52 protein-coding genes (2 of these 52 only partly in view) are annotated in these 55,365 nt (G+C 73.4%); 19 read left to right on the forward strand and 33 right to left on the reverse strand.

The features are described from left to right. The 7 genes from ACFYUZ_RS02510 to ACFYUZ_RS02540 form a co-directional block, all read right to left on the reverse strand. A protein-coding gene (locus ACFYUZ_RS02510) for a tyrosine-protein phosphatase (RefSeq protein WP_389305589.1) crosses the window boundary here: on the reverse strand, positions 1 to 193 show its 5' portion. Its footprint begins 608 nt before the window's first position; 193 of the gene's 801 nt are visible here — the first part of the coding sequence; the start codon lies at positions 191 to 193; its stop codon lies beyond the left edge, outside the window. Between the two features lie 538 nt (positions 194 to 731). After that, complete coding sequence (locus ACFYUZ_RS02515; protein ID WP_389305590.1) at positions 732 to 1,730, reverse strand: NAD-dependent epimerase/dehydratase family protein; 999 nt, start codon at positions 1,728 to 1,730, stop codon at positions 732 to 734. A gap of 139 nt (positions 1,731 to 1,869) precedes the next feature. Beyond that, entirely contained in the window at positions 1,870 to 2,427 is a 558-nt protein-coding gene (locus tag ACFYUZ_RS02520) for a winged helix-turn-helix domain-containing protein (RefSeq protein WP_389305592.1), read from the reverse strand. A gap of 318 nt (positions 2,428 to 2,745) precedes the next feature. Further along, the gene (locus tag ACFYUZ_RS02525) at positions 2,746 to 3,666 is read right to left on the reverse strand and encodes a DUF6891 domain-containing protein (RefSeq protein WP_389305594.1); all 921 of its coding nucleotides are present in this window, start codon (positions 3,664 to 3,666) and stop codon (positions 2,746 to 2,748) included. A gap of 91 nt (positions 3,667 to 3,757) precedes the next feature. Further along, positions 3,758 to 4,789 carry a glutamine synthetase gene (gene glnII / locus ACFYUZ_RS02530; RefSeq protein WP_389305595.1) on the reverse strand — a complete coding sequence of 344 codons (1,032 nt, stop codon included), beginning with the start codon at positions 4,787 to 4,789 and terminating at the stop codon, positions 3,758 to 3,760. 154 nt (positions 4,790 to 4,943) lie between these two features. Beyond that, positions 4,944 to 6,110 carry a hypothetical protein gene (locus ACFYUZ_RS02535; RefSeq protein ID WP_389305597.1) on the reverse strand — a complete coding sequence of 389 codons (1,167 nt, stop codon included), beginning with the start codon at positions 6,108 to 6,110 and terminating at the stop codon, positions 4,944 to 4,946. After that, a complete protein-coding gene (locus tag ACFYUZ_RS02540; RefSeq protein ID WP_389305599.1) occupies positions 6,107 to 7,489 on the reverse strand; it encodes a hypothetical protein in 1,383 nt (460 codons plus the stop codon). The genes ACFYUZ_RS02535 and ACFYUZ_RS02540 overlap by 4 nt, the downstream gene beginning before the upstream one ends. A 311-nt stretch (positions 7,490 to 7,800) precedes the next feature. On the opposite strand from ACFYUZ_RS02540, the gene ACFYUZ_RS02545 reads away from it, so the two are divergent. Beyond that, the gene (locus ACFYUZ_RS02545; RefSeq protein WP_389305601.1) at positions 7,801 to 8,706 is read left to right on the forward strand and encodes a Gfo/Idh/MocA family protein; all 906 of its coding nucleotides are present in this window, start codon (positions 7,801 to 7,803) and stop codon (positions 8,704 to 8,706) included. Continuing rightward, a complete protein-coding gene (locus tag ACFYUZ_RS02550) occupies positions 8,690 to 9,181 on the forward strand; it encodes a GNAT family N-acetyltransferase (RefSeq protein WP_389305603.1) in 492 nt (163 codons plus the stop codon). The genes ACFYUZ_RS02545 and ACFYUZ_RS02550 overlap by 17 nt, the downstream gene beginning before the upstream one ends. A 32-nt stretch (positions 9,182 to 9,213) precedes the next feature. Here ACFYUZ_RS02550 and ACFYUZ_RS02555 read toward each other — a convergent pair whose 3' ends face one another. Then, positions 9,214 to 9,573, reverse strand: coding sequence for an arsenate reductase family protein (locus ACFYUZ_RS02555; RefSeq protein ID WP_389305605.1), 360 nt, complete (start codon positions 9,571 to 9,573; stop codon positions 9,214 to 9,216). 148 nt (positions 9,574 to 9,721) lie between these two features. Here ACFYUZ_RS02555 and ACFYUZ_RS02560 point away from each other — a divergent pair, with 148 nt between their 5' ends. After that, the gene (locus ACFYUZ_RS02560; RefSeq protein WP_389305606.1) at positions 9,722 to 9,997 is read left to right on the forward strand and encodes a hypothetical protein; all 276 of its coding nucleotides are present in this window, start codon (positions 9,722 to 9,724) and stop codon (positions 9,995 to 9,997) included. 57 nt (positions 9,998 to 10,054) lie between these two features. Here the strand turns inward: ACFYUZ_RS02560 and ACFYUZ_RS02565 are convergent, their stop codons facing one another. From ACFYUZ_RS02565 to glnA, 3 genes are all read right to left on the reverse strand, one after another. Beyond that, positions 10,055 to 11,251 carry a cytochrome P450 gene (locus ACFYUZ_RS02565; protein ID WP_389305608.1) on the reverse strand — a complete coding sequence of 399 codons (1,197 nt, stop codon included), beginning with the start codon at positions 11,249 to 11,251 and terminating at the stop codon, positions 10,055 to 10,057. Next, positions 11,248 to 11,961, reverse strand: a complete 714-nt coding sequence (locus ACFYUZ_RS02570) for a tRNA-dependent cyclodipeptide synthase (protein ID WP_389305610.1) — start codon at positions 11,959 to 11,961, stop codon at positions 11,248 to 11,250. The genes ACFYUZ_RS02565 and ACFYUZ_RS02570 overlap by 4 nt, the downstream gene beginning before the upstream one ends. A gap of 228 nt (positions 11,962 to 12,189) precedes the next feature. Continuing rightward, positions 12,190 to 13,614, reverse strand: a complete 1,425-nt coding sequence (gene glnA / locus ACFYUZ_RS02575; protein WP_389305611.1) for a type I glutamate--ammonia ligase — start codon at positions 13,612 to 13,614, stop codon at positions 12,190 to 12,192. A gap of 266 nt (positions 13,615 to 13,880) precedes the next feature. On the opposite strand from glnA, the gene ACFYUZ_RS02580 reads away from it, so the two are divergent. Further along, entirely contained in the window at positions 13,881 to 14,348 is a 468-nt protein-coding gene (locus tag ACFYUZ_RS02580; protein WP_389305613.1) for an RDD family protein, read from the forward strand. A gap of 62 nt (positions 14,349 to 14,410) precedes the next feature. Here ACFYUZ_RS02580 and ACFYUZ_RS02585 read toward each other — a convergent pair whose 3' ends face one another. The 4 genes from ACFYUZ_RS02585 to lipB form a co-directional block, all read right to left on the reverse strand. Continuing rightward, entirely contained in the window at positions 14,411 to 15,115 is a 705-nt protein-coding gene (locus ACFYUZ_RS02585; RefSeq protein WP_389305615.1) for a DUF4191 domain-containing protein, read from the reverse strand. Positions 15,116 to 15,125: 10 nt separating this feature from the next. Continuing rightward, positions 15,126 to 15,341 (reverse strand): hypothetical protein, encoded by a 216-nt coding sequence (locus ACFYUZ_RS02590; protein WP_030691846.1) that lies wholly within the window; start codon positions 15,339 to 15,341, stop codon positions 15,126 to 15,128. A 272-nt stretch (positions 15,342 to 15,613) separates the two neighbouring features. Then, positions 15,614 to 16,582: a lipoyl synthase gene (gene lipA, locus ACFYUZ_RS02595; RefSeq protein ID WP_389305617.1), complete on the reverse strand. Its 969-nt coding sequence runs from the start codon at positions 16,580 to 16,582 to the stop codon at positions 15,614 to 15,616. A gap of 104 nt (positions 16,583 to 16,686) precedes the next feature. Beyond that, positions 16,687 to 17,484, reverse strand: coding sequence for a lipoyl(octanoyl) transferase LipB (lipB, locus tag ACFYUZ_RS02600; protein ID WP_389305619.1), 798 nt, complete (start codon positions 17,482 to 17,484; stop codon positions 16,687 to 16,689). Positions 17,485 to 17,772: 288 nt separating this feature from the next. Here lipB and ACFYUZ_RS02605 point away from each other — a divergent pair, with 288 nt between their 5' ends. Beyond that, positions 17,773 to 19,257, forward strand: coding sequence for a regulator (locus ACFYUZ_RS02605; protein ID WP_389305621.1), 1,485 nt, complete (start codon positions 17,773 to 17,775; stop codon positions 19,255 to 19,257). A 33-nt stretch (positions 19,258 to 19,290) separates the two neighbouring features. Here ACFYUZ_RS02605 and ACFYUZ_RS02610 read toward each other — a convergent pair whose 3' ends face one another. Together ACFYUZ_RS02610 and ACFYUZ_RS02615 are read right to left on the reverse strand one after the other, a co-directional pair. Beyond that, the gene (locus tag ACFYUZ_RS02610; protein WP_389305623.1) at positions 19,291 to 20,652 is read right to left on the reverse strand and encodes an FAD-dependent oxidoreductase; all 1,362 of its coding nucleotides are present in this window, start codon (positions 20,650 to 20,652) and stop codon (positions 19,291 to 19,293) included. 191 nt (positions 20,653 to 20,843) lie between these two features. After that, on the reverse strand, positions 20,844 to 21,764 hold the full coding sequence (locus tag ACFYUZ_RS02615) for a TIGR01777 family oxidoreductase (protein ID WP_389305625.1): 921 nt from the start codon (positions 21,762 to 21,764) through the stop codon (positions 20,844 to 20,846). A gap of 38 nt (positions 21,765 to 21,802) precedes the next feature. Here ACFYUZ_RS02615 and ACFYUZ_RS02620 point away from each other — a divergent pair, with 38 nt between their 5' ends. After that, entirely contained in the window at positions 21,803 to 22,300 is a 498-nt protein-coding gene (locus tag ACFYUZ_RS02620) for a GNAT family N-acetyltransferase (RefSeq protein WP_389305626.1), read from the forward strand. Between the two features lie 48 nt (positions 22,301 to 22,348). On the opposite strand, the gene ACFYUZ_RS02625 is transcribed toward ACFYUZ_RS02620, so the two are convergent. Then, positions 22,349 to 23,002 (reverse strand): TetR family transcriptional regulator, encoded by a 654-nt coding sequence (locus ACFYUZ_RS02625; RefSeq protein WP_389305628.1) that lies wholly within the window; start codon positions 23,000 to 23,002, stop codon positions 22,349 to 22,351. Between the two features lie 119 nt (positions 23,003 to 23,121). Between ACFYUZ_RS02625 and ACFYUZ_RS02630 the strand changes: the two genes are divergently transcribed. Together ACFYUZ_RS02630 and ACFYUZ_RS02635 are read left to right on the forward strand one after the other, a co-directional pair. Further along, positions 23,122 to 23,916, forward strand: coding sequence for an SDR family NAD(P)-dependent oxidoreductase (locus ACFYUZ_RS02630; protein ID WP_389305630.1), 795 nt, complete (start codon positions 23,122 to 23,124; stop codon positions 23,914 to 23,916). Then, a complete protein-coding gene (locus ACFYUZ_RS02635; RefSeq protein WP_389305632.1) occupies positions 23,916 to 24,749 on the forward strand; it encodes an SDR family NAD(P)-dependent oxidoreductase in 834 nt (277 codons plus the stop codon). Before ACFYUZ_RS02630 ends, ACFYUZ_RS02635 begins: the two co-directional genes overlap by 1 nt. Positions 24,750 to 24,789: 40 nt before the next feature. Here the strand turns inward: ACFYUZ_RS02635 and ACFYUZ_RS02640 are convergent, their stop codons facing one another. After that, positions 24,790 to 25,311 carry a DUF4240 domain-containing protein gene (locus tag ACFYUZ_RS02640; protein WP_389305634.1) on the reverse strand — a complete coding sequence of 174 codons (522 nt, stop codon included), beginning with the start codon at positions 25,309 to 25,311 and terminating at the stop codon, positions 24,790 to 24,792. Between the two features lie 99 nt (positions 25,312 to 25,410). Between ACFYUZ_RS02640 and ACFYUZ_RS02645 the strand changes: the two genes are divergently transcribed. Then, positions 25,411 to 26,337 (forward strand): SDR family oxidoreductase, encoded by a 927-nt coding sequence (locus tag ACFYUZ_RS02645; RefSeq protein WP_389305636.1) that lies wholly within the window; start codon positions 25,411 to 25,413, stop codon positions 26,335 to 26,337. Here the strand turns inward: ACFYUZ_RS02645 and ACFYUZ_RS02650 are convergent. The 6 genes from ACFYUZ_RS02650 to ACFYUZ_RS02675 all read right to left on the reverse strand — a co-directional run bounded on the left by ACFYUZ_RS02650 (position 26,328) and on the right by ACFYUZ_RS02675 (position 36,160). Next, entirely contained in the window at positions 26,328 to 27,290 is a 963-nt protein-coding gene (locus ACFYUZ_RS02650; protein ID WP_389305638.1) for a helix-turn-helix transcriptional regulator, read from the reverse strand. The genes ACFYUZ_RS02645 and ACFYUZ_RS02650 overlap by 10 nt on opposite strands. Before the next feature lie 86 nt (positions 27,291 to 27,376). Next, the gene (gene aceE / locus ACFYUZ_RS02655; protein ID WP_389305640.1) at positions 27,377 to 30,082 is read right to left on the reverse strand and encodes a pyruvate dehydrogenase (acetyl-transferring), homodimeric type; all 2,706 of its coding nucleotides are present in this window, start codon (positions 30,080 to 30,082) and stop codon (positions 27,377 to 27,379) included. A gap of 302 nt (positions 30,083 to 30,384) precedes the next feature. Further along, the gene (locus tag ACFYUZ_RS02660) at positions 30,385 to 31,008 is read right to left on the reverse strand and encodes a GntR family transcriptional regulator (protein ID WP_030691858.1); all 624 of its coding nucleotides are present in this window, start codon (positions 31,006 to 31,008) and stop codon (positions 30,385 to 30,387) included. A 118-nt stretch (positions 31,009 to 31,126) separates the two neighbouring features. Then, positions 31,127 to 32,890, reverse strand: a complete 1,764-nt coding sequence (gene sucB / locus ACFYUZ_RS02665; protein ID WP_389305642.1) for a 2-oxoglutarate dehydrogenase, E2 component, dihydrolipoamide succinyltransferase — start codon at positions 32,888 to 32,890, stop codon at positions 31,127 to 31,129. A gap of 62 nt (positions 32,891 to 32,952) precedes the next feature. Continuing rightward, entirely contained in the window at positions 32,953 to 34,341 is a 1,389-nt protein-coding gene (gene lpdA, locus ACFYUZ_RS02670) for a dihydrolipoyl dehydrogenase (RefSeq protein ID WP_093876468.1), read from the reverse strand. 295 nt (positions 34,342 to 34,636) lie between these two features. Then, positions 34,637 to 36,160, reverse strand: a complete 1,524-nt coding sequence (locus tag ACFYUZ_RS02675) for a leucyl aminopeptidase (protein WP_389305644.1) — start codon at positions 36,158 to 36,160, stop codon at positions 34,637 to 34,639. Between the two features lie 303 nt (positions 36,161 to 36,463). On the opposite strand from ACFYUZ_RS02675, the gene ACFYUZ_RS02680 reads away from it, so the two are divergent. The 5 genes from ACFYUZ_RS02680 to ACFYUZ_RS02700 are packed head-to-tail and all read left to right on the forward strand — an operon-like array spanning position 36,464 to position 43,223. Continuing rightward, positions 36,464 to 38,545, forward strand: a complete 2,082-nt coding sequence (locus ACFYUZ_RS02680) for a hypothetical protein (protein ID WP_389305646.1) — start codon at positions 36,464 to 36,466, stop codon at positions 38,543 to 38,545. Between the two features lie 26 nt (positions 38,546 to 38,571). Next, positions 38,572 to 40,101, forward strand: coding sequence for a GT4 family glycosyltransferase PelF (gene pelF / locus ACFYUZ_RS02685; protein WP_389305648.1), 1,530 nt, complete (start codon positions 38,572 to 38,574; stop codon positions 40,099 to 40,101). Next, positions 40,098 to 41,762 (forward strand): hypothetical protein, encoded by a 1,665-nt coding sequence (locus ACFYUZ_RS02690; RefSeq protein WP_389305650.1) that lies wholly within the window; start codon positions 40,098 to 40,100, stop codon positions 41,760 to 41,762. The genes pelF and ACFYUZ_RS02690 overlap by 4 nt, the downstream gene beginning before the upstream one ends. A 7-nt stretch (positions 41,763 to 41,769) precedes the next feature. Next, a complete protein-coding gene (locus ACFYUZ_RS02695; protein ID WP_389305652.1) occupies positions 41,770 to 42,390 on the forward strand; it encodes a spherulation-specific family 4 protein in 621 nt (206 codons plus the stop codon). After that, entirely contained in the window at positions 42,387 to 43,223 is an 837-nt protein-coding gene (locus ACFYUZ_RS02700; protein ID WP_389305654.1) for an endo alpha-1,4 polygalactosaminidase, read from the forward strand. Before ACFYUZ_RS02695 ends, ACFYUZ_RS02700 begins: the two co-directional genes overlap by 4 nt. Positions 43,224 to 43,238: 15 nt before the next feature. Here the strand turns inward: ACFYUZ_RS02700 and cobS are convergent, their stop codons facing one another. Next, complete coding sequence (cobS, locus tag ACFYUZ_RS02705) at positions 43,239 to 44,003, reverse strand: adenosylcobinamide-GDP ribazoletransferase (protein WP_389305656.1); 765 nt, start codon at positions 44,001 to 44,003, stop codon at positions 43,239 to 43,241. A 67-nt stretch (positions 44,004 to 44,070) separates the two neighbouring features. Here cobS and ACFYUZ_RS02710 point away from each other — a divergent pair, with 67 nt between their 5' ends. After that, positions 44,071 to 44,835 carry a hypothetical protein gene (locus ACFYUZ_RS02710; RefSeq protein ID WP_389305658.1) on the forward strand — a complete coding sequence of 255 codons (765 nt, stop codon included), beginning with the start codon at positions 44,071 to 44,073 and terminating at the stop codon, positions 44,833 to 44,835. Here ACFYUZ_RS02710 and ACFYUZ_RS02715 read toward each other — a convergent pair. The 4 genes from ACFYUZ_RS02715 to ACFYUZ_RS02730 form a co-directional block, all read right to left on the reverse strand. After that, complete coding sequence (locus tag ACFYUZ_RS02715; protein WP_389305660.1) at positions 44,775 to 45,518, reverse strand: hypothetical protein; 744 nt, start codon at positions 45,516 to 45,518, stop codon at positions 44,775 to 44,777. The genes ACFYUZ_RS02710 and ACFYUZ_RS02715 overlap by 61 nt on opposite strands. Next, positions 45,482 to 47,245 carry a phosphatidylglycerol lysyltransferase domain-containing protein gene (locus ACFYUZ_RS02720; RefSeq protein ID WP_389305662.1) on the reverse strand — a complete coding sequence of 588 codons (1,764 nt, stop codon included), beginning with the start codon at positions 47,243 to 47,245 and terminating at the stop codon, positions 45,482 to 45,484. The genes ACFYUZ_RS02715 and ACFYUZ_RS02720 overlap by 37 nt, the downstream gene beginning before the upstream one ends. 109 nt (positions 47,246 to 47,354) lie before the next feature. Further along, positions 47,355 to 48,431 carry a nicotinate-nucleotide--dimethylbenzimidazole phosphoribosyltransferase gene (gene cobT / locus ACFYUZ_RS02725; RefSeq protein WP_389305663.1) on the reverse strand — a complete coding sequence of 359 codons (1,077 nt, stop codon included), beginning with the start codon at positions 48,429 to 48,431 and terminating at the stop codon, positions 47,355 to 47,357. A 48-nt stretch (positions 48,432 to 48,479) separates the two neighbouring features. Beyond that, positions 48,480 to 49,682 (reverse strand): bifunctional adenosylcobinamide kinase/adenosylcobinamide-phosphate guanylyltransferase, encoded by a 1,203-nt coding sequence (locus tag ACFYUZ_RS02730; protein WP_389305664.1) that lies wholly within the window; start codon positions 49,680 to 49,682, stop codon positions 48,480 to 48,482. 91 nt (positions 49,683 to 49,773) lie between these two features. On the opposite strand from ACFYUZ_RS02730, the gene ACFYUZ_RS02735 reads away from it, so the two are divergent. Then, positions 49,774 to 49,980 (forward strand): hypothetical protein, encoded by a 207-nt coding sequence (locus tag ACFYUZ_RS02735; protein ID WP_093876479.1) that lies wholly within the window; start codon positions 49,774 to 49,776, stop codon positions 49,978 to 49,980. A 181-nt stretch (positions 49,981 to 50,161) separates the two neighbouring features. On the opposite strand, the gene ACFYUZ_RS02740 is transcribed toward ACFYUZ_RS02735, so the two are convergent. From ACFYUZ_RS02740 to ACFYUZ_RS02750, 3 genes are all read right to left on the reverse strand, one after another. Further along, on the reverse strand, positions 50,162 to 51,250 hold the full coding sequence (locus tag ACFYUZ_RS02740; protein ID WP_389305666.1) for a S1C family serine protease: 1,089 nt from the start codon (positions 51,248 to 51,250) through the stop codon (positions 50,162 to 50,164). Between the two features lie 73 nt (positions 51,251 to 51,323). Next, positions 51,324 to 52,100 (reverse strand): class I SAM-dependent methyltransferase, encoded by a 777-nt coding sequence (locus ACFYUZ_RS02745; protein ID WP_389305668.1) that lies wholly within the window; start codon positions 52,098 to 52,100, stop codon positions 51,324 to 51,326. A 65-nt stretch (positions 52,101 to 52,165) separates the two neighbouring features. After that, entirely contained in the window at positions 52,166 to 52,771 is a 606-nt protein-coding gene (locus ACFYUZ_RS02750; RefSeq protein WP_389305669.1) for a DUF3043 domain-containing protein, read from the reverse strand. Positions 52,772 to 53,044: 273 nt separating this feature from the next. On the opposite strand from ACFYUZ_RS02750, the gene ACFYUZ_RS02755 reads away from it, so the two are divergent. The 3 genes from ACFYUZ_RS02755 to ACFYUZ_RS02765 form a co-directional block, all read left to right on the forward strand. After that, entirely contained in the window at positions 53,045 to 53,839 is a 795-nt protein-coding gene (locus ACFYUZ_RS02755; RefSeq protein WP_030691877.1) for a PspA/IM30 family protein, read from the forward strand. A gap of 19 nt (positions 53,840 to 53,858) precedes the next feature. After that, a complete protein-coding gene (locus ACFYUZ_RS02760) occupies positions 53,859 to 54,137 on the forward strand; it encodes a hypothetical protein (protein ID WP_389305671.1) in 279 nt (92 codons plus the stop codon). 218 nt (positions 54,138 to 54,355) lie between these two features. Further along, positions 54,356 to 55,365 carry the 5' portion of a sensor histidine kinase gene (locus ACFYUZ_RS02765; RefSeq protein ID WP_389305673.1) on the forward strand. The gene runs 271 nt beyond the window's last position, so the window shows 1,010 of its 1,281 coding nt (coding positions 1–1,010); its start codon is at positions 54,356 to 54,358; the stop codon falls past the right edge of the window.

Here is a 55,365-nt window from a genome sequence, read left to right on the forward strand (position 1 = left end):
CGCGCTCGGTCGCCGTCCGGAAGTCGACGACGGTGCGGATGCCGAGTCCGGCGACGGCGGCTTCGGCCGGGTCGAGCCGGTCGAGCTGCGCGGAGCGGAGGGCGAGGCCGGACCGGACCGTCCGCCCGTCACCCAGCGGCAGGCCGCCGAGATCGCGGAGGTTGGCGACGGAGGTGGCGGGGATGGCGGGCATGGCGTCGACTCCTCCGATTCGTGCGCTTTCCTGTCGAACGGTAGTGGATCGCCCACATCCGAGCAGTCCAGCGGGCCCCGACACCCCCGTTGTGGGCAGTCGTTCCGCCGGGGCGGCGCCCACCCCTCGCGCCTCCCCGTTGTGGGCAGTCGTTCCGCCGGGGCGGTGCCCACCCCTCGCGCCCCTGTTGTGGGCAGGCGTTCCGCAAGGGGCGGAACGGGTGGGCACAACGGAACGGCGCCCCTTGCCGGCGCCAGAGGCTCCCGTGCCTGGACCCGCACCGGCAGGTACGGCGCACTCGTGGTGCGGGTCAGGGCACGGAACGGGGAGGCGCCGCGAAGGGCGCCGTCCCGTGTGCCCACCCTCCCCCAAGCTCTCGGCTTCGCTCGAGCAGGGGGGACCCCCTCGCCCAGCGGGACGATTGCCCACACGGGCGGGTGGCGGAAGAGCACCGCCCAGGCGGGCGCAGCCCACACGGCGGGTGGCGGAAGGGGCACCGCCCCGGCGGGCGCGGGCCCACAACGGGGGGCGCCGCCCCTCACCCCTTCGCCAGCGCCGCCAAGACCTCCGCCTCCCGCTCCGGCGAGAGCCCCGCGCCCCCGCGGTCCGGACGTCGCGGTGCGACGCCGCCGAGGGACTCCAGCCACGCCCAGGTGTCCGCGACGGTCTCCTCCACCGGGCGGCAGCGCAGCCCGGTCGCGAGCGCCCGGGAGACGTCGGCGGTGTGCATCGCGTCGTACGTCTCGCCCGGCGGCAGCCACACCGGCAGCTCGGTCCAGGGCGCCGCCCCGGCCGCGAGGAGCGCCTCCGGCTCCGTCCAGCGCAACTCGGCGTCGGAGCCGGTGGTCCGCACGCAGGCGTCGAGGAGCCCGCCCATGGTGGTGTGCCCGTGCGGCGAGACGAGGTTGTACGGCCCCGACAGCCCGGCGGCCACCGCGTCGAGCGTCCATGCGGCGAGGTCGCGGACGTCGATGTACTGGACCGGCATCGTCCGCGGGCCGGGCGCGAGGACGGAGCCGCCGCGCGCGATCCGGCCCAGCCACCAGGGGAGCCGGCCCACGTTCTCGTAGGGGCCGAGGATCAGGCCCGCCCGGACGAGCAGCGTCCGGTCGGGCCCGAAGGCGGCGGTGGCGGCGAGCTCGCCGCCCCGCTTGGACTCCGCGTAGGGCACGTCCCCGTCGTCCGGGGAGCCCGCCACCAGCGGGCCGTCCTCCCCGAGCCCGGCGGCGGGCGGCCAGGCGTACACGGAACGGCTCGACACGTACGCGTACCGCCCCACCCGGTCCGCGAGCAGCCGGGCCGCGTCCCGGACCGCCGAGGGCGCGGCCGACCAGGTGTCCACGACGGCGTCCCAGGAACCGGTGGTGAGCGCGGCGAGGCCGTCGGGGGCCGTGCGGTCCCCGATCAGCGACGCGGCCCCCGGTGGAGCCGCGTGGCGGCCCCGGTGGAAGACCGTCACCTCCCAGCCCCGTTCGAGCGCGTCCTCGACGATCGCGCGGCCGACGAACTCCGTACCTCCGAGCATCAGCAGTCTCATGGGCCGAGCCTGCCCGGCGGGCACGCTCGGGGCCAGGGAGTTCCGCTTCCGGAGGATTCCGCCAGGGGAGGAAGGCGAGTTCCCGACGGCCGGGTCCCCGACGGCCGGGTTCCCGACGGCCGGGTCCCCGACGGTCCGGTCAGGGGGTGTACTTGTAGCCGACCCGCCGCACCGTCTGGATCGTGTGGCGGTGCTCGGCGCCCAGCTTGCGGCGCAGCCGGGCCACGTGCACGTCGACCGTCCGGCCGTCGCCCACGTGTCCGTAGCCCCACACCGTCGTGACCAACTGGTCGCGCGTGTGCACCCGGTGAGGGTGTGCCACCAGGTGGGCGAGCAGTTCGAACTCGAGGTACGTCAGGTCGAGCGCCTCCCCGTCGACGAGGGCGATCCGCTGGACGCCGTCGATCGTCACCGGCCCCTGCTCCTCCGCCGCGACGGGAGACGGGACGGAGGCGGGAGCGGGGGCCGCGGGCAGGTGCGGCTGCTGGTCGGCCGGGACGAGGACGAGGTACCCGACCATCGGCGGACGCCCCGGCAGGGTCGGCAGCGCGTGCTGGGGGGCGGGCAGCAGGGTGGCGCCGGGCGGCAGGAAGTCCGCCACCTGGGAGAGGTCCACGACCTCGTTGGGGTCGACGGCGCGCAGTCGGTGCCGGCCGGGACGGACGGCGGTGAGGGAGGCGGTCTGGGTGTGGGCCATGGCAGGTCAGCTCTTTCGCGCGGGGGAACGGACGGAGAGGTCTCGTACGTCGTGCGCGTGGGCCGAAGGCCGGGATCGGACCGTACCGATCGGGGCGTTAGAGGGCCGACGCGTTCCTCACGCGTCGACAGCACCGGTCGAAGTCGTGGTGCGCCCGAGAAGGCCAGAACGGCTCGAGGTCGTGGCGACCCGTCGCGGTGTCGTTCTGCATGATGGCCATATCCCTATTAAACCAGGAGGGAAACGAGCTGAGCACCCCCTGTCACGTCACACTCCCCGACCGGCCGGAAAACGACCGCGCGTCCACCGCCCGCGCCCTCAACCCGTCAGCCGTCTCCGCCAGTCGAGGTCCGTGACCAGGATCGCCTGCCCCGGGTCCCCGTCCCACCGCACGCTCAGTCCCTGCCGGCGCAGCGCCCCGGCCACCTCCTCGCCGACCGCCGCCGCCGTCGTCGTCTCCGCCGCGTCCTCGAACCGGCCGTACAGCAGGTGCAGCGGCCCGCCGTCCGCCGCGCCCTCGGTGCACTGGGTGTGGAAGAACACGAACCCGCGCGCCCGGTCCGCACCGTCCTCCGCGCCGATCTCCGTCGTCCCGCAGGTCCGGCAGCACGTGAAGTGCTCGCGGGCGACGATCCCGGCCGCGTCCAGCTCGGCGAAGGCGGCGGTGACGCGCTCCGGGTCGGTCCTCCCCTCCCAGCCGGCCATCTCCTCGACCCGTTCCAGCCACAGGCGGTCCACCAGCGCCTCGGCCTGCTCCCGGGTCACCGGATGCACCGCCGGGTCGAACACGTCCTCCTGGACGGCCCGGGTCAGCCCCGCCCGGTCCTCGTAGCCGCAGACGAGCAGCGAGCGCACCCGCAGTTCGAGTTCCCTCCGTATCTCCCCGGGCAGGTCGGGGACGGGCGCCGCGGCCGGGAAGCCCATGTTCCGCCAGGCCGCCCCGGCGTCCCAGCCGGTCTCGCCGCGTGCCCAGGCCGTCAGGACCTCCGCGACCCGCTCCGGATCGTCGAGCCGTGTCTCGAAGTGCCGCTCGGGCGCGCCGGCCCGGTGCTCCAGCTGGAAGTGCCCGCCGGCGGCGTGCCACACCTGCGCGAAGACGGACGGCAGGTCCGGTATCCGCTGCAGGACCAGGAAGCGGTCCCCCTCGGCGCCGATGCGCCGCACGAGCCCGGTCAGGTCCTCCTCGGACGGCCGGACGTGCTTCTCCCCGTTCTCGGTCTCCACCGTGATGTCGAGCATGGCCCCACTGTGGCAAACGCCACTGACAACGCGGCAGGGGCGCCCGCCGTGTGAAACGGCGGGCGCCCCTGTCCGGGCGTGCGGGTGCGGATCAGACCTGGCCGGCCTTCTCCAGGGCCTCGCAGCAGGTGTCCACGATGAGGCGGGTCACCACGTACGGGTCCACGTTCGCGTTCGGGCGGCGGTCCTCGATGTAGCCCTTCTGGTCCTGCTCGACCTGCCACGGGATGCGGACCGAGGCGCCGCGGTCCGAGACGCCGTAGGAGTACTCGTCCCACGGGGCGGTCTCGTGCAGGCCCGTCAGGCGCTCGTCGATGCCGGCGCCGTAGTTCTTGACGTGGTCGAGCGGCTTCGAGCCCTCGCCGAGCGCCTCGCACGCGGTGATGATCGCGTCGTAGCCCTCGCGCATCGCCTTCGTGGAGAAGTTGGTGTGCGCGCCCGCGCCGTTCCAGTCGCCCTTCACCGGCTTCGGGTCGAGCGTCGCGGAGACGTTGAAGTCCTCGGCCGTGCGGTAGAGCAGCCAGCGGGCGACCCACAGCTGGTCCGAGACCTCGAGCGGGGACAGCGGGCCGACCTGGAACTCCCACTGGCCGGGCATGACCTCGGCGTTGATGCCGGAGATGCCGAGACCGGCCTTGAGGCAGTTCTCCAGGTGCGCCTCGACGATCGGGCGGCCGTGGATCTCGTCCACGCCGACGCCGCAGTAGTAGCCGCCCTGCGGGGCCGGGAAGCCGTTCACCGGGAAGCCGAGCGGACGGGTGCCGTCGAAGAAGGTGTACTCCTGCTCGATGCCGAAGATCGACTCCTGAGCGGCGTAGCGGCCGGCGACCTCGGCCAGCGCGGCGCGGGTGTTGGACTCGTGCGGCGTCATGTCCGTGTTGAGGACCTCGCACAGCACCAGGACGTCGTTGCCGCCGCGGATCGGGTCCGGGCAGGAGAAGACCGGCTTGAGGACGCGGTCCGAGGCGTGGCCCTTGGCCTGGTTCGTGCTGGAACCGTCGAAGCCCCAGATCGGCAGCTCCTCCAGGGCGAGGCCCTCACCCGCGATGATCTTCGTCTTGGAACGAAGCTTCGCGGTCGGCTCGGTGCCGTCGATCCAGATGTACTCAGCCTTGAAGGTCACGGGTCTCATCCTTTGGCGTGCTGCTGCGGGGGTCCGCTGCGGCTCGCGGCACTGCGAGAAGCTGCGGTCACCGCGCCGGCTGCGCGGTGTGTTCGACCGCAGCTTGGCAACACGGGATTTCCCGTCGGTTGCCCGAATGTGAACCCCGTGTTACTCAGCTCTCCCGGTCGTCGCGCAGCCGCCGCGCGACGACGTGGGCGTCGAGGAGCCCGCCGAGGCCCGCGCCCCGCACCCGTCCGACCAGCTCGGTGTACGAGGTCCCGAGCGCCTCCGCGGTCCGGCCGAGGTGCCAGTCGCAGTCCGCGAGCCGGTTCAGGAGGTACCCCTTCCGGATCTGGTTCTCGGAGAGCCGGAAGGTCTTCAGGTAGGCCGCCCGCCCCTTCCGGTCGGTGATCACCTCGCCGATGTGCTGCTCCCGCCCGCCCCGTTCGAACGGCGGGAGGAACCGGTACAGGTCGAACCCGTCCATCCGGTGGACCCGCTCGAAGGAGTACGGCGTCTCCAGCAGGTCGCGCGCCATCAGCCCGTCGTGCGCCGCCGCCCAGGACCGCTCCTGCTCCCGCGCCGCCGCCCGCAGGTCGGCGAGGCCGCGGATGCCGCCGGCCGCGTCCCGGATCCGCGCCGTGAACTCGGGCACCGGGGCGCCGTAGTGGGCGTACTGGTGGACCAGCTCCCCGTACAGGTCCTCGACCAGCGTCGGGTGCAGCAGCCGGTAGTCGTCCGGGTGCGGCACCACGAACGCCGCCGCCGGCGCGTCCGCCACGTACAGGAGCAGCCCGCACTGGCCCGGATGCAGCTCGAAGACCCGCAGCGCCTCCGCGAGCCCCGGCACCGCCCACCCCGCGTACGCCGCCTCCGCGCGCGGGGAGAGACCGCGCCGCAGCGCCTCCCGGGACCAGTCGTCCCAGACCACGGACGGCCCCCCGAAGTGCAGCGCGAGGTACCCCTCCAGGGCCAGGTGCAGCGGCAGGAACCGCAGCCGCCGTTCGGCGCGCCCGTCGTTGCCGCGCCGCCGCTTGGCCATCCGGTGGATCCGCCGCAGGGGCACGCACCCCGGCACCGCCTCGCCGCCGAGCCGCGATCCGTACACGGCGGACTCCGCCCCCGCCCCCGTCCAGTCGGCGACGAAACCGTGCGGGACGTACGAGGTGTACGAGGTGCGGTCGCCGAGCTCGACGGAGGCCCCGCCCCACCCCTCGTACACCTCCCGGCGCAGCCGCAGCCCCGGCACCGGCTCGTCCCGCACGAGCGGCACGAGCCGCACCCCGCCCCACACCTGCGCGGGCCGCACGTCGAGTCCGGTCAGATCGATCCGCGTCACCCCTCCGCCCCCTTCAGGAACGTCTCCACCCTCCGGTCCAGATACGCCCGCAGCTCCGCGAAGCCCGTCCGCCCCTCCGCGAACTGCGCGATCTCCACCAGGGCCGCCAGATCCTCCGCGTCCCGGATCCCGGCGGTCGGCACGCTCGGGGCGAGCCGGCGCACGTCGAAGCCCTCGGCGTCGTATACGGGGTTGAGGTGCACCACGCTCGTCCGCCGCTCCGGATCGAGGCGCGTGCGCCACACCCGCAGCACCTCGCCCGCGAGCCCCGGCGGGGCGTTGTCCCAGCCGTCCGAGACGATCACCAGCCGCTCGGGACCGGTCTCCAGGGCGTCCAGGACCCGCAGACCGAGCGGGGTCGGCCCGTAGGGGTGCACGAGCAGGGGATCGTCCCGGCCCGACGTCCACAGCGGGGCGTACGCCCCCGGGGACGCCAGGGCCTCCAGGAGGAAGTGGCAGCCGAGGGCCACGGCCAGCGGCCGGCGCCGCTTCACCGCCGAACCGGAGGAGGAGAAGCTGTCGTCGAGGACGGCCGCCACCCGCCCCCAGCTCCCGGCGTACGGCCCCGCCGCGCGCCGGGCGGCCGCGCGCAGCGCGCCCGTCAGCTCGGCCCGGCGCGCCACCCGCTCGCCGAACGGCAGCGCGAGGACGTACAGGGCGAGCCGGGTGAGCGGCATGACCGACAGATCGGCCGCCCGGTCCGCGCGCAGCCGTTCCAGGCGGGTCATCCGGGGCGCGATCCGCTCCAGGAACACCGCGCGGGGCACCCCGTGCTTCGCGGCGAAGCCCTCGGCGACGGTGAACGGCAGCTCGTACAGCGCGTTCTGCTCGTAGTGCGCCCGGCGGTGCGCGTCGAGCGTGGCGTTCTCGTACCGGGTGCGGCGGCCCGGGGCGAAGAGGAAGTCGCCCGTCTCGGCGTCGGCCGGCCGGCCGTGGACGTGCCGGAGGGCGGCCTTCAGACCGGTCCGGTACTTCACCGCGTCCAGCGCCGGATCGGGTCGGGCCGCGAGCCACGCGCGCACGATCGCGCGCGTGCGGCGGTTGTTGACCCCGGCGGCGCGGAGCGCGCCGAACAGGCGGTAGACCCGCTGCGGCGGCAGCAGGGCGAGGCGCGCGGCGACCAGCCGGCCCTCGCCCTCCTCCGCCTCCTTCGGCGTGCGGAGCAGGTGCTCGATGACGAGCGCGGCGTTGTGGTCGTTGATGTCGAGCGCGAGGACGGCGGCGTACACGGGCCGGTAGTTCACGCGTACGTACTCGTGGAGGAACGCGAGCGAGAAGCGCTGCTCGGCGGCGGAGGACCGGAACTCGCGCTGTCCGGTGGCGGTCACGGCGGCGTTGACGAAGAGGAGCACGTCCTCGGCGGCGACGAGCTCGGACACGGCGCTCTCCTTCCCTCACGCGGATGCCGGCCGGGGAATGAGGGCGCGAACAGCGAAGACGTTGCTTCAGAGGCAGGTTCCGGAAGTCGCACCAGAGTCCCGCGGCCGGCGCGGGAACGCTAGCACCGGGTGGGGGGAGGCCCGCCAGCGGATTACGGGCGGGCGGGGGCGGACACGCGGCCGGACGACGGTCGCCCGGCCCACGAGCCCGCCCGCGAACCGGCGCCCGCGAACCGGCCCCCGCGAGCCGGACCGCGGGCCACCGCCCGCCCGCCGGGCCCGCTGTCGGTGCCGCCCGGCAGACTGGGGGCATGGCGAAGCACCTGGGCGCGAAGCCCCGTATCGGACTGCTCGGCACCGGCCCGTGGGCCGCGCGCACGCACGCGCCCGCGCTCGCCGGGCATCCCGGCGTCGAGTTCAGCGGGGTGTGGGGCAGACGCCCCGAGGCGGCCGCCGAGCTCGCCGCCGCGTCCGGCACCCGGGCGTACGAGGACGTGGACGCCCTCCTCGCCGCGAGCGACGCCGTCGCCCTGGCCCTCCCGCCCGACGTCCAGGCGCCCCTGGCGGTGCGGGCGGCGGAGGCCGGCTGTCACGTCCTGCTCGACAAGCCGGTCGCGACGACGGTGGCGCTCGCCCGCGAGGTGACCGAGGCCGTGGAGGCGGCCGGGGTCGCCTCGGTGGTGTTCTGCACCCTGCGGTTCGCGGAGCCGACGGCCCGCTGGGTCGACGAACAGGCGGCGGCGGGCGGCTGGTTCCTGGGCGAGGCCCACTGGCTGGGCTCGCTCTACGGCCCCGGCTCCGCCAGTGCCTACGCGGCCTCGCCGTGGCGGCGGGAGAAGGGCGGCCTCTGGGACGTCGGCCCGCACGTCCTCTCCGTCTACCTGCCGGTCCTCGGCGACGTCACCGACATCACCGCCGTCCCGGGCCCCGACGGCACCCACCACCTGGTGCTGCGGCACGGCTCGGGGGCGAGCAGCACGGCCACGCTGACCCTGAGCGCGCCCCCCGAGGCGGCGGAGGCGGCCCTCACCCTGCACGGCGGCCGGGGCCGGGCCGACATGCCCCGCTGGGACGGAGCGGTGGGGGCCCTCGCCGCGGCCGTGGACGCCCTCGTCACCGCCGCCCGCACCGGCGAGCCCCACCCCTGCGACGCCCGCTTCGGCCTGCGGATCACGGAGATCCTGGCGGAGGCGGAGCACCGTGCCGCCCGCGGCTGACGGCGGGCGGCCGGCCCTCCGGACCGTCACGTCCGCCGACTGGCCCCTCTGGCGCGAGGCCCGCATCGCCTCGCTCACCGTCTCGCCCGAGGCGTTCAAGGCCCGGCTCGCCGACTGGGACCGGGGCGGCGAGGAGCGGTGGCGGGCCCGGTTCGACGACCCGGCGACGTACGGCGTCCTGGCGGTGCGCGGCGCCCGGCCCGTCGGCCTCGCGGCCGGGCTCACGGCGGCCGACGGCCTGCCGGAGCTGCGCTCGGTCTGGGTCGCGCCCGAAGCCCGCGGCCAGGACCTGGCCGCGGGCCTGATCGGGTCCGTCGAGACCTGGGCGCGCGGTACGGGAGCGGGAACCCTCCGGCTCTCCGTGCTCGCGGCGAACGCCCGGGCCGTCGCGCTGTACGAGCGCCTCGGCTACGCGCCGGACGGCCGCGCGGGCCAGGAGCTGATCATGACGAAACGCCTGCGGTCCGGGGGCTGAGCGCCCCGGCGAGGGCCCCGCACGGCCCCCTCTCAGCGGGAGAGCGCGTCCCGCACGGCCTCCTCGGTGCGGCCGACCACGGCCGTGCCGTCCTCCGCCGTGATGATGGGCCGCTGGATCAGCTTGGGGTGGGCGGAGAGCGCCTCGATCCACCGCTCCCGGGCGGCCTCGTCCCGGGGCCACTCCTTCACGCCGAGCTCCTTGGCGGCGTCCTCGCCGGTCCGCGTGATGTCCCAGGGCTCCAGCCCGAGCCGGTCGAGCACGTCCCGGATCTCCTCCGGCGAGGGGACGTCCTCCAGGTAGCGGCGCACGGTGTAGTCGGCGCCCTCCGCGTCGAGGAGGGTGAGGGCGCCGCGGCACTTGGAACAGGCGGGATTGATCCAGATCTCCATGGCCCGTACGGTACCCCCCACGCCTCCTTGGAACACCCCCCAAACCCCATCTGGCCAGCAGCGATTGTCAGTGGGGGTCTCTAAAATAGGGGGTGAAGGTGAGGGTCCCGAGGAGGGCCCCCGCCCACCGTTCGCCAGGAGGTAGCCCATGGCTCTGGCCGTGATCCGGACGCCGTCCATCGAACCCTGGAAGCCGCTCGAGAGGAAGCCGCTCCCCGCGGGCCGCCCCCGCGAGTGGTACGTGTCCCACAACCGCCGTCTCAAGGCCATGCGCCTCGCGATCGCGCTGCTCGACGCCGGCGTCTACGTCCCGTCGAAGGCGACGAACGCGGCGATAAGCGCGACGGCCGCCGACATCGGCATCCACCCGCCCTCCGACACCACGTGCCGGATGGTCCGTGCCCTGATCCGCTACGGCCGCTGACACCGGAGCGGTGCCGCCCGGCCCGGTTCCGGGCGGCACCGCCTTCGGTCCCGCCCGCTACCAGGCCACCGGCAGCCGTTCGGGGAGCCGCTTCATGAAGTTGGTGCGCCACACCAGCTGCTCGACCGGCACCGCGAGCCGCAGCCCCGGCAGCCGGTCGAGCAGCGTCTCCAGGGCGATCTCGGCGTGCCGCTTGCCGAGCGCCGTCGCCGGGCAGTAGTGCCGCCCGCCGCCGAAGGAGAGGTGCTCGGCGGCGTTCTCCCGGTCCGGCCGGAAGGCCAGCGGGTCCGGGAAGCGCTCGGGATCGTGGTTCGCGGCCTCCACGAGCACCAGGACGAGCTCACCGGCCCGCACCTCGACCTCGCCGAGCCGCACGTCCTCCAGGGCGAGGCGCGGCAGCCCGTCGCCGATCGACAGGTTCACCCGCAGCAGCTCGTCCATGGCCCCGGCGACACCTCGCGTGCCGCCGGCGGTCAGCGCCTCCCGCACGTCCGGCCGGGTCAGCACCGACACCAGCGCCATCGTCAGGAACCCGGCGGTGGAGATCACCCCGGCCCCGAACAGCGTCACGCCCACCGTCGCCAGCATCTCGTCCGTCAGGTGCGCGTAGTCGGGGTCCTCGCGCAGCGCCGCGAGCTCCGCCATCAGTCCGCCCGTCGCCGGATCGTCCAGGCGCTCGGTCATGTAGGCGATGTCCCGGTCCCAGTTGAGCCGGGCCGCCTCGATCTCGCGCGGTGCGTTCATGAAGGCCACGTCCAGGCTGCGCAGCAGCCGCGGCCCGTCCTCCTCCGGGATGCCCAGCATCCGGCAGTGCAGGCCCGCCGAGTACGGATCGGCGTAGGCGCCCCGCAGCTCTCCGGGCGCCCCTTCGGCGACCAGCGCGTCCACCAGGGCCCCGGCCCGGGCCCGCAGCCACTCCTCCAGGCCGGGCGCCTTCGGGTTGATCGCCTTCATGACGGCCTTGCGCAGCCCGGCCCCGGTGATGTTGCCCATGTTGTTCACCACGTGCGGCGGGATCGTCAGCGCGTACTGCCGGGGTGCCCCCGGCGCCGAGGTGTCCTTCAGGCTGAACCTCGGGTCCTCCAGGACCTGTCTGCACAGCTCGTACGAGGAGACCAGCCAGGCCTCGGCCCCGGCGATCGTGCGGACCTTCCGGACCGGCTCGGCGCGCAGCGCGGCGATCTCGGCGGGCAGCCGGGTCCCGTCCCAGTCGAAGGGGAAGGCGGGCGGTTCGTTCGTCATGACCGCGGTCATCGCGCGTCTCCTTCGACAGGCGTGAGGATGCCGTGCCCCTGGTTGCGGGAGGCACGCAGCCCGGTGCCCCGGGCGTAGAGCAGATCGGCGAGGGGCAGGGCCTGGTGGTAGCAGTTGAGCGAGGACGGAACCCCGAGGATCGCGGGGGTGTCCAGGAACAGCGGCACCTCGGCGCTGATGTACGCCCGGCACACCTCCTTCTGGAGCGCGCTCGCCTCCTGCCCCGGTGTCAGCTTCCCCGCCAGGAAGATCCCGGTGAGCGCGTCGCAGGTCTCCCGTACCACCGGATCCGCGTCGACGGCCGCCACGACCTGGCGGTGCAGCTCCTGGTACGCGGGCAGGGCCTGGAACTCCGACATCCCGCGGGCCCGTACCCGCGCCCCCGTGGGATCGGCCTCCGCCACGGCCGCCCCGACCTTCGCCCGTACCCCCCGCAGGTTCTTGACGGCCTTCCGCCGTGCCTCGTCGGCCCCGTACCCCAGCGCCTCGTACATGTCGGCGACATGCAGATCGGTGTAGACGAGATCGACCTGGTCGAAGTGGTCCATGCCCCAGCGCGTCAGCTCGCGCAGCCGCTGGGCGGTGAAATAACTGTTTCCCGGGGAGACGCCGATGACCACGTGCGCGCCCTCGTCGGCGATGACGCGGCAGTGATCGGTGTACGGCTGGAGTCGGAGCGTCTCTGCAGGGGCGAAAGCCGCCTGAGTCACGTAGGCAGTCCTCATCGCGCCAGCTAGTCCCGGCGGAGCCCTGTGCTCCGGGTGTGGCGGCAGCGACGACGACACGCTATCGACCGGTCGCGGAGAGTGAATCCCCTACTCGCAGGTACGGGCGATAGTTCGTCAGCTGTTCGCATTGCCGTGATCTTGGCCGGAAGACAGCGGGGCCCGCCGCCCCCTCGAAGGGGGCGGCGGGCCTCGTCAGGAAGCAGCCTCGGCTTAGAGGTCGAAGTAGAGCTCGAACTCGTGCGGGTGCGGGCGCAGCTGGATCGGGGCGATCTCGTGGGTGCGCTTGTAGTCGATCCAGGTCTCGATCAGGTCCGAGGTGAAGACGCCGCCGGCCTGGAGGTACTCGTTGTCGTCCTCCAGGGCGCGGAGGACGGCCTCGAGGTTGGTCGGGACCTGCTGGACGTTGGCGTGCTCCTCGGGAGCCAGCTCGTACAGGTCCTTGTCGATCGGCTCCGCCGGCTCGATCTTGTTCTTGATGCCGTCGAGGCCCGCGAGGAGCAGCGCCGAGAAGGCGAGGTACGGGTTCGAGGACGGGTCCGGCGCGCGGAACTCGACGCGCTTGGCCTTCGGGTTCGAGCCCGTGATCGGGATGCGCATGGCGGCGGAGCGGTTGCGCTGCGAGTACACCATGTTGACCGGGGCCTCGAAGCCCGGCACCAGGCGGTGGTACGAGTTCACCGTCGGGTTGGTGAAGGCGAGCAGCGACGGGGCGTGCTTGAGGATGCCGCCGATGTAGTAGCGGGCGGTGTCCGAGAGGCCCGCGTAGCCCGTCTCGTCGTAGAACAGCGGCTCGCCGTTCGCCCACAGCGACTGGTGGACGTGCATGCCCGAGCCGTTGTCGCCGAAGATCGGCTTCGGCATGAAGGTCGCGGTCTTGCCGTTCCGCCAGGCGACGTTCTTGATGATGTACTTGAACAGCATCAGGTCGTCGGCCGAGGCGAGCAGCGTGTTGAACTTGTAGTTGATCTCGGCCTGGCCGGCGGTGCCGACCTCGTGGTGCTGGCGCTCGACCTGGAGGCCGACGTTCTCCAGCTCCAGGGACATCTCCGAGCGCAGGTCGGCGAAGTGGTCGACCGGCGGGGCCGGGAAGTAGCCGCCCTTGTAGCGGACCTTGTAGCCGCGGTTGTTCTCCTCCGCACCGGTGTTCCAGGCGCCGGCCTCGGAGTCGATGTGGTAGAAGCCCTGGTTCGCCGAGGTCTCGAAGCGCACCGAGTCGAAGACGTAGAACTCGGCCTCGGGGCCGAAGTAGGCGGTGTCGGCGATGCCGGTGGAGGCGAGGTACGCCTCGGCCTTCTTCGCGATGTTCCGCGGGTCGCGGCTGTAGGCCTCGCCCGTGATCGGGTCGTGGATGAAGAAGTTGATGTTCAGCGTCTTGTCGCGGCGGAAGGGGTCCACGCGGGCCGTCGACAGGTCGGCGCGGAGCGCCATGTCGGACTCGTGGATGGCCTGGAAGCCGCGGATCGACGAGCCGTCGAAGGCGAGCTCATCCGCCGGGTCGAAGGCCGTCGCGGGGATCGTGAAGTGCTGCATCACACCCGGAAGGTCACAGAACCGGACGTCGACCATCTTGACGTCGTTGTCCTTGATGAACTTCTGGACCTCGTCGGCGTTCTGGAACCCGTTGTTCTGGGACATCCAACTCCTCCTACTCCCGGCCCGGGGAGGGGCGGGGTTGCAGCTCGGTCGTGCGGCCAGTGCGGTGGCACACGCTGGACCCGACCATAGGCAGACGGGATTTCTCAAGCATGACCCATTTGTTTCGTCGAAGTTAACCGGGGCGGGTGCCGTTCCGCCTCCCCGGCCCCGTAGGGCCTGTCTTTCGGATCAGGCCGGATCAGGGAGACAGGCCCTAGGCCCACCCGCGCCGAAGTGATCGAAAACGGGCACAGTACCGTGGTCGGGTGGACAACAGGCAAGCACTCGGATCTTGGCTCTCCGGCCCCCGCGCGGCGGCCGAGGACGCAGGCGTCGACTTCGGTTACCGCGGTGAGCAGCTCGGGCTGCCCGAGGAGGGTCCCGGCTCGATCGCCCGCCCCGGGCGGCGCCTGGGCGCCCTCGCCCTCGACTGGGCCCTCTGCATGCTGATCGCATACGGCCTGATCACCGACGGCTACAACCAGGCGACGGGCAACTGGGCCCTGCTCATCCTGTTCGTCCTGGGCGTCCTGACGGTCGGCACCGTCGGCTCGACGCCCGGCAAGCGCCTCTTCGGCCTGCGCGTCGTCTCCGTGAACGGCGGCCGCCTCGGCCTGTTCCGGGTCGCGATCCGCTCCCTGCTCGTCTGCCTCGCGATCCCGGCCCTCATCTGGGACCGCGACGGCCGCGGCCTCCATGATTGCCTCTCCGGCGCCGTCCAGGTCCGCATCTGAGGCGCGCGTACGAGAAGGGCCCCGGACCGCACGGTCCGGGGCCCTTCTCGTCAGGTCGGGTCTCAGCGCATCTTTCCGCCGCGCGGCATCCGCATGCCCTTCGGCATCGGCCCCTTCGGCAGCGGCATGTTGCTCATCAGGTCGCCCATCGCCCGCAGCCGGTCGTTGGCGGCGGTCACCTGCGGGCCGGTGAGCACGCGGGGCATCTTGAGCATGGTCGTGCGGATCTTCTTCAGGGGCACCTGGCCCTCGCCGTCGCCGACGACGATGTCGTGCACCGGCACGTCCATCACGACGCGGCTCATCCGCTTCTTCTCGGCCGCGAGCAGGGTCTTGACCCGGTTCGGGTTGCCCTCGGCCACCAGCACGATGCCGGCCCGGCCGACCGCGCGGTGCACGACGTCCTGGCTGCGGTTCATCGCGACCGCGGGGGTCGTCGTCCAGCCGCGCCCGACGTTCTGCAGCACCGCCGCCGCCGCGCCCGGCTGGCCCTCCATCTGCCCGAAGGCCGCGCGCTCGGCGCGCCGCCCGAAGACGATGGCCGCGGCCAGGAGACCCAGGACGAAGCCCAGGATGCCCAGGTAGACCGGGTGACCGATGAGGAAGCCGATCGCGAGGAGGACACCGAGTACGCCGATGCCCACGCCCGCGACGACCAGACCGACCTTCGGGTCGGCCTTCCGGGTCATCTGGTACGTGAGGGCGATCTGCTTCAGTCGCCCGGGGTTCGCAGCGTCAGCGCTGCCCGTGTTTGCCTTCCTCGCCATGCCCAGAAGTTTACGTGGCCCGGGAAGCCCGACCCGACGCGGCCTCCATCACGTGCTGGGCCTCCACCCGGTCCTTGGCCCGGCGGCGGTCCTCCAGGACGGAGTTCCAGGCGTTCCGCCGCGCGGTGCGCTGGCCGGCGCCCAGGAGCAGTGCCTCCACGGCCTTCAGGGCGTCGGTGACGGACGGGATCGCGGTGACGCGGACGTGCGTCGATGCGGCCGGCATGTCGGGGTCCTCCCTCGATTGCGGGTGAGACGAGGTGGGGGTGTGAGCGGGTGGTGGCGGTGAGTGAAACCAGGCTCACAGATCGGTGTTACCAGGGCGTGACCCGGTGGTCAAACACTGATGAAACGTTGATGCGGCCATGTGGAGGACCGGACGGACGCCGACGCGGCCCGTACGCTCCCCTGAGCTGCGGGGGTGTACGGACCGCGTCCGATCCGGCCGGTACCGGCCGGTAACTACTTGTGCGGCGATTCACACGAGCCCGGGCGGGCTCAGACCGCCTGGGTGGCGTTGTCGACCGCGCCGCGCTTCTCGATCGCCTGCTGGTACAGCCGGCCCGCGCGGTACGAGGAGCGGACCAGCGGGCCCGACATCACGCCGGAGAAGCCGATCGCGTCGGCCTCCTCCTTCAGCTCCACGAACTCCTGCGGCTTGACCCAGCGCTCCACGGGGTGGTGCCGGACCGAGGGGCGCAGGTACTGCGTGATCGTGATGAGCTCGCAGCCCGCGTCGTGCAGCTGCCGGAGCGCCTCGCTGATCTCCTCGCGGGTCTCGCCCATGCCGAGGATCAGGTTCGACTTCGTGACCAGACCGTAGTCGCGGGCCTGGGTGATGACGTCCAGGGAGCGCTCGTAGCGGAAGCCCGGACGGATCCGCTTGAAGATCCGCGGGACGGTCTCGACGTTGTGCGCGAAGACCTCCGGGCGGGAGTCGAAGACCTCCTTCAGGAGCTCCGGCACCGCGTTGAAGTCGGGGGCCAGCAGCTCGACCTTGGTGCGGCCCTCGGCGCGGTCCGCCGTCTGCCGGTGGATCTGGCGCACGGTCTCCGCGTACAGCCAGGCGCCGCCGTCCTCCAGGTCGTCGCGCGCGACGCCCGTGATGGTGGCGTAGTTCAGGTCCATCGTGACGACCGACTCGCCCACGCGGCGCGGCTCGTCACGGTCCAGCGCCTCGGGCTTGCCCGTGTCGATCTGGCAGAAGTCGCAGCGCCGGGTGCACTGGTCACCGCCGATGAGGAAGGTCGCCTCGCGGTCCTCCCAGCACTCGAAGATGTTGGGACAGCCCGCCTCCTGGCAGACCGTGTGCAGGCCCTCGCTCTTCACGAGGCCCTGCATCTTCGTGTACTCGGGACCCATCTTCGCGCGGGTCTTGATCCACTCGGGCTTGCGCTCGATGGGGGTCTGGGCGTTCCGGACCTCCAGGCGCAGCATCTTGCGTCCGTCGGGGGCGACTGCGGACACATCGGCTCCTGTAGCTTCGATTCTTCGGCGCACACCAGGGTACGCCCGTTGCTTCCATGCCTTGCTCTACGCCTGGCCAACCCGTGGCCAGAGCCCGGCATTCCTCAGGCCGAGGCCCGCTCGATCTCCCGCGGCTTCAGCTCCGCGTTCTCCAGTACGTCCCGCAGGTGCTTCTCCACGACCGGGAGCACCTCCTCGATCGTGACGTCCCGGCCCAGCTCGTTCGCGAGCGAGGCCACGCCCGCGTCCCGGATGCCGCACGGGATGATCCGGTCGAACCAGGTGTTGTCCGGGTTCACGTTGAACGAGAAGCCGTGCATGGTGACGCCCTTGGCGACCCGGATGCCGATCGCGGCGAGCTTCCGGTCCTCGCGGCGCTGGCCGGCGTTGGACGGGGCGTACTCGGGACCGTTGAGGCGCGGGTCGAACTCCTCGTCGTTCAGCCGGGGGTCGAAGTCGAGGGAGAGGCCGCCGATCGACGGCCGCCGCTCGACCGGGTCGCCGAGGACCCAGACCCCGCTGCGCCCCTCGATCCGCGTGGTCTCCACGCCGAACTCGGCGGCCGTGCGGATCAGGGCCTCCTCCAGGCGGCGCACGTGCGCGACGACGTCCACCGGGCGGGGCAGCTTCATGATCGGGTAGCCGACCAGCTGGCCCGGGCCGTGCCAGGTGATCTTGCCGCCCCGGTCCACGTCCACCACCGGCGTCCCGTCCAGCGGCCGCTCGTTCTCCTGCGTGCGCCGGCCGGCCGTGTAGACCGGCGGGTGCTCCAGCAGCAGACAGGTGTCGTCGATCTCGTCGGCGAACCGCGCGGCGTGCACCTCGCGCTGCTTGTCCCAGGCCACCTGGTAGTCGACGGACTCCTCGCCGAACCCCAGGCGGACGAATCGCAGCTCACTCACGGCCATGCCTCCTCCTGGGTGCCGGAGGCCGGGGACCGGGGATCATCCCGGGCCGGCTCGGCACCATGCGTCATTCGCGCCCATGCCACTGTACGGCGGCGCCGGGGACGGTCCTCCGGCAGGTGGACGGGGGCGCCTACGTCAGCGGTGCCGTCAATCCTCACACGATCGGATGAATGTGGGGCGAAGCTGGCGGTACGGGCCGTGGAGACCGCTAAATTCGCGCCGTTCCATGAGGGTCCGACGGGGCTGCCGCCCGGACCCGGAAGGCAGGAGACCGCACAGCTGATGACGGAACGACCACCGCAGCGCATCCCGAACCGCCAGCTCGCCGCGCTCATCGCCGAAGCCGGGTTCTCCAACGCGGGGCTCGCCAGACGGGTCGACCAGCTCGGTCTGGAACACGGGCTGGACCTGCGGTACGACAAGACCTCCGTGACCCGCTGGCTCCGCGGTCAGCAGCCGCGCGGCACCACCCCCGCCCTCATCGCCGAGGTCTTCACCCGCCGCCTCGGCCGCCGCCTCTCCGCCCAGGACCTCGGCCTCGACGCCTGTGCGCCGGTCTACGCGGGCCTGGAGTTCGCCGCCACCCCCGAGGAAGCCGTCGACATCGTCAGCGGTCTGTGGCGCAAGGACTCCGGCAGCCACGCCGAACTCCGCAAGATCGCCTTCACCCCGGCCGGCCTCGTCGTCCCCAGCCGCGACTGGCTGATCGGCCGCGCCGACGACCGGGTCGCCCGCGGCGAGCCCGCCCCCGGCCCGGCCGCCCGCCCGCCGGGCGCCCCCGCCGGAGCCGCGCAGGACCCCCGGGTGCCGCCCCAGGGCCGCTTCTCCGTGCCCCGCCAGCGCGGCACGGACAGGGGCCCCGGCCAGCGGGTCTCCAGCGGCGACATCGCCGCCCTCCGCTCCGTCGGCGAGCTCTTCCGCACCCTCGACCACGCCTACGGCGGCGGCCACGCCCGCCAGGCCCTCGTCCGCTACCTGGAGCACGAGGCCGAGCCCATGCTGCGCGGCACGTACGGGGAGTCCACCGGCCGCCGGCTCTTCGCCGCCGCCGCCGACCTCACCCGGCTCGCCGGCTGGACCTCGTACGACATCGCCGCCCACGGCCTCGCGCAGCGGTACTTCGTCCAGGCGCTGCGCCTCGCCCAGGCGGCCGGGGACCGGGCCTACGGCTCGTACGTGCTCCTCACCATGAGCTGCCAGGCCGTCTACCTCGGCCACGGCCGCGAGGCCGTCCAGCTCGCCCGGGTCGCCCAGCAGGGCGTCGGCCCCGCCGCCCCGCCCGTCGTCCAGGCGATGCTGCACGCCGTCGAGGCGCGCGGGCACGCCGTCCTCGGCGAGGCGCGGGTCTGCAGCGCCTCCCTGGTCCGTGCCGAGCGGGCCCTCGAAGCGGCCCGCCCCGGCGACGAGGTGCCCTACTGGGCCCGTCACTTCGACGAGGCGCAGCTCGCCGACGAGCTCGGGCACTGCCACCGGGACCTCCAGCAGTACCGGACCGCCGCGCAGCACGCCGAGCGCGCGCTCCAGCTCCGCGCGCCCGGCTTCGCCCGCAGCCGCCTGTTCTGCCGGGTCGTCCTCGCCACCTCGCGCCTGGCCCTCGGCGAACTGGAGCAGGCGTGCGCGCTGGGCGCGGAGGCGGCGCAGCAGGCGTCGGAGATGCGGTCGGCGCGGGCCGTCGAGTACGTCCGGGACTTCGAGCGACGCCTGGAGCCGTACCGCGACGCGGCGGCGGCCCGCACGTACCGGGACCGCGTGGCGGCCCTCGGCTGACGCCGCGCCTCGGCGGGGCGGTGCCGCGCGGTGTCAGGCCGCCGAGCTGCCCGCCGTCAGGCGGGGGCGGACGCCCAGGTCCGTCAGGAGGGACTTCGTGGCGCGGGCCGCGGACCTGAGCGCACCCGCCACCGTCCCCGCGTCCCGGTGGTCCCCGCACACGTAGAGACCCGCGAGCAGCCGGACCGGCCGGTCCGCGTCGTGCGGCGGCGGCACCGCCGGGACCGCGTCCCGGGTGTGGTGGAGGGCCAGGAGCTCCCAGTCGTCCGTGGACGTGCCGTACAGGGTGGCCAGGTGCTTGCGGACCCGCCGCTCCGTGTCGTCCGGGGGCGTCCCGAGGACCGTGGAGGTGACGAGGGCCCTCCCGGCCGGGGCCCGGGACGGGTCGACCGCGCTCATCACGGCCGTGTGGGCCACCGGCCCGCCGGGGTCGGACTCCAGGAGCAGGGTGGGGTCCGCGGTGGGCGCCACGGGCGCCGTGTGGTGCAGGACGGTCACCGGGTGGAAGCCGGGGACGCGCAGGCCCGGCAGCAGCTCCGCCGCCGTGCGCGCGCCCGTGGCCAGGAGGACGGAGCGGCAGCCGAGGACGCCGTGTTCGGCGGTCCTGACCCGGGAGACCGACACGTCCGTCACCCGGACGCCGGTGCGGACCGTGCCGGGCGGCAGCACGGCGGCGAGCCGTTCGGGGAGCGCCGCCGAGCCGCCTTCGGGGACTGCGGGCCGCCCGCGGGCGAAGGCCCGCAGCGCCACGTCCGCCTGACGGCTCGACATGCCGAGGTCCGGGTCGGCGAGGAGGGCGGCGAGCAGCGGCCGCAGCACGCCCTGCACGGTCCGGGCGGGGAGCCGGGCGGTGAGGGCCTCGCGGGCGGTCCGTTCGGGGCGGGCGAGCAGGCGCGCGGTCGGGGTCGCGGCGAGCCGGACGAGAGAGGCGCCGAGCCGCGCCTGGTCGAGCGAGGCGGCCGGATTGCGGGGGGCGCTCGCGAGGGCGCGCGCCACGCTGAACGCTCCCCCCACGCCCCGGTGGACCCCACCGCCCCGGTGGCCGGCCGTCCGGCGCGGGTGCGGGACCGCCCACCGCGCGTACCGCCCGTCGCTGTGCACGAGCACGCCGGGGGCGAACGGACGCAGCGCGAGCCCGGCGAGCCCCGGGGTGGCGCGGAGGTCCTCGGGCGAGAGCGTGAGCAGCGGGCCCGTCCGGTCGAGCAGGAAGCCGCCGACGGGGTCGGTGGCCAGCCGGCCGCCGACCCGCGGCTCCGCCTCCAGGACGGCGACGGCGAGCCCGGCGCAGGTCAGCCGGTGCGCGGCCGCCAGCCCCGCGATCCCGGCCCCTACGATGACGACGTCGACGGTCTCCACGACGTCCCTGTGCTGTGCGCTGGTTGCGGTACTGAGCACGTGCCCCTCCCCAGGTCGGCGCCGCCGGTGGGAGGCGTTATGCCCCCAACAGGCCTCCGGAACGCCCAAGTTCGCGTTCGTATCGAACCGTGGGCATCGAGCCTAGGCAGCGCTCCCGCGGAAGTCGGCCCGCGCGTGCCGGGGTGCACGCAGCACGGGGGAGCGCGGGAGCCCTCGCGGGGGAGGGGGCGTCAGCGCAGGGCGGCCCGGATCGAGTCGTCGATCGACGGGAAGGCGAAGTCGAAACCGGTCTCCAACAGGCGCCCCGGCAGCACCCGCTGACTGCCCAGCACGTCCTGGGCGAAGTCGCCGAGGACGATCTTCAGGGCGGGGGCCGGCACGGTGAAGAGCGTGGGGCGGCGCAGTACGCGGCCCATCGCCGCGGTCACCTCGCGGTTGGTGACGGGCTCGGGGGCCGTCAGGTTCACCGGACCCGAGAGGGACGGGGTGTCGACGAGGTGGCGCAGCGCGGCCACCTCGTCGTGGAGGGAGATGTGCGACCAGTACTGCCGGCCGTCCCCCATCCGTCCGCCGAGCCCCGCGCGGAAGACGGGGAAGAGCCGTCCCCAGGCACCGCCCTCGCGGGCGACCACCAGGCCCGTACGGGCGTAGGCGACCCGGATGCCGGCCTCCTCGGCGGGGGCGGCCGCGGCCTCCCACTCCACGCACACCGAGGGCAGGAAGCCCGTGCCGGCGGGGGCGCTCTCGTCCACCGCGCGGGTGCCGGTGTCCCCGTACCAGCCGAGCGCCGTGCCGCAGACCAGCGTCCCCGGCGGGTCGGCGAGCGAGGCGAGCGCCTGGGAGATCGCCGTCGTGCCGAGGACCCGGCTGTCCCGGATCTCCTTCTTGTACGCCTCGCTCCAGCGGCGCTCGCCGACGCCGGCGCCCGCCAGGTGGACGACGGCGTCGACGCCGACGAGCCCGGCGGCGTCCACGTACAGCCGCTTCGGGTCCCATTCGACCTCGTCGGCGGTGCGGGCGGGGCGGCGGACGAGGCGGAGGACGTCGTGCCCGTCGGCGCGCAGGGAGCGGACCAGGGCCGAGCCGATGAGGCCGGAGGCGCCGGTGACGGCGACGCGCTTGCGAGTGGCGGAACGCTGCATGCGCACCATCCTGCCCTCCCCGGCCGGTGCGTGGCACAGTGGCCGTCATGATCGTGTCGGAGACGCAGATACGCACCGCCGTGCAGGACGACGACGCCGCGCTCGCGGAGCTGGACCGGAGCACCTGGTCGACGCTCCACGCCGTGCTGCCGGCCCCGGAGCCGGGCAAGCCCTTCTTCGACGCGCGCCACCTGCCCGGGGACTACCTCGTGGCGGTGCGGGACGGGACGGTCGTCGGTTTCGTCCGGGTGGTGCCGCCGACCCCGCTGGCCGCCACCGCCCATGTCCGTCAGATCCAGGGCCTCGCCGTCGCCGGGTCCGCCCGGGGGAAGGGCGTCGCACGGGCGCTGCTGCGGGCCGCCATGGACCGGGCCCGGGAGCAGGGCGCCGTACGGATCACCCTGCGGGTCCTGGGCCACAACGCCCCGGCCCGCGCGCTCTACGCCTCCGAGGGCTTCGTGGTCGAGGGCGTGCTGCCGGGGGAGATCCTCCTCGACGGGGCGTACGTGGACGACGTCCTCATGGGCCGGTCGCTGGTCCGCTGAGAGCCCGCGACAGCCGTCCCCCGGTCGCTCCCGGCCCGGCGCGCCCCGTCACGCGTCCCGCAACAGCCGCATGCCGCCCATCAGTTCGCGCAGGCAGCGGACCGCGAGCGCGGCCGGCGCGCCCTCCCCGCGCTCCGGGGCGTCCGTCTCCGCCCAGCTCTCCAGGGCGATCCGGATGGCGTCGGTGGCCGCCGCCGCCGCGAGCCGCACCTCCAGGAGGTCGGCCTCCGGCCCGGCGAGCCCGGCGACGACCTCGCGCAGCCGCTCCTCGGACTCCTGGTTGACCCGGTACCAGACGGCCCGGAGGGCGGGGTCCTCGGCGGCGGCCCGCAGCAGTCCGCGCGTCCAGCGCAGGCCCTCCGCCTCCGCCTCCGTCTCCGGGGTCAGCGACGCGGCGATCGAGCGCTCCAGGGCCTCGGGCACGCCGGCGCCCGGCTCCGTCGCGGCGAGCAGTTCCCGCCAGCGGTCGGCGCCGCCCGCGAGGAGGGGGGCGACGGCGTCCTGCTTGGAGCGGAAGTAGCGGTAGAAGGTGCGCAGGGCGACGCCGGCCCGCCGGGCGATCTCCTCGGCCGTGGTGCCGTCGGGGCCGCGCTCGGTGAAGAGCTCGGCGGCGGCGCGGGCGATGTCGAGCTGGGTGGCGGCCTTGCGGCGTTCCGTCAGCGAGGGGGTGGGGGGCGCGGCGCCCTCGGGCTTGGTGCTCACCCAGGAAGCGTACGCCTGCGACGGCCACGTATGCATGACGTGCAGCTATGGCAAAACGTGCCACATCGGCGTACGGTGGCGGCATTCCCCGGAAAGCTTGACATCGAGAGGTTGCCGCCATGAACCAGCTGACCCGTTACGAAGGACGCCGCGCCCTCATCACCGGCGGCGGCTCCGGCATCGGCCAGGCCACCGTCCTGCGCATGCTCGCCGAGGGCGGCCGGGTCGTCGCCGCCGACATCAGCGAGGACGGCCTCAAGGACACCGTCGCCAAGGCCGGCGACGCCGCCGACCGCCTCACCACCGTCGTCGTGGACATCGCCGACGAGGCCTCCGTGCGGGCCGGCGTCGCCGCCGCCGTCGAGGCGCTCGGCGGCCTGGACGTCCTGGTCAACGCGGCCGGCATCCTGCGCTCCTCGCACACCCACGAGACGACCCTGGACTCCTTCGAGCAGGTGATCCGGATCAACCTCACGGGCACCTTCCTCATGATCCGCGAGGCCGTGCCGGCGCTCCTGGAGGGCAACGGCTCCGCCGTCGTGAACTTCTCCTCCACCTCCGCGATGTTCGCCCACCCCTACATGGCGGCCTACGCGGCCAGCAAGGGCGGCATCCAGTCCATGACCCACGCGCTCGCCGCCGAGTACGCCAAGCAGGGCATCCGCTTCACCGCCGTCCAGCCCGGCTCCATCTCCTCCGGCATGACCGACGGCTCCGGCGCCTCCAGGCAGTCCATGGGCCCCGGCCTGCCCGAGGACACCGACTGGTCCCTCTTCGGCAAGCTCGCCCCCGCCCTCGGCCAGGGCTTCGCCGGCCCCGAGACCGTCGCCGGCGTCGTCGCGATGCTCGCCTCCGAGGACGGGAAGTTCATCACCGGCACCGAGGTCCGCATCGACGGCGGGACCCACTTCTGATGACCGCCGCCGAGGTCTTCGGCGGTCGTACGGCCGTCATCACCGGCGCCTCCTCCGGGATCGGCGCCGGCCTCGCCCGGCACGCCGCCGGGCTCGGCATGAAGCTGGTCCTCGCCGACATCGCCGCCGAGCGGCTCGCCGGGTTCGCCGGCGAACTGTCGGCCACCGGCGCCGAGGTCACGGCCGTCGTCACCGACGTCGCCGACCCCGCCTCCGTCGAGGCCCTCGCCGACACCGCGTACACCCGGTTCGGCGCGGTCGACCTGCTCGTCAACAACGCCGGGATCATGGCCATGGGCTACTCCTGGGAGATCCCGGCCGACCGCTGGGACGCCGTGCTCCGGGTCAACATCGGCGGGTACGTCAACGGCGTCCGGGCCTTCGTGCCGCGCATGCTGGAGCGCGGCGAGAAGGCCTGGGTGGTCAACGTCTCCTCGATCGGCGGCATGCTGCCGAGCCCGCTGATGGCGCCGTACAGCGTCACCAAGTTCGGCACGCTCGCCCTCACCGAGTCGCTGCACTACGAGATGCTGATGAAGGGCGCCCCGATCCAGGTGTCCGTCGTGACGCCCGGCTCGGTCAGGAGCGAGATCTTCAGGGCCGCCCGCCCCGACGAGAACGCGCCCCCGGAGATCGCCGCCTTCGGCGAACAGCTGCAGAGCCTCGCCGACGAGCACGGGCTCACGCCCGAGGAGCACGCCGCACGGGTCTTCGAGATGGTCGCCGAGGGCAAGTACTGGGCGATCCCGCAGCCCGAGCAGCTCTTCCCGGCGCTCCAGCCGCGCACGGACATGATCCTCGGCCAGGAGAACCCCCGGCTCCAGCTCGGCTGAACCACCCGGGGACGCGGATCCCCCGTCCGCGCCCCGGGCCCTACCCCGCCCCGAAGCGCTCCCACAGCCGGGGGAAGCGGGCCGCGAGCACGTCGTCGTCACCCAGGTCGAAAGGGGTGCCCAGCGGCTCCCCTCCCGGCATCGGAATGCCCAGGTCGGGGGTCTCGCCACCGGTCAGCTGCTCGTACGCCTCGTCCGCGGCGAAGCCGATCTCCTCCCCGTCCCCGTCGATCTCCACGTCGAAGTCGCCGAGCAGCTCCGCCAGCGCGTCCGGATCGTGCACGGCCCCCTCGTACACCTCCCGGCCCTGGCCGATCAGCCAGCAACGGAACGAGTCGAAGGTCTCCTCGGCCGCCCCGTCGAAGAGGACGGCCGCCGCACCCCACAGGTCCCAGAGGTACGCGCGGTTGAAGCGGGCCTCGAAATGGCGCGCGTAGTCGAGCACCGAGTCGGGGTCGAGCCGGGTCAGCCGCTCCACGAGCAGATCGGCCTGCTCCTCGGGGTCGCCCTCGGCTTCCTCGCGGGTGGTGTCGATGAGCTCCCAGAACTCCGTCTCGTCCATCACCGCTCCAGCATCGTGGCTCCCCGAGCCCGACGCACCCGGAAAGCCCGAAATGAAACCAGACAGAAGATGTCCGGTTTCCCTGGCAGGCTGACGCCCATGACGACTGAAACCACCCCCCTGCGCGGACGGATCTGCCTGGTGGCCGGGGCCACCCGGGGCGCCGGACGGGCCATCGCCGTCCAGCTCGGCACCCTCGGCGCCACCGTGTACGTCACCGGCCGCACCACCCGCGACAAGGTCAGCGAGGTCGGCCGCGCCACGGAGACCATCGAGGAGACCGCCGAACTGGTGACGGCCGCCGGCGGCGAGGGGATCGCCGTCCCCACCGACCACCTGGACCCCGACCAGGTCCGCGCCCTCGTCGACCGGATCGACCGCGAGCGGGGCCGGCTCGACGTCCTCGTCAACGACGTCTGGGGCGGCGAGCACCTCGTCGGCCCCTCCTTCGGCAAGAAGACGTGGGAGCTCGACCTCGCCGGCGGCCTCCGCATGCTCGAACTCGGCGTGCGGACCCACGCCATCACCTCGCACCTCGCGGTCCCGCTGCTGATCCGCAACCCCGGCGGGCTCGTCGTCGAGGTCACCGACGGCACCGCCGCGTACAACAGCACCCACTTCCGCGAGAACCTCTACTACGACCTCGCCAAGAACGCCCCGATCCGGATGGCCTTCGGCCTCGCCCGGGAGCTGGAGGAGTACGGCGGCACCGCCGTCGTCGTCACCCCCGGCTGGCTCAGGTCGGAGCAGATGCTCGCCGGCTTCGGCGTCACCGAGGAGAACTGGCGCGACGCCACCGAGAAGATCCCCGACTTCGGCGTCTCCGAGTCACCGGTCTACGTCGGCCGGGCCGTCGCCGCCCTCGCCGCCGACCCCGACCGGCACCGCTGGACCGGACGGTCCCTCTCCAGCGCGCAGCTGGCCGGCGAGTACGGCTTCACCGACGCCGACGGCTCCCGCCCCGACGCCTGGGGCTTCATCGGCGCGAGCGAGACCGGGACGCCGGACGTGGCCGACTACCGGTAAAGCTCCGCCAGGCCCCGGGCCGCCTCCGCGAACCGCTCCCGGAGCGCGGCCGGGGCCAGCACCTCCACCTCCGGGCCGAGCCCGAGCAGCTGGCCGAAGGCGACCTCCTCGCTCTCCACCCGCAGGACGACCCGCACGAGACCGCCCTCGGCGGTCCCCGCCGCCAGCGCTCCCTCGGCCGCCGCCCGGTCCGTGACGTACGGCAGCCGGCGGACGCCCGCCTCCGAGAGCCGCACGACCACCTCCGTGCGGAGCAGGGAACGGGCGAACTCCGCCGACCGCTCCTCCCAGAAGACCGGCAGGTCGAAGTCCGGGTCCCGGTCGAACCGCGCCTCGCCCACGGCCACCGCCGTGAACCGGTCCACCCGGTACGTGCGGAACGGGGAACCCGAGCGCGCGCACACGTACCAGACGCCCGCCTTCAGGACGAGGCCGTACGGCTGGAGCTCCCGCTCCACCTCCTCGCCGTCCCCGCGCCGGTACCGGGCCGACACCCACCGGTCGTCCCAGACCGCCTCCGCCACCGCCGCCAGCAGCTCCGGCGTCTCCGGCTCCTGGTACCAGCCCGGCGCGTCCAGGTGGAAGCGCCGCGCCGCCGACTCGTGCGCGTCCCGCAGCGAGGGCAGCAGCGCCGCCGACACCTTCAGCCGGGCCGCCGAGGCGGCGTCCTCAAGACCCATGTCCCGCAGCGCGCCCGGCAGTCCGGACAGGAACAGCGCCTCCGCCTCGCCGCGCCCGAGCCCGGTCAGCCGGGTCCGGTACCCGCCGACCAGCCGGTACCCACCGGCCCGTCCCCGGTCCGCGCACACCGGCACCCCCGCCTCCGACAGGGCGAGCGCGTCCCGGGTCACGGTCCGCTCCGACACCTCCAGCTCGGCGGCGAGCTGGGCGGCGGTCATGGACGGCCGGTTCTGGAGCAGCAGGACCATTTTGATGAGACGGGCGGCACGCATGCCCACCAGACTGCCCTACGCACACGCCGAGGGGCCCGCCTCCGCACGCACGTGCGGAGGCGGGCCCCTCGGGCGGATCGGAGCCCTTACAGGCCGTAGCGCTCGCGCGCCTCCTTCACGGCCGTCGCCTGGACCTCGCCGCGGCGGGCCAGCTGGGCCAGGGCCGCGACGACGATCGACTGGGCGTCGACGCCGAAGTGACGGCGGGCCGCCTCGCGGGTGTCCGAGAGGCCGAAGCCGTCGGCGCCCAGCGAGGTGTAGTCCTGCTCGACCCACTGCGCGATCTGGTCCGGGACCTGGCGCATGTAGTCGGAGACCGCGAGGACCGGGGAGTCGACGCCCTCCAGGGCCGTGCGGATGTACGGCGTCCGCTCCTCGCCGCGCAGGAGGGCCGCGTCGGCCTCCAGCGCGTCGCGGCGCAGCTCGGTCCAGGAGGTGGCGGACCACACGTCGGCGCCCACGCCCCACTCGGCGGCGAGCAGCTTCTGCGCCTCCAGGGCCCAGTGGATGGCCGTGCCGGAGGACAGCAGCTGGATGCGCGGGGCGTTGGCGGGCAGCTCCACCCCGGCCGACTCCGCCGTGTTGAAGCGGTAGAGGCCCTTGACGATGCCCTCGTCGACGCCGGCCGGCTTGGCCGGCTGCGGCATCGGCTCGTTGTAGACCGTGAGGTAGTAGAAGACGTTCTGGTCCTCGCCCTCGGCGGCCTCGCCGTACATCCGGCGCAGACCCTCCTTGACGATGACCGCGACCTCGTAGGCGAACGCCGGGTCGTACGTCAGCGCCGCCGGGTTGGTGGCCGCGATGACGGGGGAGTGGCCGTCGGCGTGCTGGAGGCCCTCGCCGGTCAGGGTGGTGCGGCCGGCGGTGGCGCCGACGAGGAAGCCGCGGCCGAGCTGGTCGCCGAGCTGCCACATCTGGTCGGCGGTCCGCTGCCAGCCGAACATCGAGTAGAAGATGTAGAAGGGGATCATCGCCTCACCGTGCGTGGAGTACGCGGTGGACGCGGCGATGAAGTCGGCCATCGAGCCGGCCTCGGTGATGCCCTCGTTCAGGATCTGGCCGTTGACGGCCTCCTTGTAGTACATCAGCTGGTCGCGGTCGACCGGCTCGTACGTCTGGCCCTTCGGCGAGTAGATGCCGAGCGACGGGAACAGCGACTCCATGCCGAAGGTGCGGGCCTCGTCCGGGACGATCGGGACCCAGCGCTTGCCGGTCTCCTTGTCGCGGATCAGGTCCTTGATCAGGCGCACGAACGCCATCGTCGTGGCCATCGACTGCGAGCCGGAGCCCTTGTCGAAGGCGGCGAACGCCTTGTCGGCCGGGGCCGGCAGCGGGGCGAGCGCATGGGTGCGCCGGGCCGGGGCCGGGCCGCCGAGGGCCGCGCGGCGCTCCTGGAGGTAGCGGACCTCGGGGGAGTCGGCGCCCGGGTGGCCGTAGGGGACCTGGCCGTCGACGAACCGGTCGTCCGAGATGGGCAGCTCAAGAAGGTCACGCATGTTCTTGAACTCGTCCGTCGTGAGCTTCTTCATCTGGTGGTTCGCGTTCTTCGACGCGAAGCCCTCGCCCAGGGTGAAGCCCTTGACGGTCTGCGCCAGGATGACCGTCGGCGCGCCCTTGAACTCCAGGGCGGCCTTGTACGCGGCGTACACCTTGCGCGGCTCGTGACCACCACGGGAGAGGTGGAAGCACTCCAGGATCTTGTCGTCGCTCAGCAGCTGCGCCATCGCGACGAGCGCCGGGTCCTTGCCGAAGAAGTCCTGGCGGATGTAGGCGGCGTCGCGGGTCTGGTACGTCTGGACCTGCGCGTCCGGGACCTCGCGGAGGCGGCGGACGAGGGCGCCGGTGGTGTCGAGCGCGAACAGCTCGTCCCAGGCGTTGCCCCACAGCGACTTCACGACGTTCCAGCCGGCGCCGCGGAACTGGGCCTCCAGCTCCTGCACGATCTTGAAGTTGGCGCGGACCGGGCCGTCGAGGCGCTGCAGGTTGCAGTTGATGACGAAGGTCAGGTTGTCCAGACCCTCGCGGGCCGCCAGGGCGAGGGCCGCGGTCGACTCGGGCTCGTCCATCTCGCCGTCACCGAGGAACGCCCACACGTGCGAGGCGGAGACGTCCTTGATGGAGCGGTTGGTCAGGTAGCGGTTGAAGCGCGCCTGGTAGATCGCGGAGAGCGGGCCGAGACCCATGGAGACGGTGGGGAACTCCCACAGCCAGGGGAGACGGCGCGGGTGCGGGTAGGAGGGCAGGCCGTTGCCGCCGGACTCCTGCCGGAAGTTGTCGAGGTGGACCTCGTTCAGGCGCCCGTCGAGGAAGGCGCGGGCGTAGATGCCGGGGGAGGCGTGGCCCTGGATGTAGAGCTGGTCGCCGGAACCGTCGGCTTCCTTGCCCTTGAAGAAGTGGTTGAAGCCGGTCTCGTAGAGCCAGGCCGCGGAGGCGAAGGTGGCGATGTGGCCGCCGACGCCGTGCTTGGAGCCGCGGGTGACCATCGCGGCCGCGTTCCAGCGGTTCCACGCGGTGATCTTCCGCTCCATCTCCTCGTCGCCGCCGAACTCGGTGATCGAGGGCTCGGCGGAGGTGGGGATGGTGTTGACGTAGTCGGTCTCCAGGAGCTTGGGGAGGGCCAGGCCCGCGCCCTCGGCGTGCTGGAGGGTACGGCGCATCAGGTAGGCGGCCCGGTGGGGGCCGGCGGCCTTGGTGACGGCGTCCAGGGAGGCCGCCCACTCGGCGGTCTCCTCGGTGTCACGGTCCGGGAGCTGGTCGAGCTCGCTCGGAATCTTGCCTACGGGATCGGTCATGATCGCCGCCTTCCGGACAGATGGGGGTGGAGATAAGGGGGCCTTGTCTGGCAGGACAGGGCGAAGGGCCGGGTGACGGCCCGCCGAAGACTGTAAACCGGCGATCGATGATCGATCAAAGGGTTGAAGCGGAAAACCTCTTCAGATCGAGAAAGTCGGCACAGGGTGCCGCGAAAACGGGCACCCGGTGCCTTGTTTTCGAAGGGTTTCCGCAGGTGGGAGGAGCTGTCTGAGGAAGTGCTCGCACGAATGAGCGGAGCCCCGTCGGACGACGGGGCTCGCGGGGGTCTCGGGGCCCGGCCTCAGGCGCGCGGCGCGCAGCCCAGGACGTGCGCCTTCACCAGGGCGCCGATGTTCGGGTCGCCCCGCCGGAAGGCCTCCACCAGCTCCTGGTGCTCCTCCGCGTACGACTTCTGGACCGTGCCCAGCCAGCGGATCGACAGGGCCGTGAAGACCTCGATGCCCAGCGTCTCCCAGGTGTGCAGCAGGACGCCGTTCCCGGCCGCCTTCACCAGCTCCCGGTGGAAGGCCACCGTGTGCCGGACCTGCGCCGTCCCGTCCGAGGCCGCGTCCGCCTCGTACAGGGCCGCCACGTGCGGCTCCAGGGCCGAGCAGTCCGTCGCGAGCCGGCCGGCCGCCAGCTCGGCCGCGATCTGCTCCAGACCGGCCCGTACGGGGTAGCTCTCCTCCAGGTCGGCCGCGGTGAGGTTGCGGACCCGGACGCCCTTGTTGGGCGCCGACTCGATCAGCCGCAGCGACTCCAGCTCGCGCAGCGCCTCGCGGACGGGCGTCTGGGAGACCTCCAGCTCGGTCGCGATCCGGCGCTCCACGATCCGCTCGCCCGGCTTCCAGCGACCGCTGACGATCCCCTCCACGATGTGCTCGCGGATCTGCTCGCGCAGCGAGTGGACGACGGGGACGGTCATGAAGCGGCTCCTCGGGGAGTGTTGACCCTTAGACAATACGGCGGCGCCCCCGTCCGGAAACACTTCCGGACGGGGGCGCCGCAGGTGAGGCTCGTTACGTTGCGCCTCGGACGACGGATCAGAGACCGAGGTCGACCTCGAACTCGCCGGCCTCCAGGATCGCCTTGACGGCCGTCAGGTAACGGGCCGCGTCGGCGCCGTCCACCAGGCGGTGGTCGTAGGACAGCGTCAGGTAGGTCATGTCGCGGACGCCGATGACCGTGCCCTCGGCGGTCTCGATGACGGCCGGACGCTTGACCGTGGCACCGATGCCCAGGATGGCGACCTGGTTCGGCGGCACGATGATCGTGTCGAACAGCGCACCGCGCGAACCGGTGTTGGAGATGGTGAAGGTCGCACCGGACAGCTCGTCCGGCGTGATCTTGCTGGCGCGGACCTTGCCGGCCAGCTCGGCCGTGGCCTTCGAGATGCCGGCGATGTTGAGGTCGCCCGCACCCTTGATGACCGGGGTCATCAGGCCCTTCTCGGAGTCCACGGCGATGCCGATGTTCTCCGAGTCGAAGTACGTGATCGTGCCCTCGTCCTCGTTGATCCGGGCGTTGATGACCGGGTGGGCCTTCAGCGCCTGGGCCGCCGCCTTCACGAAGAACGGCATCGGGGAGAGCTTGACGCCCTCACGGGCGGCGAACGCGTCCTTGGCACGGGCGCGCAGCTTCATCAGCTTGGTGATGTCGACCTCGACGACCGAGGACAGCTGGGCCTGGCCGTGCAGCGCCTTCATCATGTTGTCGCCGATGACCTTGCGCATGCGGGTCATCTTGACGGTCTGACCGCGCAGCGGGGAGGCCTCCAGGGCGGGAGCCTTCGGCGCCGCGGCGGCCGGAGCGGCGGCGGGGGCCGGGGCGGCCTTCTTGGCCTCGGCGGCCGCGAGGACGTCCTGCTTGCGGATGCGGCCGCCGACGCCGGAGCCCTTGACGGACGCCAGGTCGACACCGTTCTCGGTGGCGAGCTTGCGGACCAGCGGGGTCACGTAGGCGCCGTCCTCCGCCGGCTGTGCGGCGGCGGGGGCCGCCGGCACCGGGGTGACCACGGCCGGGGCGATCGACGGGGCGGCGGCGGCCGGAGCGGCCGGAGCCGGGGCCGGAGCGGCCGGGGCCACCGGCGCGGGGGCCGGAGCCGGGGCGGCCGGGGCGGCCGGAGCCGGGGCGGCGGCCGGAGCGGCACCCGCGGCACCGATGACGGCCAGCTTGGCGCCGACCTCGGCGGTCTCGTCCTCGCCGACGACGATCTCCAGGAGAACGCCGGAGGCGGGGGCGGGGATCTCGGTGTCGACCTTGTCCGTGGAGACCTCGAGCAGCGGCTCGTCGGCCTCGACGGTCTCGCCGACCGACTTCAGCCAGCGGGTGACGGTGCCCTCGGTGACGGACTCGCCCAGCGCGGGCAGGACGACGTCGGTGCCCTGGGCGGACCCGGCACCGGCGGCGGCCTCGGCGGTCGGGGCCGGAGCCGGCTCCTGGACCTCGGTGGACGGGGCGGCCTGCGGAGCCTCGGGGGCCGGGGCGGCGGCCGGAGCCGGAGCGGCCTCGGCGGCCGGGGCCGGAGCAGCCTCGGCGGCCGGAGCCGGAGCGGCGGCCGGGGCGCCGGAGCCGTCGTCGATGATGGCCAGCTCGGCGCCGACCTCGACCGTCTCGTCCTCGGCGACCTTGATGGAGGCCAGGATGCCCGATGCGGGGGCGGGGATCTCGGTGTCGACCTTGTCGGTCGAGACCTCGAGCAGCGGCTCGTCGGCCTCGACGCGCTCGCCCTCGGCCTTGAGCCAGCGGGTGACGGTGCCCTCGGTGACGCTCTCGCCGAGCGCCGGCAGGGTTACGGAAACCGACATGGTTTCAGTTGCTCCTAACGAATTGCGGAAAGTGGTCGTCGCGCCCTGTGATGACGTGAGCGTCAGTCGTGGGAGTGCAGAGGCTTGCCGGCCAGGGCCAGGTGGGCCTCGCCGAGAGCCTCGTTCTGCGTCGGGTGGGCGTGGATGAGCTGCGCGACCTCGGCCGGCAGCGCCTCCCAGTTGTAGATCAGCTGCGCTTCGCCGACCTGCTCGCCCATGCGGTCACCGACCATGTGGACGCCGACCACGGCACCGTCCTTGACCTGGACGAGCTTGATCTCGCCCGCGGTCTTGAGGATCTTGCTCTTGCCGTTGCCCGCGAGGTTGTACTTCAGGGCGACGACCTTGTCCGCGCCGTAGATCTCCTTGGCCTTGGCCTCGGTGATGCCGACGGAGGCGACCTCGGGGTGGCAGTACGTCACCCGCGGCACGCCGTCGTAGTCGATCGGCACGGGCTTCAGACCCGCGAGCCGCTCCGCGACGAGGATGCCCTCCGCGAAGCCGACGTGCGCGAGCTGGAGCGTCGGGACGAGGTCGCCCACGGCCGAGATCGTCGGCACGTTGGTGCGCATGTACTCGTCGACCAGGACGTAGCCGCGGTCCGTCGCGACGCCCTGCTCCTCGTAACCGAGACCGGCGGAGACCGGGCCGCGGCCGATGGCGACCAGGAGGACCTCGGCCTCGAAGGTCTTGCCGTCGGCCAGGGTGACCTTGACGCCGTTGTCGGTGTACTCGGCGGACTGGAAGAAGGTGCCGAGGTTGAACTTGATGCCGCGCTTGCGGAACGCGCGCTCAAGAAGCTTCGAGCTGTTCTCGTCCTCGACCGGGACGAGGTGCTTCAGGCCCTCGATGACCGTCACGTCGGTGCCGAAGGACTTCCACGCCGAGGCGAACTCGACGCCGATGACGCCGCCGCCGAGGATGATCGCGGACTCCGGGACCCGGTCCAGCGTCAGGGCGTGGTCCGAGGAGATGATCCGGTTGCCGTCGATCTCCAGGCCGGGCAGGGACTTCGGCACGGAGCCGGTGGCCAGGAGGACGTGACGGCCCTCGACGCGACGGCCGTCCACGTCGACGGAGGTCGGGGAGGAGAGGTGGCCGGTCCCCTCGATGTACGTCACCTTGCGGGAGGCGACGAGACCCTGCAGGCCCTTGTACAGGCCCGAGATCACGTCGTCCTTGTACTTGTGCACGGCCTTGATGTCGATGCCCTCGAAAGAGGCCTTGACACCGAACTGCTCCGCCTCGCGCGCCTGGTCGGCGACCTCGCCGGCGTGGAGCAGGGCCTTCGTCGGGATGCAGCCGTTGTGCAGGCAGGTGCCGCCGAGCTTGTTCTTCTCGATCAGTGCGACGTCCAGGCCCAGCTGCGCTCCGCGCAGCGCCGCGGCGTAACCGCCGCTACCGCCGCCGAGGATCACTAGGTCGAAAACGGTGCTGGCGTCGTTCGCCACGTCACGTCCTCCATGCATGTGCGCTCGTCGCCGGTCGTCGACGACCTGGCGGCGGCTGGTGTCCGGCCGCTTTATTTCGGCCCTGTGGTGGGGGCCCTGTCCTGCCGAGAACCCATCTTCGCACTTGTTGACGGACGACGGGACGCGGGGCCGTGCTCTGAGACGGCCGATCGTCCGTACGGAGGGGGCACGAGGGCGTACGAACCTACGGATTTCGTCGCGAGCGAACAGCCGCCGGGGAACGGGAAGGCCCCGGAGCCGAGGCTTCCGGGGCCTTCCGTCACGCCTGTGGTGCTCAGAGCTCGCCGGCCGCCGTGCGCTCGGCCAGCTTCACCAGGGTGCGGACCGAGGAGCCGGTGCCGCCCTTCGGGGTGTAGCCGTACGGGGCGCCCTCGTGGAAGGCCGGGCCCGCGATGTCCAGGTGGGCCCAGGTGATGCCCTCGCCCACGAACTCCTGCAGGAAGAGGCCGGCGACCAGGCCGCCGCCCATCCGGACGCCCATGTTCGCCATGTCGGCGGTGGGGGAGTCCATGGTCTTGCGCAGGTCCGCGGGGAGCGGCATCGGCCAGGACTGCTCGCCGACCTCCTCGGCGATCTCGTGGATCGCGGTCCGGTAGTCGTCGTCGTTGGCCATGATGCCGAAGGTGCGGTCGCCGAGCGCCAGGACCATGGCGCCGGTCAGGGTCGCCACGTCGACGATCGCGTCCGGGTGCTCCTCGGAGGCCCTGGTGATCGCGTCGGCGAGGACGAGCCGGCCCTCGGCGTCGGTGTTCAGGACCTCGACGGTCTTGCCGCTGTACATGCGCAGCACGTCACCCGGGCGGGTGGCGGAGCCGGACGGCATGTTCTCCGCGAGGGCGAGCCAGCCGGTGACGTTGACCTCCAGGCCGAGGCGGGCCGCGGCGACGACGGCGGAGAACACGGCGGCGGCGCCGCTCATGTCGCACTTCATCGTCTCGTTGTGGCCGGCCGGCTTCAGGGAGATGCCGCCCGAGTCGTAGGTGATGCCCTTGCCGACGAGGGCGAGGGTCTTCTCCGCCTTCGGGTGGGTGTAGGCGATCCGGACCAGGCGCGGCGGGTTCACGGAGCCGACGCCGACGCCGAGGATGCCGCCGTAGCCGCCCTTGGCGAGCGCCTTCTCGTCGAGGACCTGGACCTTGAGGCCGTGCTCCTTGCCGGCGGCCTGGGCGACGGCGGCGAAGGCGGCCGGGGTCAGGTCGTTCGGCGGCTGGTTGATCAGGTCGCGGGCGCGGTTGATCTCCTCGGCGACGGCCTGGGCGCGCTCGGCGGCGGCCTTGTGGGCCTTGTCGCGCGGCTTGGCGCCGAGCAGGGCCACCTCGGCGAGGGGCTTCTTCGCGTCCTTGTCTGCGTTTGCGTCCGGGGCCGCCTTGTACGCGTTGTAGGCGTACGCGCCGAGCAGGGCGCCCTCCGCGATGGCGGCGGCGTCGTCGGCGGTGGCGATCGGCAGCGCGAACGCGGCCTTCTTCGAGCCGGTCAGGGTGCGGGCGGCGGTGCCGGCGGCGCGGCGCAGGGTCTCCGCGGCGAAGGACTCGCCGTCCTCGGGGGCCGCGCCGAGGCCGACGGCCAGGACGACGGGGGCCTTGAGACCGGCGGGGGCGGGCAGCTTCGTCGCCTCACCTTCGGCACCCGAGGCGCCCAGGGTCTCCAGGACGGCGGCGAGCCGGCCGTCGAAGGCCTTGTCGACGGCCTCGGCGCCCGGGGCGACGACCAGCGTCTTCCCGGACTTCGCGACGCCGACGACGAGGGCGTCGGCGCGCAGCGTCGCCGCGCCGGCAGTGCTGAGAGTGAGAGCAGTCACGGTGGTGAAATCTCGCTTCCATTGAGTTCTGTGGCGGTCGAGGGATGGGCCGACCGTGCCCGCCGCATCGTATTTCGGCCCGGAGAGCGCCGAGAACGAGCCTACGCTCGCTCGCAAGGTTCGATCACGGCGGCGTTGATTCACTCATCCGTGGTGTCTCTTTCATGTTTACCCTTTCGGCCTCCGTCGCCCGGTCACACTCGCCTCATTCACGCAAGGACGACACACCGTCCTTCGCCTCATCTGCGACATCTCCACGGGGCCCGCCGGTTCGGGCGGGACCCGTCGAGGGGGGACACCCGCATGGACTCCAGCCGAATCCGTACGCCCAGAACCGCACCCCGCACCGCGCCCCGCACGGGCAGGATCGCGGCCCTCGCCACCGCCGCGCTGCTCGCCACCGTCGTCCCGTCCGCGCAGGCGGCCGCCGAGACGGCCCCCCGCGTGGACCTCACCGTCCTCGTCGTCGACGACGGCGGCAGCGCCGTCGGGGCGATCACCGCGGAGCTGAAGGGCTCCGGCGTCCCGTACCGCAGGATCGACCTGAACGACCCGAACCGGCCCGTCCTCGACGCGGCCTTCCTGAGCGAGCCCTCCGACAGCGCCACCGGCCGGCCCCGCGCCAAGTACCAGGGCGTCGTCCTGCCCCACGAGAGCGCCTTCGGCCCCGACTCCGCCGAGCAGGCCGCCCTCCAGACGTACGAGCGGGCCTTCGGCATCCCCCAGGTCGACGCCTACACCTGGTCGCACCCCGGCGTCGGCCTCGACTACACCGACCAGGGCGGCTGGTCCGGCGTCCTCGACGGCACCACCGCCGGCGTCACCGCCGCGGGACGGACGGGCCCCTTCCGGTACCTCGCCGGAGCGCTCGCCTTCGAGGACAACGACCCCACGATCGCCGAGAGTTACGGCTACGCGGGCCGCCCCCGCGCCGGCTACACCAGCTACCTCGACATCCCCGTCGACGGCGGCGGCCGGGCCAGCCTGGTCGGCGAGTACGCCGCCGACGGGCGCCGCGAACTCGTCGTCACCTTCGCCTACAACCAGTACCAGCGGCAGTTCCGCGCCCTCGCCCGCGGCATCGTCGACTGGCTCACCCAGGGCGTCCACCTCGGGCAGAGCCGCAACTACCTCTCCGTCCACGTCGACGACGTCTTCGCCCCCGACGCCCGCTGGGATCCCGCGCTGAACTGCACCCCCGGCGACTTCGACTGCGTCGGCGACGACGGAGAGGGCGTGAACCCGATCCGCATGACGGCGGCCGACGCCCAGTACGCCGCCGCCTGGCAGAAGTCCTCCGGCTTCACACTCGACATGGTCTACAACGGCGGCCAGGGCGAGCAGTGGAAGACCGAGCACGGCGGCACCGACCCGCTCACCGACCGGCTCGTCGCCGACCGCGCCCAGTACCGGTGGATCAACCACACCTACACCCACCCCTTCCTCGGCTGCGTCCAGGACAACACCGTTGTCCCCTGGCGGTGCGCCACCGACACCGTCGGCACCACCCTCTGGGTCGGCCGCTCCGAACTCTCCGGCCAGATCCGCGACAACCACAACTGGGCCGTCGGCAAGGGCATCCCCGTCGACCGCTCCGAACTCGTCACCGGCGAGCACTCCGGCCTCAGGACCCTGCCCCAGCAGCCCGCCGACAATCCCCACCTCGCCGGCGCCCTCGCCGACAACGGCGTGAAGTGGACCGCGAGCGACAACTCCCGCGAGCCCGAGCAGCGCGCCGTGGGCACCGGCGCCGCGAAGACCGTGCCCCGCCACCCGATGAACGTGTACTACAACGTGGGCACCGCCGCCGAGATGACCGACGAGTACAACTGGATCTACACCTCCCGCGCCGACGGCGGCAGCGGCGTCTGCGAGTCCAACCCGGCCTCCACCTGCCTGCCCGCCCCGCTCCCCACGGCCACCGGCTACGCCGACCACATCGTGCCGCAGGAAGCCCGCACCGCCCTCTCCCACGTCCTCGGCAACGACCCCCGGCCGCACTACGTGCACCAGTCCAACCTCGCCGAGGAGCGCCTCCTCTATCCCGTCCTCGACCGCGTACTCGCCGACTACCGGGCCCTGTTCGCGGCGAACGCGCCCCTGGTGAACCCGGCACAGAAGGACGTCGGCACCGAACTGGCCCGCCGCGCCGCCTGGGGCCAGGCCGTCGCCGCCGGAAAGGTCACCGCCTACCGCATCGGCACCACGGTCACGGTCAAGGCCCCCTCCGGCGTCACCGTGCCCGTCACCGTCCCCGAGGGCACCCGCAAGCGGCTCCTCCTCGGCACCACCGCCTTCGGGACGCCCTACGCGGGCACCCGCTCCGCCTGGACCGCGCCCGAACCGCTCCAGACCACCGTCACACTCACGCTCCCGACCGCCTGACCAGCACGTCCTGGGGGGACTCGCTCATGCCGAGCAGTGGCCGTCACGTCACCATGCTCACCGAAGGCACCTATCCGCACGTCCACGGCGGCGTCAGCACCTGGTGCGACCAGCTCGTCCGCGGCATGCCGGAGGTCGACTTCGAGATCCTCGCCCTCACCGGCAGCGGCCGCGAACCCGTCACGTGGGAGCTGCCGCCCAACGTCACCCGGCACACCGCCTACCCCCTGTGGGGACCCCCGCAGGGTCCGGCCGCGCGCCGGCCCCTGCGGGGGCGCGAACGCCGCCGCTTCCTCGACGCGTACGAGCGCCTCCTGCTCGCCCTCCTCGACCCCGAGGCGGACTGCGACTTCGGCACCGGCCTGTACGAACTCGCCGAACTCGCCCGACAGGGGAGGCTGACCACCGCGCTCCGCTCCGAGCGGGCCCTGCGCTCCCTCATGTGGATCTGGACCATGCCGCACCTGCCCACGCTCGCGGCCCGGCCCACCGTCCACGACGCGCTCACCGCCACCGACCTGCTCGAACACGCCCTGCGTCCGCTCGCCGCCCGGATAGCCACCGGCGGCGTGGCGCACGCCGTCTCCAGCGGCCTCGCCACGCTGCCGGCGCTCGCCGCGCAGCACTTCGAAGGGGTCCCCTTCCTGCTCACCGAACACGGCATCTACCTCCGCGAGCGCTACCTCGGCTACCGCACCGAAGCGCAACGCTGGCCCGTCAAGGCCCTCATGCTCGGCTTCTACCGCGAGCTCAACACCCTCGGCTACCGCAAGGCCGACCTCATCACCCCCTGCAACCAGTACAACCGGCGCTGGGAGGAGCGCGGCGGCGCCCCCTCCGACCGCATCCGCACCGTCTACAACGGCGTCGACCCGGCCCTCTTCCCCGAGGCCGGACCCGAACCCGAGACCCCCACCCTCAGCTGGTGCGGCCGGGTCGACCCCATCAAGGACCTGGAGACCCTGATCAGGGCGTACGCGATCTCCCGCGCCGAACTCCCGGCGCTGCGGCTCCGCCTGTTCGGCCCGGTCCCGGCCGGGAACGAGGACTACCTGACCCGCCTGGAGAAGCTCGCCGCCGAACTCGGCGTCGCCGACGGCGTCTCCTTCGAGGGCCGCGTCTCCGACGTGCCCTCCGCCTACGCGGCCGGCAGCGTGGTCGTGCTCTCCTCCATCAGCGAGGGCTTCCCCTTCTCCCTCATCGAGGCCATGTCCTGCGGCCGCGCCACCGTCTCCACGGACGTCGGAGGCGTACGGGAAGCCGTCGGCGACACCGGGATCGTCGTCCCGCCCCGCGAACCGGCCGTCATGGCCGCCGCCGTCTCCGCCCTCCTCCGGGACGGAGCCCGCCGCGCCGAACTGGGCCGCCGGGCCCGCGGGCGCGTGATCGACCAGTTCACCCTGCGCCGCTCGGTGGACGGCTTCCGGCAGATCTACCGCGAACTCGCGGGCGCCCGCCCGCCGCGCCCGGCCCCGGCCGTCACCTCCCTCCGCCTGAGCATCCCCGCCCCGCGCCGCACCTCCCCGGCCCTCGTCACGGGAGGCACCCCGGCATGAGCGGCTCCCTCTGGCTGAAACCCCCGAAGACCGGCGGGACCCCGCTCCCGGCGATCCCGCGCCCCCGCCGCGAGCCCCGGGCGAACCGCCCCGACGACGCCCCGCCCCGGCCCGTCGGGCCGGCCACCGCCGAGCCGGCCGACCCCGACGACGAAGGGCCTTCGCCCCGAGTGCTCGGGCAGGCCGCCGAGCCTGCCGGCCGGGCCGCGCCCGACTCCGGGGCGCCCTCCCCGGACCCGGGGGGCGAGGGGATGCGGCCCCCCGTCCCCGCCGGCCCCCCGTCCGGCCCCGCCGGGGCACCGGGCCCCGCCGCCCCGCCCCCCGCCGGAGGCGACCTCGCCGCCGACCCGCTCGACGAACTCGCCGCGCGGCTCGACGGGTTCGTCGCCGCCGCCGTCCACCCGGACGAGATCGCCGCCATCCTCGAGTCCGACGGCATGACCGACGAGCACATCCGGCTCACCTACGGCCGCGCCGACTCCTTCTCCCTCGCCGAGGACCTCTACGCGCGCGTGGAGCGGCGCCACCCCGAGCCGTCGGCGCCGTCCGCCGGCGTCTGGCACGGCGAGCTGTGGGGCTGTCTGCTGCGCGGGCTCGTCTTCGCGCTCCCCGGCCTCGCGTACGTCCTCGCCGCCCCGCTGCTCACCGCGGAGCACGGCCGGTTCGGGCTCCCCGCCGGGACCGTCCCGCTGCTCGCCGGAGCCGTCACCGGCTGGGTCTGGAACCAGGCCCTCTCCCACCGCGCGTACACCTGGCTCGGCCTCGGCGACCGTCCCGCCGCCGCCCGCGCGCTGCTCACCGGCGCCCCGGCCGGCGCCCTCGCGGGGACGGCCGCCGCCCTCGTGACCGCCGGACCCGGCGAGACCCCGGCGGCCGTCTTCGCCGCCGGCCAGTCGCTCTACCTCGCCGCCGCGACCGTGCTCCTCGTCCTCGGCCGCGAACGGGCCCTGCTCTGCGCCCTGCTGCCGCTCGCCGGCGCCGTCCCCGCCTTCCGCTGGGACCTGCCCGACGCGCTGCGCGCCGGACTCCTCCTCGCCTCGCTCGCCGCCTCCGTCGCCCTCGCCGCGGTCGTCCTGCGCCCCGGCGCCCGCCGGGGCGCGGCGGGCCGCGGCGGACCCCCGCGCGCCGCCTCCCTCCCGTACGGCCTCTTCGGCCTCGGCAGCGGCCTGCTCGTCCTCCACGCGGGCGTGGCCGACACGCTGGTGAGCGGGGCGGGGGCGGTCATCGCGCTCACCCTCTCCATGGGCCCCGCCGAATGGCTCCTGCACCGTTTCCGGGGCGAGAGCCTGACCCGGCTGCGGACCCTCACCACCGCCCGCGAGTTCCGCCGGGCGGTCACCGGCACCCTCGCGCTCTGCCTCGGCGGCTACCTCACCGTGCTCCTCGCCCTCACCCTCGCCGCGACCCTGGTCTGGCCCGGCGCGCCGTGGCCGACGCTCCCGCGCCTGGCCGCCCTGCTCCTGATCGGCACCGTGCTCTGGCTCGGGCTGCTGCTCCAGGCCTTCGGCGCGGTGCTCAGCGCCGCCACCGTCTGCCTGTTCGCGGCGGCCGCGCAGACCGTGCAGCCGGCGGCGGGGCCGGTGGCCGCCGGGGGAGCGGCGGCGGTGCTCGCCGTCCTGACCTCCGCCCTGCTGGTACGACCGACCGCCCACCGCGCTTAGGGACGCCATGACGAACCCCTCCCTCCTGGTGCCGTACTACGAGCACCCGTCCGAACGCCCCGAGGCCTGGTCGGCGCTCGTGGGCGCGGCACCGTCCCTGTACGGCGTCGTCCTCAACCCGGCGAGCGGCGCCGGCGAGGCCCCCGATCCGGCGTTCGTCGAGGCCGCCGGGCGGCTGAGGGCGGCCGGGGTGCGGGTCCTCGGCTACGTGGACACCGCCTACGGCCGCCGTCCGCACACCGAGGTCGTCGCCGAACTGCTCCGCCACCGCGACTGGTACGGCGCCGACGGCGCCTTCCTGGACCAGGTGGCGACCGCGCCCGCCGCCCTCGCCCACTACCGCCGCATCGCGGTCGCCGCCCGCGCCGCCGGGGCCGCCACCCTGGTCTTCAACCACGGGACCCACCCGGACCCCGGGTACGAGGCGCAGGCCGACCTCCTCGTCACCTTCGAGGGCCCCTGGGACACGTACCGGACGCTCGACCTGCCGGTCGCCGCCCACTACTGCCACCTCGTCTACGCGGCCCCCGCGGAGTTCCGTCCGGCCACCCCGGTGCACTGCGCCGTCCCCGGCACGGGCGCGCACCCCTGGGGCACCCTCCCGCACCTCCTGGAGCCCGCCCGATGAGACGTCCGCTCCCGTTGCTCGCGGGTCTCCTCCTCCTCGTCACGGCCTGTACGGCCGTCCCCGGCCCGGACTCCAAGACGACTCCGCACGCCAGGGCGACCCCGGACCCCGGGACGACCGGCGGCCGCTGGCGGCCGGCCCCCGGGCTCGGCTGGCAGTGGCAGCTCAGCGGCAGGCTCGATCCGGCCGTCGACGTCCCGGTGTACGACATCGACGGCTTCGACCATCCGGCGTCGACCGTCGCCGACCTCCACCGCCGGGGCCGCAAGGTCGTCTGCTACCTGTCCACCGGCGCCTGGGAGGAATTCCGCCCCGACGCCGACGACTTCCCGAAGGCGCTCCTCGGCGAGGGCAACGGCTGGGAGGGCGAGCGCTGGCTCGACATCCGCCGCACCGACCTCCTCGGGCCCCTCATGGCGAAGCGCCTCGACATGTGCCGGGACAAGGGCTTCGACGCCGTCGAGCCGGACAACATGGACGGCTACGAGAACCGCACCGGCTTCCCCCTGACCGCCGCCGACCAGCTCCGCTACAACCGCCTCATCGCCGGGATGGCCCATGAGCGGGGCCTCGCGGTCGGCCTCAAGAACGACCTGGACCAGATCCCGAAGCTGCTCCCGGACTTCGACTTCGCGGTCAACGAGCAGTGCGCGCAGTACGACGAGTGCGGCCGTCTCGCCCCGTTCGTCGCGGCGGGCAAGGCCGTCTTCCACGTGGAGTACGAGCTGACGACGGACCGGTTCTGCCCCCAGGCCCGGAAGCTGGGCCTCAGCTCCATGCGGAAGCGGTACGAGCTGGACGCCTGGCGCCGGCCCTGTCAGGGCACGGCGTGATCCGAAGGACGGGTTCTAGCCCAGCGTCAGCGCGACCAGGGTCGCCGTCGCCGCCGTCTCCTCCACCGCGCCGAACACGTCGCCCGTCACCCCGCCGAAGCGCCGCACGCACCGGCGGAGCAGCAGCGCCGCGGCCCCGAGGCCCGCGCCGGCCGCCAGGACGTCGCGGACGGCGTCGTACGGGGAGAGCAGGAGGCCCGTCGCGGCGGCGAGGACCAGGACCAGGGCGGTCGTGAGGGTCGCGGAGCGGGTCGGGACCGTCGCGGCGACGATCGCGCCGAGGCCCTCGGGGCGGGCCGCCGGGACGCCGTGGCGGGACGCGTGGGTGAGGGCGAGGCGGGCCACGGTGGCGGCGAGGGCCGCGGCGACGGTGCCGCGCGCCCAGCCCTCCCCGTACAGCTCGTACAGCGCGGCGACCTGGGCGAGCAGGACGAGGACCAGGGCGATGACGCCGAAGGGGCCGATGTCCGACTGCTTCATGATGCGCAGCGCGTCCTCGGCGGGCTTGGCGCTGCCGAGGCCGTCGGCGGTGTCCGCGAGGCCGTCGAGGTGGAGGCCCCGGGTGAGCAGGGCGGGGACGGCGGTGGTGACGACGGCCGCGAGCAGCGGGCCCGAGCCGAACAGCAGGAACGCCGCGCCGACCGCGGCGGAGGAGAGGCCGACGGCCAGCCCCGCGAGCGGGGCGCTGAGCATGCCGGCGCGCGCCGCGTCCCGGTCCCAGCGGGTGATGCGGGCGGGGAACACGGTGAGGGTGCCGAAGGCGAAACGCAGGCCGTCCATCCGGGCAGGGTAATCGCCGTCCCCGAACGATAGATTGCGCATATCGCGCATATCGGAAGTGGGTGGCATGGGTCACTGGTTCTCCCGGAACATCGTCGAGCCGGGCAAGCTCCCGATGCTGCTCGCTCTGACCTCCTTCGTCCTGACATTCCTGGTCACCCGCACCGTCACCCGGCTCATCCGGGCGGGGAAGGGACCCTTCCGGAACGTCTCCTCGGGAGGCCTCCACATCCATCACGTCGTACCGGGCGTCGTCCTCACGATCCTCGGCGGATTCGGCGCGGTGGCCAGCGACCGGCACGGCCTCGGCGGGGCCGTCTTCGCGGTCGTGTTCGGCATCGGCGCGGGGCTCGTCCTGGACGAGTTCGCGCTCATCCTCCACCTCGACGACGTGTACTGGTCGGAGGACGGCCGCAAGAGCGTCGAGGTGGTCGTGCTCACCGCCGCCCTGGTCCTGCTCGCCCTGAGCGGCTTCTCGCCGCTCGGCGTCAACGACATGACGGCGGAGGAGCGCCAGGACCGGGCCGCCTTCATCCTCACCATCGCGCTGAATTTCCTCATCGTCCTGGTCACCCTGATGAAGGGGAAGCTCCGGATGGCCGTCTTCGGGATCCTGATCCCGTTCGTGGCGATCATCGGCGCCGTCCGGCTGGCCCGCCCCGGCTCCTGGTGGTCCCGGCGCCTCTACGGCCGCCGCCACCGGGCCAGGGCCCGCTCCCGGATCCGCGCCTACCGCCACGACAGGCGCTGGACCAAGGTGCGGCGCCGCCTTCAGGACCTGATCGGCGGCTTCCAGGAGCGCGTGCCCGGCCGGGGCTCGACACCGTCCTGACCCCGCCCGCGCCGGGCCCGGACCGCGATCAGGACGAGGACGGCGGCGATCGCCGCGATGTGCTCCTTGCCCGCCAGGTTCGCCTTGACCGCCACCTCGACCACCATCGCGAGGACCACCAGCGCACCCGTCCACCGCGCCCCGTACCGCCAGCAGACGTAGACGGCGAGGCCCACCACGGCCGCCGAGGGGCCGGTGTCGACGACCTGCGCGTCGGAGGCGGGCAGTCCGAAGGGGCTGTCCGGGCCGAGGGCGATGCCCACGCGCGCGTAGAGCGTGCCGGCCAGCGTCGCCAGATAGGCGACGGCGAGCGTCCGCCACCGCCCCAGGCAGATCTCGGCGATCCCGAACACCAGCAGGACCTGGGCGAGGGCGCCCCAGACGGGCAGGTCGAGCGCGGGCACGAACAGCGACAGCGGCGTCCGCAGCAGCGCGAGCCACAAGGGGTCCTCGGCCCGTACGGAACCGATGTCCTGGACCGGCCGATAGCCCCAGTCCTGGTTCTGCACGATCTGTAACACGGCGGTGAGGCAGACGGCGGTCAGCGTCATCGGGACCGCCCTCCACCTCCTGGTGACCAGCGCCGTCCGTACGGTGGTGAACAGCGGCCCCCACTCGCGGCGGGCGAAATCCCTCGGGGCCCCTCTCAACGCCCGCTCTCCAGGTGTCTGCGGTGCATCCACTTCGGCAGACCGGGGGCCTCCAGGAAGCCCTCGGCCCGCCCGGCCGCGAGGCCGATGCGCAGCAGGTCCGCACTCTTCTCGAAGAGCATGAATCGGGGCTCCCAGATCGGTCGGTACTTGGCGTTGGCGCGGTACAGCGACTCGATCTGCCACCAGCGGGAGAAGAAGCTGAGCAGCGAACGCCACATGCGCAGCACGGGTCCCGCCCCGAGCTTCGAGCCACGTTCGAAGACGGAGCGGAACATCGCGAAGTTGAGCGAGACCTGGGTGATCCCGATCTCCTTGGCCCGCTGGAGGAGTTCGATGACCATGAACTCCATCAGGCCGTTCTCGGAGTCCCGGTCACGGCGCATCAGATCGAGCGAGAGCCCCCGCGGCCCCCAGGGCACGAAGGACAGCAGCGCCCGCAGCTCGCCCTTCTCGTCGGTGCACTCCAGCATCACGCAGCGGCCGTCCCTGGGGTCGCCGAGCCGGCCGAGCGCCATCGAGAAACCGCGCTCGGTGGCCCCGTCCCGCCAGTCGTCCGCCTTGCGCAGCAGCTCGGCCATCTCCCCGGCGGGAATGTCCTCGTGGCGCCGGATCCGGACCTCGTACCCGGCCCGCTTCACCCGGTTGAACGCCTGCCGGACCGTCCGCATCGCCCGGCCGTCCAGGGTGAACTCGTCGGTCTCCACGATCGCCTCGTCGCCCAGCTCCAGGGCGTCCAGACCGTGCCGGGCGTAGATGACCCCCGCCTCCTCGCTCGCGCCCATCACCGCCGGGATCCAGCCGTGCTCGCGCGCCTCGGCGAGCCAGGGCTCGATGGCGCCCGGCCAGGCCTCCGGGTCGCCGATCGGGTCGCCGGAGGCGAGCGAGACGCCGCCCACCACCCGGTAGGCGATGGCCGCCTTCTCGCTCGGCGACCACACGACGCTCTTCTCGCGGCGCAGCGCGAAGTAGCCGAGCGAGTCGCGCTCGCCCTGCTTGTCGAGCAGGAGCCGCAGCCGCTCCTCGTCCTCCTCGGTCAGCGGGTCGACGGCCCGCCGGGAGCGGAAGGCGGCGAAGAGCACGGCGAAGAGCAGCAGCGTGGACAGGACGTTGATGGTGACGTCGACCCAGCCGGGGGTGTGGATGCCGGTGAAGCCGGACTCGTCGGAGGCCAGCGTGGCCAGCCGCATCAGGCCGTACTTCCAGCGGTCCATGAAGGTGGAGTGGCCGGTGGACTCGTTGGTGACGGTCACCAGGAGGGCGGCGAGCAGCGAGGTGACGAGCAGTCCGCCGACCGCCACCCCCGCCGCCAGCCTGGGATTGGAGCGGTCGCCCTTCGCGTAGAACTCCTTGCGCCCGAGCAGCAGCGCGAGGAAGAAGGCGGCGGTGAGGATCAGCGAGATCCAGTTCTGGGCGTGCTGCCGGATCTCCGGGAAGAGCATCACGAGCGCGAAGAGCAGCAGGAAGAGACCGCTGAGCACCAGGTTCAGGATCCACGCGGCCCGCTTGCGGCGCCGCATGGTGATCGCCAGGAAGAGCGTGAAGACACCCGAGGCGAAGCCGGCGGTGAGCATGTACGGGGTGAAGTAGTCGTCCTCGTTGTGGCGGCGCAGGTCGTTGCCGAACGAGACCCACACGGCGCTCAGGAAATTGATGAACGTGACGACACGCAGGTACCAGACGGCGAAAGCGGCGCCGCGCCGCGAACGGGCGGTCGTGCCCCGGGGTGCTGCATCGGCAGACAAGCGGACTTCTCCCATGAAAAGCGATCATATGGGGCAGTGCTTGCGGTACGGAGACCGCCCGGGGAGGGTCACGCGCGCGTCGTGCGCGACCACCCCGGGGACGACCGTTCTCTTCCGCCCGTCCTCAGGCCTCCGTGGCGCCGTCGGCGTCCGCGGTGTTCGGATCCGGACGTTCGGGCAGCTCCGCGGCGAACGCCGCCGCGGCCTGGACGAGGGGAAGCGCGAGCAATGCCCCGGTTCCCTCACCCACATGGACGCCGTGATCGAGCAGCGGGTTGAGCGCCATCCGGTCCAAGGCCTTCGCCTGCGCCGGCTCCCCGCTCACCTGGCCCGCCAGCCACCAGTCCGGCGCCCGGAACGCCGCCCGCTGCGCCACCAGCGCACAGGCCGCGCCCACCACCCCGTCCAGGATCACCGGCATCCGCCGCACCGAGGCCTGCAGCAGGAAGCCGGTCATCGCCGCCAGATCCGCCCCGCCGACCGCCGCGAGCAGCGCCAGCTGGTCGCCCAGGACCGGCCGGGCCCGCCGCAGTGCGTCCCGGATCGCCGCGCACTTGCGCATCCACGCCAGATCGTCGATCCCGGCACCGCCCCGCCCCGTCACCACCGAGGCGTCCGTCCCGCACAGCGCCGCGATCAGCGTGGCCGCCGGGGTCGTCCCGCCGACGCTCAGATCCCCGAGCACCACCAGATCGGTGCCCGAGTCCGCCTCCTCGTCGGCGATCGCGATGCCGAGCCGGACCGCCGCCTCGGTCTCCTCGACCGTCAGCGCGTCCGCCACGTCGATCCGGCCGCTGCCGCGCCGCACCCGGTGCCGCACCACCTCGGCGGGCAGCAGCTCCGGCTCGCAGTCCAGACCCGCGTCCACGACCCGCACCGGCACGTCCATCGAGCGGGCGAGGACGGCCACCGGACTCACCCCGTCGAGCACCGCCCGCACCAGCTCGTGCGCCGTGCCCGCCGCGCGGCCCGACACGTCCAGCGAGGCCACCCCGTGGTCGCCCGCGAACAGCACGACCTTCGGCTGCCCGATCGCCCGCACCTTGACCGAGGCCTGCGCCGCGGACAGCCACTCGCCCAGCTCGTCCAGCCGCCCGAGCGCCCCCGGCGGCACGGTCAGCCGCTCCCTGCGCTCCTCGGCGTCACGCCGTATCCCGCCGTCGGGGCGCTCGATCAGATCGGAGAAGTCGTCCAGGTTCAAGGGTTCCGCCTAGTGACAAGTCAGCGAGGGCCATCAGCGATCGGAACCCTACCCGCGCAGTACGAGCGCCTGCCCCGCGACCACGAGGACGACCTCCTCGCACTCCTCCGCGAAGGACGCGTTCAGCCGCCCCAGCTCGTCCCGGAACCGGCGGCCCGCCGCCGTCGCCGGCACCACCCCGGAGCCGACCTCGTTCGTCACCGCCACGACCGTACGGCGCGTCGCCCGCACCGCCGCCACCAGCTCCGCCGTCCGCTCCCGCAGCGCCGCCTGCCCGCCGTTCGCCCAGGTCTCGTCGTCCCACGCGCCCACCCGGTCCATGGCGTCCGTCAGCCACAGCGACAGACAGTCCACCAGCAGCGCCGGACCGTCCTCCACGAGCAGCGGCACGAGCTCGCAGGTCTCGGCCGTACGCCACGAACCCGGCCGCCGCTCCCGGTGCAGCCCGACCCGCTCGGCCCACTCCGGGTCGCCCTCCCGGGTGCCGCCCGTCGCCACGTACAGCACCTCGGGGAAGGTCTCCAGGCGCCGCTCGGCCTCCACCGACTTCCCCGACCGGGCCCCGCCCGTCACCAGGGTCCGCCGGGGCACCTCCGGCACCTCGTGGTAGTCGCCGACGTACAGCGTCGTCCCGTCCGGCACCGCCCGCGCCCCCGCCGCCGCGAGCCGCCGGTCCAGCTCGGCGCCCGTCGGCACGTCGTGGTCCAGGTGCACCGCGATCACCTCGGTGGCCGGACCCACCGCCCCGACCGCCCGCAGCCGGGCCAGCCCGTCCGGCCGCCCCGTCACATCGGCGACCACCACGTCGTACGGGTCGAGGTGGGCGTCCGTCAGCCCGGCGACCGCACCGCCCGGCGGCAGGTACAGCAGCCGCTCGCCCTCGGCCGAGGTCACCTCGTACCCGGTCCCCGGGGAGTCCATCGGCACGGCCCGCACCCGGTGCCCGCTGATCAGCGTCAGCTCCCGACCGTCCGGCACCCGCCCGGCCGTCGGGAGCCCCGCGGGCACCTCGACGGCGGGCCCGTCGTGCGGATGCGTCAGCAGCACCTGCCGCACCCCCACCAGCGAATGCCCCGACCGGGCCGCCGCGAGCGCGGCCCCCGGGGTCAGATCGAGCAGCAGGGCCCCGTCCACGAGCAGCGCGGTCGCGGCCCGCGCACGCGGCCCTCGGGAGAGCGCGCACACGGCGCAGGGGCAGTCGGGGCGGGGGAGGCCGAGCGGGGCGCCGGTGCCGAGCAGAGTCAGTTCCACCCTCAGATCCTCCCGCGCCACCGCGAGGCGTGCGCGCCCGGCTACGCTGCGGGCAGGAAACCGATCATCCGGTGAGCTCCAGGAGGCTTGCATGGCATGGACGTGGCGGTTCGAGAAGTCCGACGGCTCGGAGGTCGAGCCGGTGGTGACCCCCGAGGAGTTCACCACCCAGGGCGACGCGGAGAGCTGGATCGGCGAACACTGGCGTGACCTCCTGAGCGGCGGCGCGGACCAGGTGACCCTCTCGGAGGACGGCACGAAGATCTACGGCCCGATGCCCCTCGACGCGGAGGGCTAGAACACGGGGGCGCGGGCCCGCCCCGCGCCCCTCGTTGCGGGCTGCGCCCGCTGGGGCTGCGCCTCCCCCCGTTGTGGGCGGTCGCCCACACGGCGGTGGGCCGGGGCACCGCGCCCCGCAGGGCGCGGCCCGCACGGGCGGGGCGGCACCACCACACGGGCGCGAGCCCACACGGCGGGTCCTACATCTCGCCCAGCGTCACGTCCGTCTTGTGCGTCGTCCCGTCCCGCACGTACACCACCGTCACCACGTCCCCCGGCTTCATCGAAGCCAACGCCTCCGAGAGCGACGTGATCGTCGTGATCTCGGCGTCGCCGAGGCGCGTGATCACGTCCCCCGGCTTCAGCCCCGCCTTCCCGGCCGCCCCGTCCGCCGGCGCCTCGACCACCGCGACGCCCGCCGGCTTGTAGCCGTCGTCGAGGACCGTACGGCCGGTGATGTTGAGGGCCGCCCTCCCCGAGTCCGTCACCTTGCCGGTCCTGACGATCTGGTCCGCGATCGTCCGCACCATCGACGCGGGGATCGCGAAGCCGATGCCGGGCGCCGAGCCGCCGCCCAGCTCGGGGTCGGTCGCGGCGAGCGTGGGGATGCCGATGACCTCGCTGTCGAGGTTCACGAGGGCGCCCCCGCTGTTCCCGGGGTTGATCGCGGCCGAGGTCTGCACCATGTTCCCGATGGTCGCGCCGGTGCCCCCGCCGGTCCGTCCCTCGCTGACGGTCCGGCCGGTCGCCGAGACGATGCCCTGGGTGACGCTGCCGGACAGGCCCAGCGGGGAGCCCATCGCGAGCACGATCTGGCCCATGTCGACGGTGGCCGAGTTCCCGAACTTCGCCGCCCTCAGGCCCTGCGGCACGCTGTCCAGCTTGAGCACGGCGAGGTCCTGCTCGGGGTAGGAGGAGACGAGCCGGGCCGTCACGGGCCGCCCGCCGGTGGCCGCCGTGACCTTGAAGCTCTTCTCCTGGCCGACCACGTGCGCGTTGGTGACGACGTGCCCCTTGGCGTCGTAGACGACGCCGGAGCCGAGGCTGTTCGTGGCCTCGATCTGGACGACGGACGGCAGGACGTTCCTGATGACGGTCTGGTAGTCGTCCTGGAGCTCGTTGGCGGCGAGCGGCGCCGCCGCCTGGGTGGACCGCTCCGGGGCGGAGGCGTCCCCGTCGGCGGAGGAGCAGCCGCCGGTCAGCGCGACGGCACAGGCTCCCGCCGTGAGGGGGAGGAGGACACGACGGGGACGGACACGGTCACGGGCGCGGGCACGGGAGACGTCCATGTCCGGAGTATCCGATTCCGCCCCGCCCCCGGCCCGGCGAGCGCACCCGATCAGGGGTGTGCGACCGCCCTCGTCAGCCCCGTACCCCGCACAGGTGCAGCAGCGCCGCGAGCCGGCGGTACGGCTCCGTGCGCCCGGCCCGGTCCTCGGCGGCGAGCAGCCGCTCCAGCTCCTCGGCGGCGGGCAGGCCCGCGTCGGCGGGGACGTCGTCCGTGAAGACCCGCACCCCGTACCAGGCGTGCAGCGGCGCCGCGATCCCCGCGAGCGTCGCCGTGAGCGCGTCCAGCCGGTCGGCCCGCACCTTCACGCCGTTGTCGTCCGTGTAGACGTCGGAGTCGAAGGCCGCGAGCGCCCCGGACCAGTCCCCGGCCAGTCCCGGCCGCATGGCCAGGGCCTCCGCGTTCCGCACCACCAGGGACAGCAGGCCGCCGGGGGCCAGCATCCGGGCCAGGCCCGCGAGCAGCGCGTCGGGCTCGTCCGCGTACATCAGCACGCCGTGGCAGAGGACCACGTCGAAGCTGCCGGGCAGGAAGTGCACCCCGGTCTCGCGCCCGTCGCCCTCGATCAGCCGGACCCGCTCGCGGATCCCGGCGGGCTCGGTCGCCAGCGACTCCCGGGCCGCCTTGAGGAGGTCCGGATCGGCCTCCAGGCCGGTCACGGTGTGCCCGGCCCGGGCGAGGCGCAGGGCCTGGGTGCCCTGTCCCATGCCCGCGTCGAGGATCCGCAGGCGCTGGCCCACGGGATAGCGGGCGGATATCTGCTCGTCGAGCTGACGGGCGATGACCTCCTGCCGGATGGTCTCGCGCAGCCCGCCGTGGGCGGCGGGCCAGTGCGCGACGACGGGCAGCACGGGGCCACCCGACTCCGACGTGGCCTCGCCGAAGGCGCGCCCGTCGAACTCCGAGCTGTCGGCGCTCAGGGCCGCTCTCCGCGCTTGACCTGCGGCTTCGGCAGACGCAGTCGGCGCATCTGGAGCGTGCGCATCAGGCCGTAGGCGATGGCGCCGCGCTTCGGCTCGTTCGGGAAGCGCTCGTTCAGCTGCTTCCGGAGACGGATCCAGATGCCGATCGAGTCGATGACGATCAGGACGATCACACCGAGCCACAGCAGCAGGGAGATGTTCTGCAGCCCCCGGTTGGCGTTGCCGAACAGCGACAGCACGAGGATCACCACGGCCATCGGCAGGAAGAACTCGGCGATCGCGAACCGCGAGTCGACGAAGTCGCGCACGAAGCGGCGGACCGGCCCCTTGTCGCGGGCGGGCAGGTAACGCTCGTCGCCGCTGGCCAGCGCCTCGCGCTGGCGGGCGAGGTCCGAGCGGCGTGCCTCGCGCTGGCGCTTGGCGGCCTCCTTGCGGTCGGTCGGCACCGTCGCGGCGCGCCGGCGCTGGGACTGCGCATCGCTCCGCTTCGGGGTCGGGCGGCCCTTGGGGGCCTCGGGGTCGCGGGGCTGCTTGGTGGAGAGGTCCGCCGTCACCTTGTCGGTGGGGGCCTTCTCGTCCTTCGAACGGCTACGGAACACAAAACCCAAGGGTACGGGGTGGCGGGCATGAACCCCATGCGGGCCGGGAACGATCCGCTAACGGACTGCGTCTTCGGGCGTACGTACGCGAGGACGGGTCAGGTCTCCCCGAGATCCACCTACTCCCTGCGCGGGAGGAAACTCCACGCGCAGTCGTCCTTGGGGAGGAGCGCATCCCGCTCCGAACAGTGCGGTAATGGAGACAGGGCCCGTACTGTGGATCCTGTTGGAGAGCTGGAGCCGAAGTCCGTCAGAAGGGGGCGCGCGAAGCCCATGAGCGGTGTCATGAAGCGTATGGGGATGATCTTCCGCGCGAAGGCGAACAAGGCCCTTGACCGGGCCGAGGATCCGCGCGAGACGCTCGATTACTCCTACCAGAAGCAGCTGGAGCTGCTGCAGAAGGTGCGGCGCGGCGTCGCCGACGTCGCCACCTCCCGCAAGCGGCTCGAACTCCAGCTGAACCAGTTGCAGGGCCAGTCCGCCAAGCTGGAGGACCAGGGCCGCAAGGCCCTCGCCCTCGGCCGCGAGGACCTGGCGCGCGAGGCGCTGTCCCGCCGGGCCGCGCTCCAGCAGCAGGTCAGCGACCTGGAGGTGCAGCACCAGACGCTGCAGGGCGAGGAGGAGAAGCTCACCCTCGCCGCCCAGCGCCTCCAGGCCAAGGTGGACGCCTTCCGCACCAAGAAGGAGACCATCAAGGCGACCTACACGGCGGCCCAGGCGCAGACCCGGATCGCCGAGTCCTTCTCCGGCATCTCGGAGGAGATGAGCGACGTCGGCCTGGCGATCCAGCGGGCCGAGGACAAGACCGCCCAGCTCCAGGCGCGCGCGGGCGCGATCGACGAGCTGCTCGCCTCGGGCGCGCTCGACGACCAGTCGGGCCTGGCCAAGGACGACATCCAGGCGGAGCTCGACCGGCTCTCCGGCGGCACGGACGTCGAGCTGGAGCTCCAGCGGATGAAGGCCGAGCTGGCCGGTGGTCCTTCGGCGCAGCAGCAGGCCATCGAGGGCGGTGGCGCGGCCGCGCCGCAGGACCGCACCCAGCAGCAGTCCCCGCGCTTCGAGAAGTAGGCGACAGACAGGACGCGTCATGATCGTACGGATCATGGGAGAGGGCCAGTGGAAGCTGGCCGACAGCCACTTCGTCGAGCTGAACAAGCTCGACGACGAGCTGCTCCAGGAGATGGAGGCGGGGGACGAGGACGGGTTCCGGCGCACGCTGTGCGCCCTCCTCGACGCCGTCCGGCGGATCGGTGAGCCGCTGCCGGACGAGGCGCTGGAGCCTTCGGAACTGATCCTCCCGGCTCCGGACGCGAGCCTGGACGAGGTCCGCGAAATGCTCTCCACCGACGGCCTCATCCCCGGCTGACGCCCCCGCCGCCCCCACGTTGTGGGCGGTCGCCCCGCCGGGGCGGTGCCGCCCTCGCCCCCCGTTGTGGGCAGGCGTCCCGCCCCAGCGGGACGATCGCCCACACGGCGGGTGGCGGAAGGGGCACCGTCCAGCCGGGCACGGGCGGGGCACCGCCCCGTAGGAGAAGGCCCCGGTACCGGTCGCTCGTCCCGCAGGCACCCGTACCGTTGTCTCCCGTGAACCCCACCGGCCCCGCCACCGGCACCCCCTACGCCCGTCTCCGCGACTGGTTCCGCGCGCACCCCCTCGCCTTCGACGCGGTGATCGCCGCCGGCTCGCTCGTCGCGATGGTCGCCGGGTCCTTCACCGATCCGCACGGCAGCCCGGACGGGCCGACCTTCGGGGACCGCACGCCCGACGCGTGGAGCGTGGTCGCCATGATCGCGGGGGCCGCCGCGCTGGTGATGCGCCGGCGCAAGCCCTTCGCGGTGCTCTCCTTCACCGTCGTGGTCACCCTCTTCGAGCTGATCGACGACAACCGGCCCGCCCCGATCGCGATGAGCGCCGTCGTCGCGCTCTACACGGTCGCCTCCCGCACCGACCGGCCCACCACCTGGCGGGTCGGTCTCGCCACGATGGCGGCGCTCACCGTCGCGGCCATGGCCTTCGGCCCGACCCCCTGGTACGCGCAGGAGAACCTCGGCGTCTTCGCCTGGACCGGCATGGCGGCCGCGGCCGGGGACGCCGTCCGCAGTCGCCGGGCCTTCGTGGACGCCATCCGGGAGCGGGCCGAGCGGGCCGAGCGGACCCGCGAGGAGGAGGCCGGGCGGCGGGTCGCGGAGGAGCGGCTGCGGATCGCCCGCGACCTCCACGACGTCGTCGCCCACCACATCGCCCTGGTGAACGTGCAGGCCGGGGTCGCCGCGCATGTCATGGACAAGCGCCCCGACCAGGCCAAGGAGGCCCTCGCGCACGTCCGCGAGGCCAGCCGCTCCGCCCTGGACGAGCTGCGCGCCACCGTCGGCCTGCTGCGCCAGTCCGGCGACCCGGAGGCCCCCACCGAGCCCGCCCCCGGCCTCGCCGTCCTGGACGGGCTGCTCGACAGCTTCCGCAAGGCCGGCCTCCCCGTCACCCTGGCCCGCGCCGACGAGGGGCTGACGCTGCCGGCGACCGTCGACCTCGCCGCGTACCGGATCGTGCAGGAGGCCCTGACCAATGTGCGCAAGCACGCGGGCCCGGACGCGAA

Origin of the sequence: Streptomyces sp. NPDC004266, from assembly GCF_042874095.1 — a bacterium.
Classification (GTDB): Bacteria; Actinomycetota; Actinomycetes; order Streptomycetales; family Streptomycetaceae; genus Streptomyces.

What these genes read in the sequence shown, in the direction of transcription:
- ACFYUZ_RS02690 (WP_389305650.1), top strand. Translation starts at nt 40,098, where the DNA reads ATGAGCGGCTCCCTCTGGCTGAAACCCCCGAAGACCGGCGGGACCCCG.
- ACFYUZ_RS02620 (WP_389305626.1), top strand. Translation starts at nt 21,803, where the DNA reads ATGATCGTGTCGGAGACGCAGATACGCACCGCCGTGCAGGACGACGAC.
- ACFYUZ_RS02545 (WP_389305601.1), top strand. Translation starts at nt 7,801, where the DNA reads ATGGCGAAGCACCTGGGCGCGAAGCCCCGTATCGGACTGCTCGGCACC.
- ACFYUZ_RS02740 (WP_389305666.1), bottom strand. Translation starts at nt 51,250, where the DNA reads ATGGACGTCTCCCGTGCCCGCGCCCGTGACCGTGTCCGTCCCCGTCGT.
- ACFYUZ_RS02630 (WP_389305630.1), top strand. Translation starts at nt 23,122, where the DNA reads ATGAACCAGCTGACCCGTTACGAAGGACGCCGCGCCCTCATCACCGGC.
- aceE (WP_389305640.1), bottom strand. Translation starts at nt 30,082, where the DNA reads ATGACCGATCCCGTAGGCAAGATTCCGAGCGAGCTCGACCAGCTCCCG.
- ACFYUZ_RS02760 (WP_389305671.1), top strand. Translation starts at nt 53,859, where the DNA reads ATGATCGTACGGATCATGGGAGAGGGCCAGTGGAAGCTGGCCGACAGC.
- ACFYUZ_RS02700 (WP_389305654.1), top strand. Translation starts at nt 42,387, where the DNA reads ATGAGACGTCCGCTCCCGTTGCTCGCGGGTCTCCTCCTCCTCGTCACG.
- ACFYUZ_RS02585 (WP_389305615.1), bottom strand. Translation starts at nt 15,115, where the DNA reads ATGGCGAGGAAGGCAAACACGGGCAGCGCTGACGCTGCGAACCCCGGG.
- ACFYUZ_RS02755 (WP_030691877.1), top strand. Translation starts at nt 53,045, where the DNA reads ATGAGCGGTGTCATGAAGCGTATGGGGATGATCTTCCGCGCGAAGGCG.
- ACFYUZ_RS02605 (WP_389305621.1), top strand. Translation starts at nt 17,773, where the DNA reads ATGACGGAACGACCACCGCAGCGCATCCCGAACCGCCAGCTCGCCGCG.
- ACFYUZ_RS02515 (WP_389305590.1), bottom strand. Translation starts at nt 1,730, where the DNA reads ATGAGACTGCTGATGCTCGGAGGTACGGAGTTCGTCGGCCGCGCGATC.
- ACFYUZ_RS02710 (WP_389305658.1), top strand. Translation starts at nt 44,071, where the DNA reads ATGGGTCACTGGTTCTCCCGGAACATCGTCGAGCCGGGCAAGCTCCCG.
- ACFYUZ_RS02555 (WP_389305605.1), bottom strand. Translation starts at nt 9,573, where the DNA reads ATGGAGATCTGGATCAATCCCGCCTGTTCCAAGTGCCGCGGCGCCCTC.
- ACFYUZ_RS02680 (WP_389305646.1), top strand. Translation starts at nt 36,464, where the DNA reads ATGGACTCCAGCCGAATCCGTACGCCCAGAACCGCACCCCGCACCGCG.
- ACFYUZ_RS02650 (WP_389305638.1), bottom strand. Translation starts at nt 27,290, where the DNA reads ATGCGTGCCGCCCGTCTCATCAAAATGGTCCTGCTGCTCCAGAACCGG.
- ACFYUZ_RS02590 (WP_030691846.1), bottom strand. Translation starts at nt 15,341, where the DNA reads ATGCCGGCCGCATCGACGCACGTCCGCGTCACCGCGATCCCGTCCGTC.
- ACFYUZ_RS02640 (WP_389305634.1), bottom strand. Translation starts at nt 25,311, where the DNA reads ATGGACGAGACGGAGTTCTGGGAGCTCATCGACACCACCCGCGAGGAA.
- ACFYUZ_RS02520 (WP_389305592.1), bottom strand. Translation starts at nt 2,427, where the DNA reads ATGGCCCACACCCAGACCGCCTCCCTCACCGCCGTCCGTCCCGGCCGG.
- glnA (WP_389305611.1), bottom strand. Translation starts at nt 13,614, where the DNA reads ATGTCCCAGAACAACGGGTTCCAGAACGCCGACGAGGTCCAGAAGTTC.
- ACFYUZ_RS02695 (WP_389305652.1), top strand. Translation starts at nt 41,770, where the DNA reads ATGACGAACCCCTCCCTCCTGGTGCCGTACTACGAGCACCCGTCCGAA.
- ACFYUZ_RS02645 (WP_389305636.1), top strand. Translation starts at nt 25,411, where the DNA reads ATGACGACTGAAACCACCCCCCTGCGCGGACGGATCTGCCTGGTGGCC.
- ACFYUZ_RS02720 (WP_389305662.1), bottom strand. Translation starts at nt 47,245, where the DNA reads ATGGGAGAAGTCCGCTTGTCTGCCGATGCAGCACCCCGGGGCACGACC.
- cobS (WP_389305656.1), bottom strand. Translation starts at nt 44,003, where the DNA reads ATGGACGGCCTGCGTTTCGCCTTCGGCACCCTCACCGTGTTCCCCGCC.
- ACFYUZ_RS02735 (WP_093876479.1), top strand. Translation starts at nt 49,774, where the DNA reads ATGGCATGGACGTGGCGGTTCGAGAAGTCCGACGGCTCGGAGGTCGAG.
- ACFYUZ_RS02565 (WP_389305608.1), bottom strand. Translation starts at nt 11,251, where the DNA reads ATGACCGCGGTCATGACGAACGAACCGCCCGCCTTCCCCTTCGACTGG.
- sucB (WP_389305642.1), bottom strand. Translation starts at nt 32,890, where the DNA reads ATGTCGGTTTCCGTAACCCTGCCGGCGCTCGGCGAGAGCGTCACCGAG.
- pelF (WP_389305648.1), top strand. Translation starts at nt 38,572, where the DNA reads ATGCCGAGCAGTGGCCGTCACGTCACCATGCTCACCGAAGGCACCTAT.
- ACFYUZ_RS02560 (WP_389305606.1), top strand. Translation starts at nt 9,722, where the DNA reads ATGGCTCTGGCCGTGATCCGGACGCCGTCCATCGAACCCTGGAAGCCG.
- ACFYUZ_RS02615 (WP_389305625.1), bottom strand. Translation starts at nt 21,764, where the DNA reads ATGGTGCGCATGCAGCGTTCCGCCACTCGCAAGCGCGTCGCCGTCACC.
- ACFYUZ_RS02525 (WP_389305594.1), bottom strand. Translation starts at nt 3,666, where the DNA reads ATGCTCGACATCACGGTGGAGACCGAGAACGGGGAGAAGCACGTCCGG.
- ACFYUZ_RS02635 (WP_389305632.1), top strand. Translation starts at nt 23,916, where the DNA reads ATGACCGCCGCCGAGGTCTTCGGCGGTCGTACGGCCGTCATCACCGGC.
- ACFYUZ_RS02660 (WP_030691858.1), bottom strand. Translation starts at nt 31,008, where the DNA reads ATGACCGTCCCCGTCGTCCACTCGCTGCGCGAGCAGATCCGCGAGCAC.